Annotated in this window: 50 protein-coding genes, 1 tRNA gene and 3 pseudogenes; 50 read left to right on the top strand and 4 right to left on the bottom strand. The window is 33.4% G+C overall.

Annotated features, from left to right (window positions below):
- Nucleotides 1–81 precede the first annotated feature (81 nt).
- The 17 genes and pseudogenes from A9G31_RS05610 (at nucleotide 82) to A9G31_RS05535 (ending at nucleotide 18,228) form a co-directional block, all read left to right on the top strand.
- Nucleotides 82–573 (top strand): NADH-quinone oxidoreductase subunit J, encoded by a 492-nt coding sequence (locus tag A9G31_RS05610; protein ID WP_065560812.1) that lies wholly within the window; start codon nucleotides 82–84, stop codon nucleotides 571–573.
- A 1-nt stretch (nucleotide 574) separates the two neighbouring features.
- Nucleotides 575–877 (top strand): NADH-quinone oxidoreductase subunit NuoK, encoded by a 303-nt coding sequence (nuoK, locus tag A9G31_RS05605; protein ID WP_065560811.1) that lies wholly within the window; start codon nucleotides 575–577, stop codon nucleotides 875–877.
- Complete coding sequence (locus tag A9G31_RS05600) at nucleotides 874–2,721, top strand: NADH-quinone oxidoreductase subunit 5 family protein (RefSeq protein ID WP_065560810.1); 1,848 nt, start codon at nucleotides 874–876, stop codon at nucleotides 2,719–2,721. Before nuoK ends, A9G31_RS05600 begins: the two co-directional genes overlap by 4 nt.
- A 17-nt stretch (nucleotides 2,722–2,738) precedes the next feature.
- A complete protein-coding gene (locus A9G31_RS05595; RefSeq protein ID WP_081299360.1) occupies nucleotides 2,739–4,283 on the top strand; it encodes a complex I subunit 4 family protein in 1,545 nt (514 codons plus the stop codon).
- Nucleotides 4,284–4,289: 6 nt separating this feature from the next.
- On the top strand, nucleotides 4,290–6,026 hold the full coding sequence (gene nuoN, locus A9G31_RS05590; protein WP_081299359.1) for an NADH-quinone oxidoreductase subunit N: 1,737 nt from the start codon (nucleotides 4,290–4,292) through the stop codon (nucleotides 6,024–6,026).
- A 185-nt stretch (nucleotides 6,027–6,211) separates the two neighbouring features.
- Entirely contained in the window at nucleotides 6,212–6,541 is a 330-nt protein-coding gene (gene yajC, locus A9G31_RS05585; protein ID WP_065560809.1) for a preprotein translocase subunit YajC, read from the top strand.
- Between the two features lie 68 nt (nucleotides 6,542–6,609).
- The gene (gene secD / locus A9G31_RS05580; RefSeq protein ID WP_081299358.1) at nucleotides 6,610–8,466 is read left to right on the top strand and encodes a protein translocase subunit SecD; all 1,857 of its coding nucleotides are present in this window, start codon (nucleotides 6,610–6,612) and stop codon (nucleotides 8,464–8,466) included.
- A gap of 15 nt (nucleotides 8,467–8,481) precedes the next feature.
- Nucleotides 8,482–9,477: a protein translocase subunit SecF gene (secF, locus tag A9G31_RS05575; protein WP_065560826.1), complete on the top strand. Its 996-nt coding sequence runs from the start codon at nucleotides 8,482–8,484 to the stop codon at nucleotides 9,475–9,477.
- Between the two features lie 125 nt (nucleotides 9,478–9,602).
- Nucleotides 9,603–9,678 (top strand) — tRNA-Ala (locus A9G31_RS05570).
- 370 nt (nucleotides 9,679–10,048) lie between these two features.
- Complete coding sequence (locus A9G31_RS12195; RefSeq protein ID WP_411587966.1) at nucleotides 10,049–10,195, top strand: chorismate mutase; 147 nt, start codon at nucleotides 10,049–10,051, stop codon at nucleotides 10,193–10,195.
- Nucleotides 10,189–10,320 (top strand): hypothetical protein, encoded by a 132-nt coding sequence (locus tag A9G31_RS12090; RefSeq protein ID WP_255306966.1) that lies wholly within the window; start codon nucleotides 10,189–10,191, stop codon nucleotides 10,318–10,320. The genes A9G31_RS12195 and A9G31_RS12090 overlap by 7 nt, the downstream gene beginning before the upstream one ends.
- Before the next feature lie 90 nt (nucleotides 10,321–10,410).
- Entirely contained in the window at nucleotides 10,411–10,644 is a 234-nt protein-coding gene (locus A9G31_RS05560; protein ID WP_065560807.1) for a hypothetical protein, read from the top strand.
- Nucleotides 10,645–11,437: 793 nt separating this feature from the next.
- The gene (locus tag A9G31_RS05555; RefSeq protein ID WP_141671389.1) at nucleotides 11,438–13,408 is read left to right on the top strand and encodes an extracellular solute-binding protein; all 1,971 of its coding nucleotides are present in this window, start codon (nucleotides 11,438–11,440) and stop codon (nucleotides 13,406–13,408) included.
- A 1-nt stretch (nucleotide 13,409) separates the two neighbouring features.
- The gene (locus tag A9G31_RS05550) at nucleotides 13,410–14,498 is read left to right on the top strand and encodes a microcin C ABC transporter permease YejB (protein ID WP_065560806.1); all 1,089 of its coding nucleotides are present in this window, start codon (nucleotides 13,410–13,412) and stop codon (nucleotides 14,496–14,498) included.
- The gene (locus A9G31_RS05545; RefSeq protein WP_065560805.1) at nucleotides 14,498–15,529 is read left to right on the top strand and encodes an ABC transporter permease; all 1,032 of its coding nucleotides are present in this window, start codon (nucleotides 14,498–14,500) and stop codon (nucleotides 15,527–15,529) included. Before A9G31_RS05550 ends, A9G31_RS05545 begins: the two co-directional genes overlap by 1 nt.
- Nucleotides 15,526–17,109, top strand: a pseudogene (yejF, locus tag A9G31_RS05540) (microcin C ABC transporter ATP-binding protein YejF); the annotation flags it as partial. The gene A9G31_RS05545 and the pseudogene yejF, both read left to right, overlap by 4 nt.
- A gap of 255 nt (nucleotides 17,110–17,364) precedes the next feature.
- On the top strand, nucleotides 17,365–18,228 hold the full coding sequence (locus tag A9G31_RS05535; RefSeq protein ID WP_065560803.1) for a hypothetical protein: 864 nt from the start codon (nucleotides 17,365–17,367) through the stop codon (nucleotides 18,226–18,228).
- Between the two features lie 83 nt (nucleotides 18,229–18,311).
- Here A9G31_RS05535 and frdD read toward each other — a convergent pair whose 3' ends face one another.
- Nucleotides 18,312–18,668 (bottom strand): fumarate reductase subunit FrdD, encoded by a 357-nt coding sequence (gene frdD, locus A9G31_RS05530; protein WP_065560802.1) that lies wholly within the window; start codon nucleotides 18,666–18,668, stop codon nucleotides 18,312–18,314.
- A 14-nt stretch (nucleotides 18,669–18,682) separates the two neighbouring features.
- Nucleotides 18,683–19,078 (bottom strand): hypothetical protein, encoded by a 396-nt coding sequence (locus tag A9G31_RS05525; protein ID WP_065560801.1) that lies wholly within the window; start codon nucleotides 19,076–19,078, stop codon nucleotides 18,683–18,685.
- Nucleotides 19,079–19,830: 752 nt separating this feature from the next.
- Between A9G31_RS05525 and tmk the strand changes: the two genes are divergently transcribed.
- The 7 genes from tmk to yciH all read left to right on the top strand — a co-directional run bounded on the left by tmk (nucleotide 19,831) and on the right by yciH (nucleotide 26,451).
- The gene (gene tmk / locus A9G31_RS05520; protein WP_065560800.1) at nucleotides 19,831–20,472 is read left to right on the top strand and encodes a dTMP kinase; all 642 of its coding nucleotides are present in this window, start codon (nucleotides 19,831–19,833) and stop codon (nucleotides 20,470–20,472) included.
- Nucleotides 20,469–21,452, top strand: coding sequence for a DNA polymerase III subunit delta' (gene holB, locus A9G31_RS05515; RefSeq protein ID WP_065560799.1), 984 nt, complete (start codon nucleotides 20,469–20,471; stop codon nucleotides 21,450–21,452). The genes tmk and holB overlap by 4 nt, the downstream gene beginning before the upstream one ends.
- Nucleotides 21,453–21,492: 40 nt before the next feature.
- Nucleotides 21,493–22,893 carry an MBOAT family O-acyltransferase gene (locus tag A9G31_RS05510; protein WP_065560798.1) on the top strand — a complete coding sequence of 467 codons (1,401 nt, stop codon included), beginning with the start codon at nucleotides 21,493–21,495 and terminating at the stop codon, nucleotides 22,891–22,893.
- 90 nt (nucleotides 22,894–22,983) lie between these two features.
- Nucleotides 22,984–24,219, top strand: a complete 1,236-nt coding sequence (locus A9G31_RS05505; RefSeq protein ID WP_065560797.1) for an SGNH/GDSL hydrolase family protein — start codon at nucleotides 22,984–22,986, stop codon at nucleotides 24,217–24,219.
- Complete coding sequence (locus A9G31_RS05500; RefSeq protein WP_065560796.1) at nucleotides 24,212–25,387, top strand: GDSL-type esterase/lipase family protein; 1,176 nt, start codon at nucleotides 24,212–24,214, stop codon at nucleotides 25,385–25,387. The genes A9G31_RS05505 and A9G31_RS05500 overlap by 8 nt, the downstream gene beginning before the upstream one ends.
- 28 nt (nucleotides 25,388–25,415) lie before the next feature.
- Nucleotides 25,416–26,120, top strand: a complete 705-nt coding sequence (gene pyrF / locus A9G31_RS05495) for an orotidine-5'-phosphate decarboxylase (RefSeq protein ID WP_065560795.1) — start codon at nucleotides 25,416–25,418, stop codon at nucleotides 26,118–26,120.
- Nucleotides 26,121–26,127: 7 nt separating this feature from the next.
- The gene (gene yciH / locus A9G31_RS05490; RefSeq protein WP_141671391.1) at nucleotides 26,128–26,451 is read left to right on the top strand and encodes a stress response translation initiation inhibitor YciH; all 324 of its coding nucleotides are present in this window, start codon (nucleotides 26,128–26,130) and stop codon (nucleotides 26,449–26,451) included.
- Nucleotides 26,452–26,508: 57 nt separating this feature from the next.
- On the opposite strand, the gene tmaR is transcribed toward yciH, so the two are convergent.
- On the bottom strand, nucleotides 26,509–26,829 hold the full coding sequence (gene tmaR / locus A9G31_RS05485; RefSeq protein ID WP_034910282.1) for a PTS system regulator TmaR: 321 nt from the start codon (nucleotides 26,827–26,829) through the stop codon (nucleotides 26,509–26,511).
- A gap of 308 nt (nucleotides 26,830–27,137) precedes the next feature.
- Between tmaR and accD the strand changes: the two genes are divergently transcribed.
- From accD to A9G31_RS05380, 21 genes are all read left to right on the top strand, one after another.
- On the top strand, nucleotides 27,138–28,028 hold the full coding sequence (accD, locus tag A9G31_RS05480) for an acetyl-CoA carboxylase, carboxyltransferase subunit beta (RefSeq protein WP_065560793.1): 891 nt from the start codon (nucleotides 27,138–27,140) through the stop codon (nucleotides 28,026–28,028).
- A gap of 6 nt (nucleotides 28,029–28,034) precedes the next feature.
- A complete protein-coding gene (folC, locus tag A9G31_RS05475) occupies nucleotides 28,035–29,306 on the top strand; it encodes a bifunctional tetrahydrofolate synthase/dihydrofolate synthase (RefSeq protein WP_065560824.1) in 1,272 nt (423 codons plus the stop codon).
- Between the two features lie 12 nt (nucleotides 29,307–29,318).
- Nucleotides 29,319–29,894: an SPOR domain-containing protein gene (locus A9G31_RS05470; protein WP_065560792.1), complete on the top strand. Its 576-nt coding sequence runs from the start codon at nucleotides 29,319–29,321 to the stop codon at nucleotides 29,892–29,894.
- A 77-nt stretch (nucleotides 29,895–29,971) separates the two neighbouring features.
- Nucleotides 29,972–30,457 (top strand): CvpA family protein, encoded by a 486-nt coding sequence (locus A9G31_RS05465; RefSeq protein WP_065560823.1) that lies wholly within the window; start codon nucleotides 29,972–29,974, stop codon nucleotides 30,455–30,457.
- Between the two features lie 18 nt (nucleotides 30,458–30,475).
- Nucleotides 30,476–31,993 (top strand): amidophosphoribosyltransferase, encoded by a 1,518-nt coding sequence (gene purF / locus A9G31_RS05460; RefSeq protein WP_065560791.1) that lies wholly within the window; start codon nucleotides 30,476–30,478, stop codon nucleotides 31,991–31,993.
- 456 nt (nucleotides 31,994–32,449) lie between these two features.
- The gene (locus A9G31_RS05455; protein WP_065560790.1) at nucleotides 32,450–35,125 is read left to right on the top strand and encodes an inverse autotransporter beta domain-containing protein; all 2,676 of its coding nucleotides are present in this window, start codon (nucleotides 32,450–32,452) and stop codon (nucleotides 35,123–35,125) included.
- A gap of 239 nt (nucleotides 35,126–35,364) precedes the next feature.
- Nucleotides 35,365–36,324 carry a hypothetical protein gene (locus tag A9G31_RS05450; protein ID WP_141671388.1) on the top strand — a complete coding sequence of 320 codons (960 nt, stop codon included), beginning with the start codon at nucleotides 35,365–35,367 and terminating at the stop codon, nucleotides 36,322–36,324.
- Between the two features lie 232 nt (nucleotides 36,325–36,556).
- Nucleotides 36,557–36,763, top strand: coding sequence for a YheU family protein (locus A9G31_RS05445; protein WP_065560788.1), 207 nt, complete (start codon nucleotides 36,557–36,559; stop codon nucleotides 36,761–36,763).
- Nucleotides 36,764–36,840: 77 nt separating this feature from the next.
- Nucleotides 36,841–37,473: a cAMP-activated global transcriptional regulator CRP gene (crp, locus tag A9G31_RS05440; RefSeq protein ID WP_065560787.1), complete on the top strand. Its 633-nt coding sequence runs from the start codon at nucleotides 36,841–36,843 to the stop codon at nucleotides 37,471–37,473.
- 51 nt (nucleotides 37,474–37,524) lie between these two features.
- Nucleotides 37,525–38,256, top strand: coding sequence for an isoprenyl transferase (locus A9G31_RS05435; RefSeq protein WP_065560786.1), 732 nt, complete (start codon nucleotides 37,525–37,527; stop codon nucleotides 38,254–38,256).
- Nucleotides 38,250–39,092 (top strand): phosphatidate cytidylyltransferase, encoded by an 843-nt coding sequence (locus A9G31_RS05430; protein WP_065560785.1) that lies wholly within the window; start codon nucleotides 38,250–38,252, stop codon nucleotides 39,090–39,092. The genes A9G31_RS05435 and A9G31_RS05430 overlap by 7 nt, the downstream gene beginning before the upstream one ends.
- A gap of 13 nt (nucleotides 39,093–39,105) precedes the next feature.
- Nucleotides 39,106–40,425: an RIP metalloprotease RseP gene (rseP, locus tag A9G31_RS05425; protein ID WP_176700359.1), complete on the top strand. Its 1,320-nt coding sequence runs from the start codon at nucleotides 39,106–39,108 to the stop codon at nucleotides 40,423–40,425.
- Nucleotides 40,426–40,450: 25 nt separating this feature from the next.
- Nucleotides 40,451–42,874, top strand: a complete 2,424-nt coding sequence (gene bamA / locus A9G31_RS05420) for an outer membrane protein assembly factor BamA (protein WP_065560783.1) — start codon at nucleotides 40,451–40,453, stop codon at nucleotides 42,872–42,874.
- A gap of 36 nt (nucleotides 42,875–42,910) precedes the next feature.
- A complete protein-coding gene (locus A9G31_RS05415; protein WP_065560782.1) occupies nucleotides 42,911–43,399 on the top strand; it encodes an OmpH family outer membrane protein in 489 nt (162 codons plus the stop codon).
- Nucleotides 43,399–44,427: a UDP-3-O-(3-hydroxymyristoyl)glucosamine N-acyltransferase gene (gene lpxD, locus A9G31_RS05410; RefSeq protein ID WP_065560781.1), complete on the top strand. Its 1,029-nt coding sequence runs from the start codon at nucleotides 43,399–43,401 to the stop codon at nucleotides 44,425–44,427. Before A9G31_RS05415 ends, lpxD begins: the two co-directional genes overlap by 1 nt.
- A gap of 105 nt (nucleotides 44,428–44,532) precedes the next feature.
- Nucleotides 44,533–45,834, top strand: a complete 1,302-nt coding sequence (gene tig, locus A9G31_RS05405) for a trigger factor (RefSeq protein WP_065560780.1) — start codon at nucleotides 44,533–44,535, stop codon at nucleotides 45,832–45,834.
- Between the two features lie 92 nt (nucleotides 45,835–45,926).
- Nucleotides 45,927–46,529 carry an ATP-dependent Clp endopeptidase proteolytic subunit ClpP gene (gene clpP, locus A9G31_RS05400; RefSeq protein WP_065560779.1) on the top strand — a complete coding sequence of 201 codons (603 nt, stop codon included), beginning with the start codon at nucleotides 45,927–45,929 and terminating at the stop codon, nucleotides 46,527–46,529.
- A gap of 10 nt (nucleotides 46,530–46,539) precedes the next feature.
- The gene (gene clpX, locus A9G31_RS05395) at nucleotides 46,540–47,817 is read left to right on the top strand and encodes an ATP-dependent protease ATP-binding subunit ClpX (RefSeq protein WP_065560778.1); all 1,278 of its coding nucleotides are present in this window, start codon (nucleotides 46,540–46,542) and stop codon (nucleotides 47,815–47,817) included.
- A gap of 187 nt (nucleotides 47,818–48,004) precedes the next feature.
- The gene (lon, locus tag A9G31_RS05390) at nucleotides 48,005–50,440 is read left to right on the top strand and encodes an endopeptidase La (RefSeq protein ID WP_081299355.1); all 2,436 of its coding nucleotides are present in this window, start codon (nucleotides 48,005–48,007) and stop codon (nucleotides 50,438–50,440) included.
- A gap of 136 nt (nucleotides 50,441–50,576) precedes the next feature.
- On the top strand, nucleotides 50,577–52,436 hold the full coding sequence (locus tag A9G31_RS05385; protein ID WP_065560777.1) for a SurA N-terminal domain-containing protein: 1,860 nt from the start codon (nucleotides 50,577–50,579) through the stop codon (nucleotides 52,434–52,436).
- A gap of 153 nt (nucleotides 52,437–52,589) precedes the next feature.
- Nucleotides 52,590–52,901, top strand: coding sequence for a ComEA family DNA-binding protein (locus A9G31_RS05380; RefSeq protein ID WP_065560776.1), 312 nt, complete (start codon nucleotides 52,590–52,592; stop codon nucleotides 52,899–52,901).
- Between the two features lie 44 nt (nucleotides 52,902–52,945).
- Here A9G31_RS05380 and priA read toward each other — a convergent pair whose 3' ends face one another.
- The gene (gene priA / locus A9G31_RS05375; protein WP_065560775.1) at nucleotides 52,946–55,114 is read right to left on the bottom strand and encodes a primosomal protein N'; all 2,169 of its coding nucleotides are present in this window, start codon (nucleotides 55,112–55,114) and stop codon (nucleotides 52,946–52,948) included.
- A 202-nt stretch (nucleotides 55,115–55,316) separates the two neighbouring features.
- On the opposite strand from priA, the gene moaC reads away from it, so the two are divergent.
- The 5 genes and pseudogenes from moaC to A9G31_RS05350 all read left to right on the top strand — a co-directional run.
- Complete coding sequence (moaC, locus tag A9G31_RS05370; RefSeq protein WP_065560774.1) at nucleotides 55,317–55,802, top strand: cyclic pyranopterin monophosphate synthase MoaC; 486 nt, start codon at nucleotides 55,317–55,319, stop codon at nucleotides 55,800–55,802.
- 10 nt (nucleotides 55,803–55,812) lie between these two features.
- Nucleotides 55,813–56,058: a molybdopterin synthase sulfur carrier subunit gene (gene moaD / locus A9G31_RS05365; RefSeq protein ID WP_065560773.1), complete on the top strand. Its 246-nt coding sequence runs from the start codon at nucleotides 55,813–55,815 to the stop codon at nucleotides 56,056–56,058.
- A 4-nt stretch (nucleotides 56,059–56,062) separates the two neighbouring features.
- The gene (gene moaE, locus A9G31_RS05360; RefSeq protein WP_065560192.1) at nucleotides 56,063–56,506 is read left to right on the top strand and encodes a molybdopterin synthase catalytic subunit MoaE; all 444 of its coding nucleotides are present in this window, start codon (nucleotides 56,063–56,065) and stop codon (nucleotides 56,504–56,506) included.
- A gap of 60 nt (nucleotides 56,507–56,566) precedes the next feature.
- Nucleotides 56,567–57,264, top strand: a pseudogene (locus A9G31_RS05355) (Bax inhibitor-1/YccA family protein).
- Nucleotides 57,265–57,434: 170 nt separating this feature from the next.
- Nucleotides 57,435–57,671: pseudogene (locus A9G31_RS05350) on the top strand (sulfatase-like hydrolase/transferase); the annotation flags it as partial.

The following is a 57,671-nucleotide window of genomic DNA, read 5'->3' as shown; positions in this document are numbered from 1 at the left end:
TTATGAACACAGTAGTAAACTGTATCTTGATATCATTTGGGTATATACTAGCTACATTATGAATACATATTGGATTATTTAATGATCGCTGTTTTTTATATCGCGTCGATTATTGCTGTTGTTGCTAGTATAAAAGTGATTAGTAGCTTACGGGTTGATAAAGCAATTTTATACCTTGTTATTTCACTTTTTGCTTCAGCATTAATATTTATTCTACTTGATACATATTATTCTACAATTTTATATATTTTATTATTTATTGGTGGCTCGGTAACTCTTTTTTTACTTGTCGCTTCAATTTTGAAAATTAACATTGATAATGTTGAAAAATATAAACAAGGAATTAGCCCTAAAATTTGGCTAGGTCCAGTCGTTTTAGCGTTTATATTACTGGTAGCACTGATTTACGGTGTAGTAAGTACTGATTATTCAGAACTGAAAGAATCTTATGAATTAATGCATGAAATGTCCACGTATGCATATATTTTAATGGTTGAATTAGCTATATTTTTATTATTCGGTGCAGCTGTGGTTAGTTATCATTTTATGCATCGGCTTATGTCGGAGAAATAATATGATTCCACTTATGCATTGTCTTATTTTTGCCTCTATCTTATTTGTGATTGGACTGTTAGGGGTAATGATTCGACGTCATTTCTATTTTTTATTACTTAGTCTTATTATTATGAATAATGGGGCAATAGTTGCGTTGTTTGCGGCAAGTAGCTATTGGCAACAATCAGATGGACAAATCCTTGCAATATTAGCGGTAATAACAGCCTTAGCTGAGGTTTGTGTCGGTCTTGCATTAATGATGAAACTATTCTACCGCCGAAAAATCTTTAATATTGACTCGTTGAGCGAAATGAAAGGATGAATTTACTTTATTTAACTATTTTTATTCCTTTGCTTTCTTTTCTAATATTGGTTTGCTTTGGAAGGCATATTCGATCAATTAATGTAATTATTATTGGTATTAGTACTATGTTAATAATTGCATTGATTACTATATTTTCTTGTATTGATTTTAGCTCAAATACAGTACCTGACATGACCTTAGTTTATAGCAGGCCATTATGGAATTGGTTTTCTGTTGGTGATTTTACTATACCTATTACTTTAACCTTAGATGGTTTATCGTTAACCTTTTTAGCTTTAATCGCATTTTTTGGTTTGTTGATCTACTTTTTTGCGGCTTGCTATTTAACTCTAAAAAAGGATATTTATACTTTCTACGCTTACAGTAATTTGTTAATTGCTAGCCTATTAACCATCGTATTAGTTGATAACCTATTTGTTATGTTAATTGGCTGGGAAGGTGTAAGTATAAGTACTTACTTACTTATCGGTATTTACTATAAACAGGTGCGTAATGGTTATGCTGCGGTCAAAGCGTTTATCATCATGCATTTAACTGATATCTTTTTAATTATTGGCATATTTTTATTATATCAAACTTTAGAAACATTAAATATTCGTGATGTTTTGATGCAAGCACATGATAATTTGGCTATCGATTCAGATATCGTATTTTGGATTACTCTAATGTTATTCCTTGGTGCAATGAGTAAGTCTGCACTATTTCCTATGCATTCATGGTTTGCTGAAACAACATTAGCTCCGATGCCAGCGATGGCTTTATTGCAATCTTCAACAGTGATTTTGGCTGGAGTGTATTTAGTATTAAGACTTAGTGATTTGTTTATGATGTCTAGCGATGTTCTTACTATTATAGCGATGATTTCATCACTGACCATATTATTTGCTAGCGCTATTGCCCTAGTGCAATATGATATTAAACGAATTGTTACATATATTAATTTAACGCAAATTAGTTATTTGTTTTATGCTTTTTCAGCACAGAGTTGGAGTTTGTCTCTCAATTGCTTAATTAATTATGTCGTTACAAGTACATTACTCATTTTTGCTTCATCAATTTTGATTAAAAAATGCCAAGGTGAACGAGATATCAGCAAACTTGGTGGTTTAATTAAAACGTTTCCGATGTTGTATGCGGTGTTTTTGTTAGTTATGTTATCGCTTAGTGCTATGCCTTGGATTTCTTCTTCCTTTTATATCAAAGGGGATATTATATTGGGGTTAATGAATCAAAATAAATTGATATCTGGGACTATTGGTTTGCTCGGTATCTTACTTTCTAGCTTAGGTATTTGGCGTTTAATTTCAATGGTTTTTTATCATAAGCAACAACAGTATGATTTTACTAAAACTAAATGGTTAAATTATTTGCCAATTTTCATCTTATTGATATTTACTACAGCTTTATTTATTTATTTTCCATTACCAATTCAAGGTATTATTCCAATAGCTGAGTTAGATACTAATGGACAATTACCTTTTCAGCTACTACTAGCTGCTGTGACTGGATTGAGTTTTCTTATTGCTTATATTTTATATGCACATCCAAATAGTGAAGTAAAAGAAGTGCTTAATACGCCAATGATTAAATTCTTTTTACGTTTATGTAATAGTGATTGGCATTATGATTATTTATTACATACTTTATTTGTAAAACCTTATATCTATTTGGCTCGTTTTTTGAAAAAAGATCCACTAGCTTTTTGGGATAATTGGATAGTGTTGGGGATCAAAAAAGTAAACTCATTCATCGTTGGCCTAGAAAATGGGCAAATTCGGTGGTATATGGTATCGATGGTTATAGGTAGTATTATCATATTAATGCTGCTGATTTTTATTTAATAAAGGTTTAATCATTCATGTTGTTATGGCTTGTTTTTTTACCTGTAATAGGCGGATTTATTGGTTGGCTATGCCATATATGTTTACAAAGAGGCGTTGTTTCTGCCGATATCCAAATCCGTTGGTCAAGATTACCAATAATTGTGGCGTTTACTACTATTTGCATTACATTATTGATAATAATTGTATTATGGACAGATGCTGTAAATATATCAAATCAAGGACAAAACTGGGTAAAAGAAGTTAATCTAGAATGGATTCCTCTATTAGGAATTCGTTTTCATCTTGCCTTAGATGGTTTATCTATGGTTGTTATTACTTCAACCCTATTTATTGTATTATTGACTATTGTCTATTCTAGTAAAGAAAGCATAAACAATCTTGGTCTATTTTACTTATGTCTATTATTTATGACATCAGCTATTATGATGTTGTTTGTAATTACTGACTTATTTTTAATGTTTTTCTTTTGGGAAGCGGTGGCAATCCCCATCTATTTTTTAATCTCATTATGGGGACGGCGAGACTCAAACTCACAATTACGTTTTAATGGTGCAAGTAAATTCTTGATTTATACTCAAGTAAGCAGTTTACTTATGTTAATCTCAATAGTTTCATTGGCTTTGATTAACTGGAACTTAACAGGACATTGGACGTTTGATTATCAAGAATTAACCAAAACACCAATTTCGAGTTATACCGAATTTTTAATTATGTTAGGTTTTTTAGCTGCTTTTATCGTGCGTATCCCTTTTGTTCCTTTTCATGGTTGGTTTATTGAAGCCCATATCGAATCTTCAACGACTGGCTCAATGATGATTAGCGGGTTATTACTTAACACAGCTGCATTCGGCTTATTGCATTTTGTTATACCATTATTTCCTAATGCATCAATTATTATTATGCCACTAATGTTAGCATTTGCACTGCTTACAGTTGTTTATGCTGCTTTACTTGCTTTTAACCAAACTGATATTAAAAAGCTAATAGCTTATATTCATATTGCTTTAATGGGATTTGTAACTGCAATAATTTATAGTGGTTCTGTTCTTGCTTATCAAGGTGTGGTTATTCAAATGATAGCCATCAATTTAGCAATCGTCGGCATGTTTATAATTAGTGGATTATTAGTTGAATGTTATTCAACTCGAAACATAAATCAATTTGTTGGACTTAAAGAAAGAGTGCCTTATTTATCTTCGTTTACTCTGTTTTTCATATTGGCAGTTTTAGGAATTCCCGGCACGGCTAATTTTGTCGGGAATTATATGATGTTGCTTGGTAGTTATAATGCTTTTTCCTATTATACAATTTTGCTTGTAATTGGTTTGTTATTACTATCTATTTCATTTATTGTACGAATGCAACCAATTTTTTATGGAGTGGTTGATAAAAGTATTGCAACAAAACATCTGCTTAGCAAAAAAGATCTTATATTACTATCAAGTATCTTAATTGCCCTCATTTTTATCGGTTTGTATCCTCAAGTGGTTTTAGATATGTCTTATTCTGTCGTGAATCAAACACAACAATACATAACCACAGAGCGAGTAGGGGAGTAATAACCTATGATAGCTTTATCACCTATTATTGTATTAAGCTTAGCCATTATCGTTTTTTTGTTTTTACTATTTGTTTTTAAATTAAGTACCAAAGGATGTGCTATTTTAACGGTATGCGGATTAACCTGTGCGTTAATTTGCTCTATGATGGTTGGATATAAAATTTCTTTTAGCACTCAAGCTATTACTGATATCAGCAGTGATAATATGCAAATATCAGCATCGATTTCGGAGCCAGCTAAAGAACAAAACCCATCAAGCGAAGAAACTATTGCAATTGATACGGTATCTACAGAAACAACCGAATCGTCTAATGAAGATGAAACTATAAACATTGATAGTAATACCGAAAATAATAGCATTGACAATAAAAATATCGATACCAATTCTAATCTTGGGGATAATTCGAATATTGATGATGAGTCAAAAGATGAGTGGAAAGCACACCATATCACAACTCTTTTTACTTGTGATGGCTATGGGCTACTTTACACCAGTTTGATTTTAATGATATCTATTTCCGTTGCATGTTTTGCTTATCGTTGGTTTAAACAAGAACAGCATCATCATGGATTATTTTATTTAATTTTACTTTTCATGGCATTAGGTGGTGTAACACTTATTTACGCAAGCCATTTAATTGTATTTTTTATTGGGATCGAACTGTTATCTATTCCATTTGTTGGATTAATTGGTTATCAATATACGCAGACTCATTCATTGGAAGCAGCGGTTAAATACATGATTTTATCTGCTATCGCCAGCGTGTTTTTATTAATGGGGATTGCTTTTTATTATGCAACTACTGGAGAACTCACTTTTAGTGGTTTAAGTTACCAACTCTCAACGATGTCCTATCCAAGCACATTATTATTGATAGGCGTATGTTTAATGCTGGTAGGCATTGGTTTTAAACTATCGCTAGTACCATTTCAACTATGGTTACCAGATGTTTATCAAGGCGCACCAACAATAGTTGCCTTATTGTTATCAACAGTCGGAAAAGTAGCAATTTTTTGTGCTATCGCAAGGCTATTTTTATTGGCACCTATTGTTAACAATGAAACTATCCGTATTATTTTAGTTATTATGGCATTTTGTTCTATTTTGTGGGGCAACTTATTGGCGCTAATGCAAAGTAGTTTAAAGCGACTATTAGCCTATTCATCAATAGCACATTTTGGTTATCTATTAACGGCTTTAATAGCTGTGCAATATCAAGTATTAGCATTAGAAACTATTGGTGTTTATCTAATTGGCTATATTTTAGCTAATATCTGTATTTTAGGCGCGATCAGTTTAGATTCACACTCTAATGAACTTCAAGATCATGAAAACGAAATTGACCTATCAGGACTATTTTGGCGAAGGCCAATTCTAGCATTAGCCATGGGAGTTGGACTTTTATCTTTAGCAGGAACTCCCTTAACTGCGGGATTTGTTGGACGATTTTTACTGGTGTTATTAGGTGTAACAGCCGAATTATGGTGGTTAGTCGCTGCCGTAGTTATTGGCAGTGCATTAGGCCTTTATTTCTATGCTCGCTTAATTATCAACCTTTATATAAGACCAGTTTGTCGTGATGATCAAATATCAAGTAAATCTTCAATTAAATTAAAATGGACTGATATTAGAATAAGTGAATTAATCATTGTGTTATGTGCTTTATTGACGATGCTTTGTGGAATATACCCTAAATGGTTATTTAACTTAGTTAGTATGGCGCAATATTTAACTACATAGGTAGTATTTATCCGCCATATCGTTTTATCAGCGGAATCATATCAGTCTAAGTAGTATTAAATGCTTTGTATTATACTAAAACACATAGTTACCGGAAACTTTTTAACAAGAAATAGTTAATAATAGATTAATTTATTATGTTATAATTCCAACTTTTAAAATTTATTTTAATCAAGAGGACCAATATGGAATTTTTAATCTCTAATGCTTATGCAGCTGATGGTAACCAGCCAGGTGGTGATTATATTCTGCCAATTATGTTAGTTGTATTTGGCTTATTTTTCTATTTTATGATTATGCGACCACAGCAAAAACGTGCCAAAGCTCATCGTGATTTAATGGCATCAATTTCAAAAGGTGATGAAGTATTAACTAACGGTGGAATTATTGGTCGTGTGGCAAAAGTTAACGAAAATGGTTACATCGCGCTAGAATTAAATGATACAACTGAAATAGTGATCAAACGTGACTTTATCACATCAGTTTTACCAAAAGGGACAATGAAATCACTATAATAGAATAGTATTTTATTCGCTATTATTGTTCATTGTATTAATTACCTAATACCACAAGAGAATACGTCGTGTTAAACCGCTATCCTTTGTGGAAGTACATTATGTTGGTCGTTGTAATTTGCCTCGGCCTTCTTTATGCACTTCCAAATATTTATGGTGAAGATCCTGCTATACAAATCTCTGGATCAGATACTGCTGAAATTAACGTTACTACGCAAGATAAAATCAAAAAACTTTTAACTGATAATCATATCAAACCAAAATCACTGGTTTATGAAAATAAGTCCATTTTAATTCGTCTTGGTGATAACGATACACAGCTTAAAGCAAAAGAAATCATTGCAGAAGCGTTAGGTGAGCAGTATATCGTTGCATTAAATTTAGCACCAGCAACCCCAACTTGGCTTACGGTGTTAGGTGCTGAACCAATGAAGCTTGGTCTTGATTTGCGTGGTGGTGTTCACTTTTTAATGGAAGTCGATATGACAACCGCATTAAGTAAACTCACTGAACAATCTATTGAAAACATAAAAGCCGAATTTACTAATAGCAAATTAAATTATAAAACGATCAGTAAAGATAGTAATCAGCAAATTTTAATACAATTTGACAATACTGAAGATCGCAATAAGGCCATCACTAAGATCAACGGTATACAAGATTTCAAAGTTGTTTCTCAAAGTGATAATGCTATTGTAGTTAATGTTAGTGAACAACGGTTACAACAAGCAAAAAATGATGCTGTACAACAAAACACTACAATTTTACGAAATCGTGTTAATCAGTTAGGTGTTGCTGAACCAATAGTTCAACGCCAAGGTGCTGATCGTATAGTTGTTGAATTACCGGGTATACAAGACACAGCATTAGCTAAACGTATTTTAGGAGCAACAGCAACACTTGAATTTAGACAAGTTAATGAAGAAAGTACCCCTAACTTGCCAGCCATTCTAAATGGTGATATGCGTGTTCCTTATGGTTCAGAAATTAAATATATGGAGAGTGGTCGCCCAGTATTACTTTATAAGCGTATTGTGTTAACAGGGGAGCATATAACTGATTCTTCATATCGTGCTAATCAATATGGTCAACCCGAAGTTGCTATTACTCTTGATGGCTCGGGGGGTAAAAGAATGTTTGATTTTACCCAAAAAAATCTTCATAAAGCGATGGCAACATTGTTTGTTGAATACAAAGACACTGGTAAACGTGATGAAAACGACAAACCAATTCTTGAAAAACAAGAACGTGTTATCAATGTAGCAACGATTCAAGGTATTTTTAGTGACCGTTTTCAGGTAACGGGTATTGGTAATATTGATGAAGCTAAAAATTTATCATTATTATTACGTGCAGGGGCTTTAATTGCTCCGATTCAAATCATTGAAGAGCGCACTGTTGGACCATCAATGGGGCAAGAAAATATAACTCAAGGGTTAGAATCTTGCGCATGGGGTTTAGCGATTTCAGTCATCTTTATGTTAGTGATGTATCGTCTGTTTGGCGTATTTGCTAGCCTTGCATTAGTTGCTAACTTAATTTTAATTGTTGGTGCAATGTCTTTACTTCCTGGGGCAACGCTAAGCATGCCAGGTATTGCGGGTATTGTGTTAACCGTTGGTATGGCTGTTGATGCCAACGTACTGATTAATGAAAGAATAAAAGAAGAACTTAGCAATGGACGCAGTGTTCAGCATGCAATTAATGAAGGGTATGCTGGTGCTTGGAGCAGTATTTTTGACGCCAACCTTACCACTTTAATTACTGCTATTATTCTTTATGCAGTCGGTACAGGCTCAATTAAAGGTTTTGCCATTACACTAGGCATCGGTATTGTAACATCGATGTTTACATCGATTGTCGGTACTCGTGCATTAGCCAATCTTATTTATGGCGGTCGTCGCGTTAATAAGTTATCAATTTAGAGGTTTATTGTGGTTATTAATAAAAAAGAAAATCATGATGTTAGAGATTTAAATCATGGTCGCAGAGTCCTCGACTTTTTAAAATTTGGCTTTATTGCTTTTGTGATTTCAATGTTATTGGTAGTCGCATCTTTTGTGGTTATTTTTGTTAAAGGATTTAACCTAGGACAAGACTTCACTGGTGGTACGACAGTAGAACTCACAGTAACAAAAGTGGTTAACCTTGATGACCTTCGTAACAGTTTACGCGATGCGGGTTATCATGAGCCGATAGTGCAATATTATGGTAGCAGTAAAGATATCATTATTCGATTACCTTCAGCTAAACAAAAAGATGGTAGTACGTCATCTGCTATTGATAATGCACTAGGTACAAAAATTTCCAATTTAATACATAAAGATATTGATACCGATGCTCAAATCAAACGTATTGAATTTGTAGGACCAACAGTAGGCTCTGAACTTGCCCAAGATGGTATTTTGGCCATCTGTGCAGCATTAGTGTGTATTCTAATCTATATTGCCTTTCGTTTTGAATGGCGATTTGGTACTGGTGCGGTTGTTGCCTTAGCGCATGATGTTATCATCACCGCAGGTTATCTATCGTTATTTGAACGAGAACTAGATTTAACTATCATTGCTGCAATGTTATCGATAATTGGTTATTCGCTCAATGATACCATTGTAGTTTTCGACCGAATTCGTGAGAATTTTAGAAAGATTCGACGAGCAGATCCTTACGATGTTATCAACATCTCGTTAACACAAACATTGCACCGTACTTTGATGACGTCAGGTACAACCCTTGCAGTGGTCGTTATTCTGTATATTTTCGGTGGTTCAATGTTAAAAGGTTTCTCTGAAACATTAGGAGTTGGTATTGTGCTTGGTACAATCTCATCAATTTATGTGGCTGCGTATATGTCACTCAAATTAGGCGTAAAACGTGAACACTTTATGCCCCCTAAAATTGAAGCAGAAGGTGCAGATCAACCTTCAATATTGCGTTAATCATGTGAACTCTGCCATTAATTGGCAGAGTTTTATTAGACTGTTTTTCAAACAAATAGTACCAAACTAATTGACACTTATCGTTTAGTTGCATATTATTAGCCACAGTTTTATCCCTTTCATTTGGGGCCATAGCTCAGCTGGGAGAGCGCAACGCTGGCAGCGTTGAGGTCAGGGGTTCGATCCCCCTTGGCTCCACCAATTCAATATTCTGTAAGATCCTTTAAAACCCATTAAAATACAAAAAATCAGCGAATCTTTTACTAGCAGGATATAAACAAAATTTTTAGTTATATTATTGTGTTATTGGGCGGTATCAATGTAAAACGAAATTGATTTAATAAATAAAAAAAAATCAATTAATTAATTATTAAATATCTCCAAATATTAAACTCAATTCTATTAAAAGCGCACAATCAATTTTGTATATATAAATATAGTGCAACGATGACACCTACTAAGTGATACTTTTGTGTATAATCTATAGTGATAGGATATAAAAAGCTAAATAAACAAAAGGTATAAAATCGTGACTTATAAACCTACCCAAGCGCCAAACAAATGTGAGAATATGAACCACATTCGTGCCGAAATAGATCAGATTGACCATTCCATAATTAAATTGCTTGCTACACGCTTTGAATACGTCAAAGCTGCCAGTAAGTTCAAACAAATACCACTGACGTACAAGCCAAAGAACGTTTTGACAGTATGCTAGAGCAACGAAAACAATGGTCGAATGAATTAGGGCTTAATGGTGAAGTAATCAAAGATCTATATGCAAATCTAGTACGATATTTTATCGATGAAGAATTGAAATATTTCAAAAACAAAAATAAATAAAAACAGAAATTTTATTAAAAATAGTTAAAATAGATATTTATTTTATATGATAATTTAAAATTATATTCAATAAAATGTAAGAAGAATAATATGGCTTTTACAGAAACAGAACAGCAGCAGTTAATGGAGCTTAAATTCGTGGGAGCCAAAATTATTGAAAGACTTGAAGAGATGAGCTTTGATTCTTTCGATAAATTGCGTAATGCTAGTTTAGATGAAATCCTTAACAAAGGTGCATTATTAACAGGTTCAACTTGTTGGAAAATCAGTCATCAAGCAAAAACGGCAATAAGTAATATTTTGAGTTTAGTCAACAATACGTAATATCCCTTTTTATAAGCAGCGAGTGCATCTAACTTTTCAATTGAACAATGATAATCAATTTTTGGGTTTCTTATCTATTTTTAAGATATTTATACTGAAACGTATAGTTACCGGAAACTTTTTTACAAAATTCGATTATCTCTAATGTCTAGAGAACAGCAAAATCATTACTATCAAGAGATTATTGAGAACGGTTTATCCCTATGAATATAGGGAATAGTATAGTTATAACTAATTGTTTTATAATTAAAATAAAAGAATTAAATTTCTACCAAATTTTAAGTTTAATTTTTGATCATTTTTACTGGTACATAGATGAGTTATTAACTTGCATAAAATCCTATCTCTTTTGAGTAAAACGTCGAGTTTTTATTTTTTTGATTAATATAATAATTGCTTGAGATCTACGTATTTGTGGTCTAATCTTTTCTGATCAAGTTGATAAAACGATTCGCTCATTTAATTTTATTCCTTTTGGAAATAGATACTTTGCACCAAGTAAGATTGCTTCAAAAGAATATTAATTGTTTTTTATATTAAAAGTATATATCGATGCTGATTATATACAGTTGATTTAATATAGCTTGTTTAATATAAAAATAAAGTAATATTCTAAGCTAACTTTATCATTTTATATAAACTTTATTAATTAGGTTTTGCTCATTTAGTTGAAGTTTGGCAAAATAGGCATCTTAATCGGGGATTATAATTGTTTTAAAGAACTTATTTGTTAATAATCAATAAGAAGTTACATAAATATGCTATTGTCAAATAGAGCAGGAATGGAATTAGGATGATTAGTCGAATTAAACAACCTATAAAAAAATTATTCATCTTGAGTTGCCTAAGTAGTATTGCCATTTGTTCTGCACCTGCTTTTGCCGATGAAGAAAAACAAATTTTACCGCAAACAATTTCACCTCAAACTGAGGAAGAAACCGATGTTAATATTCCTGTTCAATCATCTCAGGATAAACAAATTGATATCGTTATTCCTACTGAAAAACATGAGGTAATTTACCGCAAAACCATCTTTTCACTTTCAGGTCAACCAAAGTATCATGTTGACTTTCAACATGTTGATTATGTAAATCCTAATGCTCCGAAAGGTGGCGTAATTAAATTGGCAGAAGTTGGCTCTTTTGATAATTTGAATCGCTTTGCTAGCCGTGGCGCACCTGAACGTAATTCAGGATCACTGTATGATAGTCTTTTTACTAGTACAGCTGATGATATCACAAGCTTTTATCCACTTATTGCTACTTCAATAACCTACTCTAACCAATACCGTTGGGCAGAAGTTGCAATTAACCCTAATGCTCGTTTTCAAGATGATAAGCCCATTACTGCCCACGATGTTGAATTTACCTTTCATAAATTTATGACCGAAGGGGTACCTCAATATCGTGTTTATAATAAAGGCATTACTGTTAAGACAATCGATGATCACCATGTGCGTGTTGATATTCCCGATTCCGATCGGGAAAAACTCCTTTCATTCGTTGGTAGTATGCGAGTTATGCCGAAACATTTTTGGAAAGATCATGATCTTTCTGAACCACTAACTACACCACCAGTTGGTAGTGGTCCATACTACATTAGCGAATATAAATTAGGGCAATATGTTGTTTATCGACGTAATCCGAATTATTGGGCACGTAATTTACCTATTAATAAAGGCTTAGATAATTTTGACGAAAAACGTATTGATTATTATATGGATGATAACGTTTCGCTAGAAGCCTTTAAAGCTGGCGAATATGATTTGCGTGCTGAAGATCAACCTAAAAACTGGTTTACTCAATATCAAGGTAGATATTTTGATTCTAACCATATTATTAAACAAGAAAAACCAGTTCAAACAGCTACCGACACTAGATGGCTTGCGTTTAATTTACAAAAAGATCTATTTAAAGATATTAAAGTTCGTGAAGCTATTACCTTGGCATTTGATTTTGAATGGCTAAATCATGCCTTTTATTATGACAGTTACAAAAGACCTTATAGCTTTTTCGAAAACACCATTTATGCCGCAATCGGCACACCTAGCGAGAAAGAATTAAAATGGCTTAATGCTTATAAAGATATTATTCCAAAGCGTGCTTTCGGCAACGCCTATTATTTGCCAAAAAGTGATGGTCAGGGCTTTAATCGTGATAATTTATTAAAGGCAGCAGAATTATTAAAACAAGCGGGTTGGGAAGTTAAAGACGGTAAGCTGATTAACACTAAAACACAGCAACCATTTGAATTTGAACTGATCAGTTACCTCGGTAGTGATATTAAATATGCCATTCCCTTTCAACAAAATTTAGCACGTTTGGGGATCACCATGAATATTACCTTGCTAGATTCAGCACAACAATTACGACGTGTTCGTGAACGTGATTATGATATGGTTGCACGCGATTATTATGCCGTAAATTACCCAAGCTCTAATTTGCTAGTGCTTTGGGGCAGCGAGTATCTTAACTCATCATGGAATGCTTCGGGTTTGCATAATAAGGCTATTGATGCCATTATTGCTGAAATCACCAAACATGTGGATAATCAAGAAGAGTTAATCCCGCTAGGACGAGCGCTTGATCGGATTTTAACGCAAGAATATCCAATGATTCCAATGTGGTATAACAGTAAAACATATTATGCATACTGGAATAAATTTGGGCAACCAACTATACAACCTACTTATGCAATCGGGATTGATAGTTGGTGGTATGATGCAAACAAAGCAGCTAGCCTGTCTAAAAATCGGGAACATTAATATGTTAAATTATTTTATTCGTCGACTGTTGCTGATTATTCCAACATTGTTTGTGATTTTGACTATCAACTTTTTTATTGTACAAGTTGCGCCTGGTGGGCCTGTTGATCAGGCACTAGCCATGATTGAAAATGGCCCGCAAGCAGGGCAAGGATTATTGCCAGGGAGTGGTGACTCGTCAATATCCGTACAGCAGTATAAAAACGAATCAAATTATCGAGGTTCTCGTGGGCTTGATCCTCAAGTTATCGCAATGATAGAAAAGCAGTACGGCTTTGATAAACCGATATTTGAACGTTATATCGAAACACTAAAGAAATATATATTATTTGATTTTGGTAATAGTTTCTTTAAAAGTGAATCAGTACTAGGTTTAATTGCCAAAAGTTTACCTGTTTCAATTTCATTGGGATTATGGAGTACTTTGATTGTTTATCTCATTTCAATCCCGTTAGGCATTCGCAAAGCAGTGAAAGATGGTTCTGCATTTGATTTTTGGTCAAGTACATTAATTATTATTGGCTATGCAATACCTGCTTTTTTATTGGCAGTTTTATTTATTGTATTATTTGCTGGTGGTAGTTATTGGGATATTTTTCCTCTACGTGGGCTAATATCAAACCATTTTGATCAACTCGATTTTTGGGGCAAAATAAAAGACTACGCATGGCACATCTGTTTACCTACTATCGCAATGGTCATTGGCGGTTTTGCATCACTCACCATGCTAACTAAAAATTCATTTTTAGATGAAATCCGCAAACAATATGTAATAACCGCACGTGCTAAAGGATTAAGTGAAAGAAAAATTTTATATAAACATGTTTTTCGCAATGCAACATTACTGATTGTATCGGGTTTTCCTGCGGCTTTTGTTGGTATTTTATTTACAGGTTCATTATTGATTGAAATTATCTTTTCGCTTAATGGACTTGGGCTATTGGGATATGAGGCAATTATACAACGTGATTACCCGGTGATTTTTGGTTCATTGTATATCTTTACATTAATCAGCCTTATTACTAAATTATTATCTGATTTATCTTATATGATGATTGACCCACGTATTGACTTTGAGGCTCGCAACTAATGACCACCCATTACTCTATTAATCAACAGCGTTGGCAACGATTTAAACAAAATCGTCGTGGTTATTATTCACTTTGGTTATTTATGATCTGTTTTTTGATTAGCCTATTTGCTGATTTTATTGTTAACGACAGACCAATTTTTGTTAAATATCAGGATAATTACTATTCGCCGATTTTTCATTTTTATCCAGAAACGGAATTTGGTGGACAATTAGCCACGCAAACTAACTTTCTTGATCCTGCTGTACAAAATAAAATAGAAGCTAATGGCTGGATTTTATGGGCACCTTTTCGTTATAGCTACAATACATTAATTTATGATACATCAAACACGTTTCCAACGCCGCCTTCGGCATCACATTGGTTAGGCACCACTGATGCAGGTTTCGATGTATTAGCCAATATTTTATATGGTTTTCGCATATCTATGTTTTTTGCGATTTTCTTGACGATTTTCACTTCAATTATTGGTGTCATTTTTGGGGCAATACAAGGCTATTATGGAGGTAAAATTGATCTAATCGGTCAACGTTTCATAGAAATATGGAGTGGGTTACCAGAGCTATTTGTTATTATTCTATTAGCTAGTATTTTACCGCTTAATTTTTGGTGGTTATTAGGTATTACCGTATTATTTGGTTGGATGGCTTTAGTAGGTGTAGTGCGTACTGAATTTTTGCGTACTCGCAATTTTGATTATATTCGTGCAGCTAAAGCAATGGGAGTTAGTGACACTAAAATTATGTTTCGTCATATCTTGCCTAATGCCATGGTGGCAACATTAACCTTTTTACCTTTTATACTTTGTGGCTCGATAACAACACTAACAGCGCTAGATTTTTTAGGTTTTGGTTTACCGATTGATTCGCCATCACTAGGACGATTATTACTACAAGGTAAAAACAATCTACAAGCTCCTTGGCTTGGCGTCAGTTCATTTTTAGTTATTGCAACTTTACTGTCACTGCTTATTTTTATTGGCGAAGCAGTAAGAGATGCATTTGATCCAAACAAAGGTGTGTATCAATGAGTTCTCCTTTATTATCCGTTCAGGATTTAAGTGTTGCATTTAAACGCAGTACGCATTTACTATCGCAAGTAGTAAGTAATATTAGTTTTGATATTAATGAGCAAGAAACACTTGCGTTAGTGGGGGAGTCAGGCTCAGGGAAAAGCATTACCGCATTATCAATTTTACGACTACTACGTAAAGAACAAGTTGTATACCCAACTGGCGATATTTTGTTTGAAGGAAAATCATTATTACATGCGCCAGATAAAGAACTTCGTAAAGTTCGTGGCAATGAAATTAGCATGATCTTCCAAGAACCGATGGTGTCATTAAATCCTTTACATACAGTTGAAAAGCAACTTTATGAAGTGCTGGCGTTACATCGAGGAATGAAGCGTAATCAAGCTCGTGGCGAAATTTTACAATACCTTGATCGTGTAGGCATTAAGGAACCAAAAAGTAAATTATCAGCTTATCCTCATCAACTATCTGGCGGCGAAAGGCAGCGAGTAATGATTGCTATGGCAATATTAACACATCCAAAGTTACTTATTGCTGACGAACCGACAACAGCACTAGATGTATCTGTACAAGCGCAAATTATTCAGTTACTAAAAGAGTTAAAGAAAGAACTCAATATGAGTATGCTTTTTATTTCGCATAACCTTGGTATTGTTAAAAAGCTTGCAGATAAAGTGGCTGTTATGCAACAGGGTCAAATTGTCGAATACAATAATAAACAGCGTATCTTTTTACGCCCACAGCATGAATATACTCAAATACTATTGAATTCAGAGCCAAAAGGTGAACCTGTGCCATTGCCAGATTCACCTGGAATATTACTTAATGTTAATCACCTTAATGTTGAAGTCATTACCAAAAAACGTTTATTTAGCAGCCAAAAGAAGAAAATTGTCAACAATATTGGTTTTGCTGTACATCAAGGTGAAACGGTTGGAATTGTTGGTGAATCAGGATCGGGAAAAAGTACTACAGCACTAGCTATTTTACGCTTAATTCAATCACAGGGCGATATTGTATTTGACAGCCATCCGATACAGAATTTAACTGGTAAAAAATTATTACCATTTCGAAGTCGTATCCAAGTAGTATTTCAAGATCCGTTTTCTTCGCTTAATCCTCGCCTCAATGTTGAGCAAATTATTAGTGAAGGATTAATGACTCATAAAAAACTAAGCAAAGTTCAGTGTGAGCAGGCGGTAATTGATATTATGCAAGAAGTTGGACTTGATCCAGATATGCGTTATCGCTACCCGACTGAGTTTTCTGGAGGGCAACGTCAACGAATAGCTATTGCTCGAGCCTTAATTTTACAGCCTGAATTATTGATTTTAGACGAACCTACTTCATCGTTAGATCATACTATTCAAAAACAAATTATTAATTTACTTAAATCATTGCAAGAAAAACATCAGCTTAGTTATTTGTTTATTAGCCATGATTTAACATTGGTTTATACAATGTGTCACCAAGTGGTTGTTATGAAAGATGGTAATATTATTGAACAAGGCTCACGTGAAAAGATCTTCTATTCTCCTGAAAATGAATACACAAAAACATTACTTTCATTTTTAGATAAACCACTTCGAAAAAAAAGTAACACTATGATACATAAAGATAAAATTGACAAAACAGAGCAATTTACTCATAAGGATGAATCTCAACAAGATCTACAGCGAGATAAGAAAAAAGATAGAGAGGTCTGTTGGGAAGATGCCCTATTAATGCGTAAAAAATAAATATACAAAGCAATAAGTTAACAATGCTTTATAATATAAACCATTGTTAATAAGTCAATATACTAATCTACCAATCTATTTAGCAGGTTTATTATGCAAAAACGAATACTAGCTTTTTTATTAACGCCTTGTTTGTCAATAATTCCAATAAATGTCATGGCGATAATCTGTAGTGATAATCCTACTCAGAATACAGTTGAGGCAAATAACTATATCTTTCAAATCCTAGATTATATTGACTCGCCAGTAAAAAATATTAAACAAGAGATTCGGACTTCAACTACCAAATTGGAAACGGATGCTAATAGTTCTATAGCTAAACACAAACTAGAATATGCTTCTAATGGACTTATCACACAAAGCCATTATGATCTTTATTCAGATAAAAATACCCGTATTTACTCGGAACACCTACAGAAAAATAAATCTGGTTGGGAAAATATCATTGAAGATGTAGAAGATAAAACTAACAGCATTATCCAATTTAATACCGATGAACAAGGCAAAATTGTCGTATCCCAACAAACTAAAAAAGCTACCGATTTTGTCTTTTTTGAAACAGATAATTATGTATACGACAATAATAATTGTCTTATCAATAAAAATGTACAATGGCAGCTTAAAGAAACTGATGAGAATGGTAACTATACAGGTAAAGAACAAAAAGGGGCTTCAATTTATACATTTGAATATCAAAAGCAACAGCTAACCAAAGTGTTGTATCAATTTAGTAATAATATGAAAAATGAGAGTGATTTTTCGTATCAATATGATAATGGTCATCATCGATTAACAACCATTGAAGCTACTTATTTATCATCAGGCAAAGAAGTGGCTCATTATGTAACTAATTTTTCAACCTTTAATGAAAAAAATGATTGGCTAACAGCAATTAAAGTTAAAAGTAATCAAAGTGATAGGCAGACAACTATTACCCGAGAACTTACTTATTATTAGTCTATAAAATACACAAAACGTGATTTGATTGATAACGTTTTGTGTATTTTTGCCGTTGTTCTTACAATTCAAAAAAATATCTCTTACATTCGAATAAACAATATATAAATAGCATGTAATGTCCATGCTAATGCTAATCCAAACGTCAGTAATTTTTCACGTTTAGGATAGATTTTACGCTCGTGTAAAATGGATAAAATTTGTTGTAATCCACACCAGATAGGTAATGAAATCATCAAAAATAAAAAAACTTTACCAATTTCTTTATTGGCTATTTTAAGAATATAAGAACGTGTTATTGCATCGCCAAAAGGAATAATAAATGCCAAAATGACAAGCACAACTGGTAAAAAAATTGCAGCCCATGTACCGCCTAAAGCAAATAATCCTTTTATGACTTTTCCATCAGTATTTTTAACTTGAATTTGTTGATTTTTCATTAATTCAATACCACTCACTTCAATACAAATAAAAATAAAAAAATCGAAACAGTTAGCATCACCATCCACAGTCCCGCAATCAGTAATAATGCGTTAGATTTTTTATTAAATGTTGTGCAAGGTAAAGCTTTGGGTATTAAATTAAACCAAACTATTGAATGGTAAACACTAATAAATAATGCAATACAATTAAGCACCACAACAAAAGGGCTACGTAAAAAGAAGATAAAACGGTAAAACTCATCTTGTCCAACAGTGTTAGTGTACATACATATTACGCCATACATTAGAACTAAACTTACCCAAATCATCGAAAAAGGAACTAATTTATGCATGATTGAAATTATAAAAGGGCGCTTTACATCGGTTTGAGTAGTATCAAGGCAATTATTAGTATTTTGTTGATTCATAAATCTCTCTAGGTTGCATTGTGTTTTATGTTAGTAATAGTTCGGAGCTTTTTACTTGGTTATTATAAGTGTTAATTTGCTTTATGTCGCTAATTATGGGCGATAGATAATATATGCTTTTGTTCACTCAATACTTGGCATAATGTGCGTCGAAGATAAGATTAACTATTAAGCATTAAATATAGCATATTTGAGAAAGTTGGTTTTTTACATTTAGTAAAAGATTAAATGTAGATCTCATTTTTAACAATAAACTTTAGCCAAAAGTACAAAATTTTGTTTAACTAATGTTATTAGAAGAAAAACCCCAATAGGTGTGGGGAACTTGATACCATTATTACTTACGGACTTTTATTTTTGTTGCCTTATCTACTTTGTATTTTCTGTACCCACAGGAATAAACCGCGGTACAGATTTGCTTAATGAAAGCAATGAAGAGTTTCTGTAAACACTCCACAGTTAGTATACAATCTGCATAGAAAATTACACCGCCTGTTTTAGTATTTTACCTTCGATAGGAGCCTTATCAAATTACTATAAATAAAGAGAGTAATTCCTACAATTAAATATATATATTTTATCTATTTATCCTATTTCTTCATTAAGTATCAAAAGATACTCTAAAGTTTGGTTCGGTATTAATTGTAAAACAAAAACAAAGTATTAATAATTCAAACTAAAATAATCAGTAAAAATAGCGTACAATAGCGTGATATTAAAGAGGCTTATCATAGATAGATTAGGAATTTAGTATGACAGGCAAATTTATTGTCATCGAAGGGCTTGAAGGGGCAGGTAAAACTACGGCTATTAATACCGTTGCTCGTATTTTGAATCAACACAATATTGGCGATTTGCAGTTTACCCGAGAGCCAGGTGGAACGCCGATTGCTGAAGCATTACGCAATATTATTAAAAATGGTTTGGATAATGATCCTTTGACCGACAAAGCCGAGTTACTGATGCTATATGCTGCACGTATTCAGCTAATTGATAATGTGATTAGGCCAGCTCTTAAAGCTGGTAAGTGGGTTATTGGTGATCGTCATGACTTATCAACACAAGCTTATCAAGGTGGTGGGCGTCAGTTAGATAAAGTATTTATGCTAACATTGAAAAAACAAGTATTAGGTGATTTTAAACCTGATCTTACTTTATATCTGGATATTGAGCCTGAAATAGGATTAATGCGAGCAAGATCTCGAGGTAAACTCGATCGCATCGAGCAACAGTCATTGCCGTTTTTTGAACGAATTCGTCAATGTTATTTAGAACTTGCCGAACAAGATAAAACCATCATTACAGTTGATGCTGGAAAATCAATTGACAATGTGAATGGGCAAATTGAACAAATTTTAACAACATGGTTAACTAAACAGGTTGATATTGAATGATCTTAAATGACTATCCTTGGCTTTCGTTGCCTTATCAGCAATTAGCTTCTGGAATTATACATAAACGGACTCATCATGCTTTATTAATTAATTATGTTCAAGGCAGTGGTGAAGATGAGTTTGTTTCAATGCTTGCAAACCGTTTATTATGTCAATCTTCACAGCAATTGGAACCGTGCTTAAACTGCCATAGTTGCCAGTTATTTTTGTCTCACTATCATCCTGATTATTATGTAATAACCAATGAACAATCTAAACAGTCAATAGGTATTGATCAGATCCGTAAAATATCAAACAAAGTTTATGAAAAATCTCAGCAGGGTGGTAATAAAGTCATTTGGGTAAAACGCGCAGCATTAATGACAGAAGCAGCCGCTAATGCATTGTTAAAAACTTTAGAAGAGCCACCAGAAAACACATATTTTATTTTAAGTGATGAGCATAACAGCAAATTACTGCCAACAATTCATAGTCGTTGTTTTTCTTATTTTTTACCTGTTCCAAAATTGGAAATATCTATTGAATGGTTAAAAAAACTACACCGTCAGCAATACAACGATAATGAACTTGCCTCGGCGTTATTATTGAGCGAGAATGCGCCGCTAAAAGCGGTTGCACTACTAATGCCAGAAAAGTGGCAACAACGAAAAAAATTCTGTGATCATCTATTAGATGTTGTACCACAAAATAACTATTGGCAACTGGCTAAAACCTTTGATAGTGAAGATTTTATTGAACGAATTATTTGGTTTTGTGCATTACTAAGTGATGCGCTTAAAGCGAAGCAAAAAGTGGGGCGTTTTATTGTTAATCGTGATCAAGTCCCATTAGTTCGGCTGCTTGCAACTAAAAGTAATGAAAAAATTTCAGCACTCTATGATTTATGGTTACAAGCAAGAACCCAGTTATTGACTATTACTGGATTGAATAAGGAACTTATTGTTTATAATGTGCTTGCTCAATCCGAAGTAATAGGCTAAAACTTTCAGGAAAGTATACAGTTAAATAAAAAGGATTGCAGTGAGTTATTTATCTATTGAATTTGGTTTACTCTTTATCGCTTTCTTTGCCTTATATTGGGGATGTCGAGCATCGCCCAAAGTACAGAATATCCTGCTTTTAACAGCAAGTTATCTTCTTGTTGGTAGCTATAACTGGCAATTTTCGCTTATCCTTTTTATTTATACTTGTGTGATCTATTTGTTTTCAGTGATGATTGTTTCGTCTGAGCATTACGCAAAGCGATGGTTAATTTTAGGAATATGCGTATCAATCATTAATCTGGCATTGTTTAAATACTTTGATTTTTTTCGTTACGAGTTACAGGATTTTCTTAATTTATTGAATTTAAACGTTTTGCTGCCTGTGATAACTGTATTTATTCCAATTGGCATCTCGTTTTATACTTTTCATTCGGTGAGTTATTTAGTTTCTTTAAAAAATAAAGAGTTACCTGTGGCTAATTTTGGGGATCTTGCTTTATTTTTGTCTTTTTTCCCAAGTATTATTGCAGGTCCCATTAACCGTGCTAAAGATTTTTTACCGCAAATTAGCATTAGTCAGCCCCGTGAAATTTTAGAACCATTTCGCGCATTTACGCTGCTTATTTTTGCTGTAATTAAGGTTTATTGTTTAGGTGGTTTAATTAGCGAATATTGGGTTAAACCAATATTTGCTAATCCTACAGAATTTAGTGTGATTGATTTGCTTGTAGGTCTTTATGCCTATGCAATACAAATTTATTTAAATTTTTCAGGATACACTGATTTAGTTACAGGTATCGCATTATTATTAGGATTTCGCTTACCAATCAACTTTAATTTTCCTTATTTAGCGTTGAATTTGAGAGAGTTTTGGATTCGCTGGCATATTAGTTTATCTAGTTGGATCCGCGACTATATTTATATTCCTTTAGGAGGTAGTCGTCGAGGATTTATTCGTACTCAAATTAATGTCATGCTAGCAATGTTACTATCTGGATTATGGCATGGTGCTGGCATCAATTTTATTATTTGGGGAGCATGTCACGGTATTGGTATTGTGGTACTTAACATTGGTGATCGTTATTTAGGAAAAGGTTGGATAGCTATACGCTCACCTTGGGTGGCGCGTTTATTAACATGGCATTATGTTTGTTTTACATGGCTATTTTTTAATAGTGACAGTTTACCTGATGCATTAGATTATATGACAGCATTAGTGCATAACTTCTTTATAGAACCACACTATGCAGAAGCATTTTGGGTTATTAGTTTCATCTACTTTACCTATCCAATAGTTAAAAATTTTACTGAGTGGTTTATTATACAGCTAACTAAAATACCGCATTTATATTTACCTTTGGTATTTATTGTAATTTTGTGGTTAGTTATTTATATTGCGCCATCAGGTATGCCAAATTTTATTTACGCTAATTTTTAATTATGATGATATATAAAAATCGTTTTCAAAAAATAATAAAAAACCAAGATTTGGTTTGAAACAGCAATGTTATAAATTACTGAATAAAAAATGTACTTTAAAAAATTAATTAATAAAAAGAAGAAGATAAACACTACATCTGTTTTTGCTGGTAACTCTTTATCGGCTCGTTATATATTGGTTATATTGTCTGTTACTGCTATTGCATTAATAGCAATTTATTACAAATCAGTACTGATTTATTGCCAACAAGTTTATCATATTGATTTGTTTGAGTTTAGTACAGTTTCTAGTGAAGATATTTCAACAAATTTGTTTGAAGAAAATGAAAGTGGTGAACAAAAATTTCAAGAAAATGCAATTACCCAAATATTAATTCAGCCTACTAAACCGATTGATGTTGCGTTGCCTAATGCTGAAAATAAAACTTATAAGTTATTGGTAACCGAGCTTAAAGATATACAACAAAATAAGAAGATTGAGGAGAGAATAGAAGTAACAGATCAAAAAAATGAGCAAGAAGTAAACACTGAAGGTAGTGAAATAGATTCCAATTTAAGTACATATTCTCATAATACAAATTACAATAACCCAGAAACTCAGCCCATGTTGCAAGATGATTATAAAAAAATACAAGAGGATATCAAATTACACCATGATCTATTACCTATCGAATTAACAAGTAATGATAAAGTATTTTTTGCTGGTGATTCATTAATGCAAGGTATTGCACCATATGTTAAAAAAATGCTCTTTAAACAGTATAAAATAGAAAGCCTTGATTTGAGCAAACAGAGCACAGGTCTTGCTTATCCAAATGCTTTTAATTGGCCAAAAACAATCAATGATAATTTAATTGCAGATCCTTCAATTAAATTACTTGTCGTTTTTCTTGGTGCTAATGATCCTTGGGATTTTCCTGTTAAAGGCTACTCCAAATATGCTAAATTTAAATCTGAATTATGGGAAGAACAATATCGTTTGCGTATTGTATCTATTTTAAATAGTGCTATAGAGCATAATGTTCAAGTACTTTGGCTTGCTGCTCCTTGTATGCGTAAACCAAAATTAAACGATGGCATGATTTATTTAAATAATTTATATAAATCCGAGCTAGAAAAATTTCAACAATATTTTTTGACAACAAATGAATTATTGGGTTGTACATACGAAAAGTTCAGTAATTTTATAGAAACCGATAAAGCAAAAATTAAAGTACGGGTTGATGATGGGGTTCATTTTACACCAACTGGTCAAAAAATTCTGGCAAACGCAATTATGGAAAAAATAATTTATAAAGAATCAGAGGATACCCGTAGTGATTAAATTTTTAAAATATATTATAGCAGTAATTGCATTGACAATTACTGCAGGATGTAGTGTAGCTGAAAGTAAAACTACTACCGTATCTGCTATTGTTGATTTTGGTGATCCTAATGCTAAACTTTTCGCAAAACGTTTAAAATCGTTAGCTAATAACAAACGAACTAATCAAGTGGTTAATATTACGCAATTTGGTGATTCACATTCAGCTGCTGACTTTTTTACTGGTGAATTTAGAACGTTAATGCAACGAAAGTATGGTAACGCGGGTATTGGCTGGGTAACGCCTGTAGCTATAAAAGGGCAAAATCATACAGCTGTTACATGGCGAACTGAAAACTGGGATGTATTAAGTAGCCGAACTTTGAGTAATCTGGATTTTCCTATGGGGGGGATTATAGCCAAGCCAAGTAATGATTTGGCCACTATCCAAATTATTCCAAGAGAATCTAATAATAAATATTGGCAAGTTAAGTTAACCTTTAAAACACTTAAAAACGATCCCAGTTTGCTATCACTTTATGATTCAGATGATAAAAAAATTAATTTAAGTTATACGCCAATTTTAAATGTTTGGCAAACAGCATCGGCAGTGTCTAAAATGCCATTAGTTATAAAAAGTCAAAAAGATATAGAGCTTGGTGGAATTTGGTTAACTCGCTATCAACAATCAGGTGTTACTGTTTCATCTATTGGCACTAATGGTGCTAAACAGACAATTTGGCAAAAGTGGGGTAAAAATTGGTTTAAAGAACTAGCTGTATCACAAAGTGATTTAGTTATTCTTGAATATGGGACAAATGAAAGTTTTGATGAAACATTAGATGCCAGCCAATATCGAAGAAATTTAGTGAATAGTATCAGATTGGTTCGTAAAACATTACCTAATGCTACTATTTTAATAATGACGCCGCCTGATACTATGGTAAACGAAACTGATATGCCGAAATCTTTTGCACAAATAATGAATATTCAAAAGCAAGTCGCTAAGTCGGAAAAAACATTATTTTGGGATTGGCAAGTAGCAATGGGTGGTAGGTTTGCTATTAAACAGTGGCGGCAAAAAGGACTAGCTCGTTCAGATTTAGTGCATCAAACTTTACAAGGCTATAAAGAAAGCGCCCGTATTTTTTATGCGGATTTGAACGAATTTGTTAGAAAAAATAGCTAATTTTTTGATTAAAAGGAATAAATAAGTTATGGTATCACCAATTATTGTTGCAGTTGATTTTGCAGATATTAAATCAGCATGGAATTTTATTGATCGAGTTGATCCCAACGATTGTCGCCTTAAAATAGGTAAAGAGCTTTTTACGCATGCTGGGCCTGATTTTGTCAAACAGATTATGCAAAAAGGTTTTGATGTTTTTTTAGATCTTAAATTTCATGATATTCCAAATACTGTCGCAAAAGCAATTGCTGCAACTGCCGACCTTGGTGTTTGGATGACAAATGTTCATGCTAGTGGTGGTTCACGCATGATGACAGCGGCTAAAGATGCTCTTTATTCATATGGTAAGGATGCGCCAATTTTGATTGCGGTAACAGTATTAACCAGTATGGAGTCAACAGATCTTCAAGAAGTCGGTATCAATATATCGCCTTTAGAGCAAGCGACTAGGTTAGCAATACTTGCTAAAAACTGCGGGCTTGATGGTGTAGTCTGTTCAGCCAAAGAAGTACAAAGTTTCAAAACCCGTTTGGGTAGTGATTTTAAATTGGTGACACCAGGTATTAGACCAGCAGGCACTAATCCAGATGACCAACGTCGTATTATGACACCCCAGCGAGCTCAAGCTGCAGGTTCTGATTATTTAGTGATTGGACGCCCAATCACTCAAGCAGAAGATCCTGCTAAAGCATTACAAACAATTTTAGCAACACTTGATTCAAGTAAGAGTTAATAACATTATTATGTCTGATAATCCACTAGTTTATTCGACCGATAAAGGTCGAATTAGATCAAATGAAACATTTGTTTTACGCCCTAAAGGGGATGGTATTATTCGAATTCAACGACAAACGTCAGGTCGTAAAGGTAAAGGTGTCTGTGTTATAACTGGATTTGATATTGATCATACTCAATTATTACAATTAGCAGCTGAATTGAAAAAACGCTGTGGTTGTGGGGGGGCAGTTAAAGATGGTGCTATTGAAATTCAAGGCGATAAACGAGATTTATTAAAGTCGTTGCTAGAAGATAAAGGATTTAAAGTAAAATTAGCTGGGGGCTGATTTAATCTATAAAAATAGCGTCCACAATATGGACGCCGATTTACAGCATAATAGATTTTAATTAGAGCGATAACTACGCATCTTTTTACTGATTTCTCTACGTTCTTTTGAAATTTCAGCATTTTTAATAATATAATCATCAACACGATCATCGTAATCGCTTTTCATATTAGCAATAATCGCTTGAAGCTCTTCATAAGTCATATCTGGTTTAATATACTCACTTAAGTTTTCAAGCAACAGTACTCTTTTTTGGTTATCACGAATTTTCTTTTCGTTATCTGATATTTCACGTTTTAACTTATTTAAACGGCGTGATAAACGAATGTATTCTAATACATCTTGAAACGATGGTGCGGTTGATTTTTCCTTGTCCATCTAAAACCCCTTATTTCAAAAAATGGAAAATAAACTTATACCAATTATATACCAATAATTTTTTAAGATCATATTAATATATTTTTAAACAAAATGATATTTCTGTATATTAGCTATCTGCTGAGTGTTAGCTATTTTAAATTCGGTCTTAAGCAGATTTTATTTCTAAATATTTATTAAAATATTGTTTTATTATATAAAGTTAGATGTGTAATAACATAAAAATAAAAACAGCTATTAAGAATTAGTGCAAAGTATTGTACAATAGTCACCAAATTTGTAAAAAGTGCCAGAATGAGAGAATCATAATGAGCTGGATTGAAAAAATTCTTAGTAAAAATAATATATCGTCAGATCATAAAAAGGCGAATATTCCTGGTGGCGTTTGGACAAAATGTACTAACTGTGATGAAGTCATTTATCAAGCTGAACTAGATCTTAATTTAGAAGTTTGTCCAAAATGTGATCACCATATGCATATCCCTGCCCGTGTACGTTTATACCGTTTTTTAGATGAGGGTTCGGATGTCGAAATTGGTGCAGATCTTATGCCTAAAGATATCTTAAAATTTAAAGATACTAAAAAATATAAAGATCGTTTAACAGCAGCTCAAAAAGAAACTCACGAAAAAGAAGCAATGGTTGTTATGAAGGGTACATTACTAGGTGTACCTGTGGTTGTTGCTTGTTTTGAATTTGCCTTCATTGGCGGTTCAATGTCTTCTGTTGTTGGTGCATTATTCACTCGTGCCGCAGAGCAAGCCATTGAGGATAAATGTCCTTTAATTTGTTTTTCAACAAGTGGTGGCGCACGAATGCAAGAAGCACTATTCTCATTAATGCAAATGGCAAAAACCAGTGCTATTCTTGCTAAAATGCAAGATGAAGGTTTACCCTATATTTCAGTAATGACCGACCCAACCATGGGAGGTGTATCGGCAAGCCTAGCAATGTTGGGAGATATTAATATTGCTGAACCTAAAGCATTAATTGGTTTTGCAGGTCCTCGAGTGATTCAACAAACTGTTCGCGAAACATTGCCAGAAGGGTTTCAACGTAGTGAATTTTTACTTGAAAAAGGTGCAATTGATATGATCATTCATCGCAAAGATATGCGTTCAAAAATTGCCAGTTTAGTAACAAAATTAATGAAACTACCTGATCCGTTTAATGAAGCAACCCTTAACGAGACAGTTTAATTGAGTATGCTAAACAATCAACCGAATGCCATGTCGGATCTAAAGACATGGCTTTGTTATTTAGAGCAACTACATCCTATAACCATCGACTTAGGTTTAGAACGAGTAAAAACTGTAGCTCAGCGTCTTAATTTATTACAACCAGCGCCTTATGTTTTTACCGTTGCTGGCACCAATGGCAAAGGAACTACTTGTCGAACGCTTGAAATGATATTGCTTGAAGCAAATTTCAAAGTTGGTGTTTATAGTTCTCCTCATTTATTACATTTTACGGAACGGGTACGTATTAATAATCAAGAATCAAGTGAACAACAAACCGTAAAAGCCTTTGTAGAAATAGAACAAGCCAGAGGTGAGATATCGCTTACCTATTTTGAATATGCAACACTTGCTGCACTTTATCAATTTAAACAAGCAAAATTAGATGTAGTTATATTAGAAGTTGGTCTTGGTGGGCGGCTTGATGCAACTAATATCGTTGATGCTGATGTGGCAGTTATTACAACTATTGGTATTGATCATGTTGATTATTTAGGTGATACCAGTGAAAGTATCGGACGTGAAAAAGCAGGCATTTTTAAACCTAAAAGTATTGCTATTGTTGGTGAGCCAGATGTGCCAGAATCTATCCTGAATGTGGCAAAAGCTGTGAATTGCTCTGTCTATAGGGTGAATAGTGATTGGTATTATCAACAAATTAACAAAGATTCATGGACTTTTGAGTCAAAATTCAAACAGTATAAAAATTTACCTATTGCCAATGTTCCTTTAGCTAATGCAGCAACTGCAATTGCAGCTATAAATTATTCATCACTTAAAATAACACAAGATGAAATAACAAAAGGACTGGCAAAATCCAATTTAATTGGACGTTTTCAAATTATTCAAACATCACCACTAGTTATTTTAGATGTAGCACATAACCCACATGCAGCAGCCTATTTAACACAACAATTAGAAAAGCTGAAAGCAGAATATTTACATGTAGGTAAAGTTAGATTTGTTGTTGGTATGCTTAAAGATAAAGATATTAAAAGTACCTTAGCCATCTTAAAAGGTGATAAATGGTATTGCGCTTCACTTTATGGTGAACGAGGTTGTAGCGCTGAAGTGTTAAAACAACACTTACTAAATGAAGGTGAGCTCAATATATCAACATTTGATACGGTATCTAAGGCCTATCAAAAGTCAATGCGGGATGCTAAAGAGGATGATATTATCGTGGTATGTGGTTCATTTCATACCGTATCGGAAGTGTTAACTGAAATTGAGCATTAAGTGGAATTAATCATGGCGGACAATCAACAAAATAATCTCAAGAATCAAAATAAAGTAAGAAATCGCCTTGTAGGTTTTGCTACATTATTACTTATTATCGCAGCATTTGCACCATGGATCTTAACCGATAAATCTAATTCACGAACTTCAACAACACCAATATTGCAACCAGAAGTTATTTCTCAGCAAAATCAATCAGTAACATCACCTAATAATATTGACGATAGTTTAACTAGCAGTGAATCTGAGGTTTCTTATCTATCGGATTTGGAGCAAGAGCTAAATTCATCCGATATCATAGATGGTGCTGATGATTCAACAACTATAACTAAACCTTCAATATCACAGCAAGAATCTAAACCTTATATGATTCAACTTACGGCATTAAAAAATAGGCAAAAAATAGAAGAGTTAGTTGCATTATTAAGATTAAATAATTATAGCGTTAGAACAATACCTCAACAGCCTGAGCCCAATCAATTAATTAAATTACAAGTTGGTCCTTATGCTAAAAAAGAGCAGGCAGAACAAGTTATTATTAACTTAAACAACCTTACAAAATTGAAAGGTATTATAGTTACTAATTAATTGTTACTTTGCTTGTTTTATATTGTAAATAGCAATTAATATAAAATATTATTAATATAGAATTGAGAGTTATTATGATGAACTGGGTTGATTTTACAATTATTGGTATAATTGCTTTTTCTGCATTAATTAGTATTGTACGAGGTTTTGTACGAGAAGCGTTATCATTAATTAGCTGGATATTAGCCTTTTTTATTTCCAGCAGATTTTATATCTATATTACCGATTATTTAACTTATTTTGATAGTGATGTTATACGTATTGCTGTAGCAATTGTTATCTTATTTATTGCTACTTTACTGGTCTGTGCGATTATATCCTATATTATTGGGCAATTAGTACAAAAAACAGGATTATCTGGCACTGATCGTGTATTAGGTATCTGTTTTGGCGTGTTACGTGGAATCCTAGTTGTTGCCGCTGTGCTCTTTTTTGTTGATACTTTTACACCGTTATCTCAATCACCTTACTGGAGCCAATCGCAGCTTATTCCGCATTTTCATTTTATTATTCGTTGGTTTTTTGATTTTATACAACAGTCTTCTTCGTTTTTAGTACAATAGATTTGAGGTAACCATAGTATGTGTGGTGTTGTTGGTATAGTAGGATATAGTACTGTTAATCAATCTATTTATGATGCATTGACGGTTTTGCAACATCGAGGGCAAGATGCCGCAGGCATAGTAACCATAGATGAACAAAATCGCTTTCGTTTACGTAAAGCGAATGGTTTAGTAAAAGATGTATTTCAAGAACATCATATGCAGCGATTGCAAGGCAATTTGGGCATAGGGCATATTCGTTATCCTACCGCAGGTAGTTCTAGCCCGTCCGAAGCACAACCTTTTTATGTCAATTCACCTTATGGTATTGCGCTTGCTCATAATGGAAATTTAACCAATACTGATGAGTTGCGTAATAAAGTATTTGAACTTGCAAGGCGTCATATTAATACAAATTCTGATTCAGAAGTGCTACTTAATATTTTTGCTAATGAACTTGACAAGTTTCCCACCTATCCATTAACTGCCGATAATATTTTTACAGCTATACATAATGTTCATAACATAATCAAAGGTGCATATGCTTGTGTTGCAATGATAATTGGTCATGGTCTTGTTGCCTTTCGTGATCCTTATGGAATTCGCCCATTGGTCATTGGTAAACGGGTACTTAAGAATCAGAAAATTGAATATATGGTTGCCTCTGAAAGTGTAGCATTAGACATTCTTGATTTTGAGTTTATGCGTGATGTTGAACCTGGTGAAGCAATTTATATTACCCAAGATGGACAATTATATTCTAAGCAATGTTCGGATTGCCCTCAATATTATCCATGTATTTTTGAATATGTTTATTTTGCAAGACCTGATTCATTAATGAATGGTGTTTCAGTTTATCAATCACGCATTCAAATGGGACAAAAGTTGGGAGCTAAAATAGCAAGAGAGTGGAAAGATGTTGATATTGATGTTGTTATCCCTATACCTGAAACATCTTGCGATGCCGCTCTTGAAATTGCACGTATTTTAAATAAACCTTACCGACAAGGATTTGTGAAAAATCGCTATGTTGGACGCACTTTTATTATGCCTGGTCAAAGTGCTAGAAGAATATCAGTAAGAAGAAAGCTCAATGCTAATCGCATTGAATTTGAAGGCAAAAATGTACTATTAGTTGACGATTCAATTGTCAGAGGTACAACCTCAAAAGAAATTCTTGAAATGGTACGTTCTGTTGGTGCCAAAAAAGTTTATTTAGCATCTGCTGCGCCAGAAATTAGGCATCCAAATGTTTATGGTATTGATATGCCTGTTGCAAGCGAACTTATTGCTTATAACCGAACAGTTGATGAAATAGCAAAAGATATCGGTGCTGATAAACTTATATTTCAGGATTTATCTGATTTAATTAATTCAATTACAGAGCAAAACCCAAACATTCATCATTTGGAGTGTTCTGTTTTTGATGGAAAATATGTTACTAAAGGGATCGATGATAGTTATTTATCATTATTAGAACAAAAAAGAAATGATACTAGAAAAAATTCATCTCTTAAAGAATCAGAAAATCTAGAAATTTATAATGAAGGGCAATAAACAATAAGAAATTTTGTAAAAATATAAAACATACACAAAGACTTAAAATTTATATTTTAGGTCTTTTATTAATTTGAGCAGATTTATTTAATTCATTGTCTGTACAGTTAATATAAATAAGAAAATTATCTAATTAAATCTCTATATAAATTCTTTTAACCTTCTCGTATTTACATAAGATTACAAAAATTAACAAAAATTAACAAAAATTAACAAAAAACACAATACGCAAACAAATGAATAATAACAAATTTACAAAAAACATAAAAAAATGTAATAAATTATTTTGATAAATGACTTTTTTGTAATAAAATTAGAGCAGATAAAAACTTTTGTAAAGAAATTTAAGGGGCAAAAGTTAATAATGATAAAAGTACTGCTATTTAATGATTATAGTTAATATTGACAGTGAGTTTATGTTGTTTGTTTTATCGGTGAAATATAAGGAATGTTAGGATGAAAAAAAATCTTAATTTAACTGTTATCTCTGCATTTGTAATAGCCACATTAGGATGGCAAAATGCTTTTGCTGTTGATACTCAGTTATCGCAAGACCCCGTAGATAATAACAAAATAATTGAGTTAAAGGATGGTACGAAAGCTCGCGAAATGATCAACAATCAGCAGCGTAGTCTTTATCAAATTGCACTTTTAAGTCGTATTTCTGTTTCAGAATTACGTGCAATGAATGCAGGGCGATTTGATAAAAAAGATGTTGTTGAAGTTGGTGAACGTATCGTTCTACCAGAAAACTCATTATTATTGCCTGCAATTAAATTAAAAAATGTTAAAAAAGATAAATATGCCAATTTACCTAAATTAGGTTCAGATGATAATTACGATGTAAAACAAGATAAAAATGCATTATCAACTCAAATTGCATCAACATTGCAAACTTTAGCTAGTCAAGATTGGAAACAAATAACATCATCAGATAATGGTGGTTTATCTGGGCATTTGAAAAATAGAGGTAAAGATTACGCAGAAAGTTATGTGCGTAATGGTGTTAAAAACCAAGTTGTTAATCCAGTTAATAGTGCTGTTCAAGACTTTTTAGGTCGTTTTGGTACAGCTCAATTACAATTTGATTTAAGTGATAAAGGCGAATTTAATAATGTTAATCTAAAGTTATTTAGCCCATGGTATGACACAGACGATACATTAATATTTAGTCAGATCTCTTTTCAGGAATATGAACATAATCGTCGAATAGGTAACTTTGGTATCGGTCAACGTTGGGATGTTGCCGATAAAAAATGGTTACTTGGTTATAACGTGTTTCTTGATCACGATTTCCAGCGTGCGCACAACCGTTTAGGTATTGGTACAGAAGCATGGACTGATTATATGAAGTTAGCAGCTAACTATTACCATCCTTTATCTGATTGGAAAGATTCTAGAGATTTTGAAGATTATTTAGAACGTGCAGCAAGAGGTTTTGATCTTCGATTCCAAGGTTATTTACCGCAATATCCTCATTTAGGTGGATCACTGATGTATGAACAATACTATGGTGATAAAGTTGCTCTATTTGGTAAAGACAACTTACAAAAAGATCCAAGAGCAGTTACTGTTGGTCTAGATTATACTCCAGTTTCTCTTTTCACTATTAAGGCTGAACATAAACGAGGTCAAGATAATAAAAAGGCAACTAAAGCTGAGTTAACGATGAACTATCGTATAGGTACTCCATTAAAAGATCAGCTAGATCCAGATATGGTTCAATCTGCGCGTTCTTTAAAAGGTAGCCGTTATGATTTAGTTGACCGTAACAATTACATTGTTCTTGAGTATAAAGAAAAGAAAATGTCTGTTGATTTAGGACTGGAACAACCTCAATTAATCGAAGGGCAGACTTATCCGTTAAGCATCAGTGTGCATAATGCTAAGAATCTAACCAGTTTAGCGTGGGCTGGTGATATGTTAGAAATTGATGCTGGAGGCGGTTTCTTATGTGCGGCAACAGGAATATGTAGTGCATCGACTTGGCTAAGTCCTTCAGTTGATACCAATAACTGGAAAATTGTGGCGCCTAGCTATGTTGACCAAAATGGTCAGCGTCGACCGATAAGTACTAATGGCAAATATTCCTTATCAGTATCAGTTACAGATAGTCGTGGTAAATCTGCAACATCGAACTTAATTAGTTTTGAAGTGTTACCAGATCCAGTAATGCGTAAAATTGGAGTATGGGCAGTAGATACTGCAGGTAATAAAACAACGTTAGCAACACAAACGGCAGATGGTTTAAGCAGTGTGTCGATATTAGCAACTCTTGTAAAACCTAAAGTATACAATGGTGCAATCAATTCATCTCAAGATGTTGATGGTTTTAGTGATATTGGACTAATGAACCGTATACCTAACACATTTAAAGAATTTGCAAGTTTATGGACGGCAACTAGTAATGGTCGAAAATTACCTTTAATTGATGGTACTTCTGGCAATGTGAATCAATGCCCAGAACAAAGAGCCTGTGTTATTGTAAAATCGTTTGAAAAGGTGGTGAAAGATCAACAAGTATCAACTAATGCTTCAACTGCTGCTGGTTTAGCTGTTATTGGTGATAGTTATGTATTAGATGTAGCAACAAATATTAATGGCATAATTGATTTTTCAATTTCACTAGATCAGTATGGATTGGGGACATCATTTAATCAAGCATCTATTGATTTCACCGGAGGTAGTGCTAGCCGTCTTGAAGTTTGGAATAGTTCTGGAGTGTTAGTAGCTAGAAGTTCAGGTTCTTTGCTTCAGTTTGATCCAGCTGGTCCAAACGAATGGCGTGTAGGTCAAGAATATCTTGTTAAAGCCTTTGCTGCTGATGGCACTCCGATAACGAATCCGTATGTGATTTGGTCATTAGTTGGTTCGAATGCTGCTGCTTGTCCTGGCGTAGCTACAACATTGCCAGATGCTGCTAGTAATCCAAATGGACCTTGGTTTAACGTTGCAATGGGAACAGATATTCATTATCTAATACAAGGTAAAAACGGTAGTTATGCAACATTAGGTACTAGTATTCCAGCAGCATCAGGTGCGCCAAATAATCTAGACTTAAGACAAGTAACATCTTCTCCTCGTGCATGTGCAGGGGACCAAGGATTCAAATTGCAAGTGACAGTTTTATGATAAATACAAGTTTGGATTACCGATAACTGTCGGTAATCTGGTAAAGGGGACACCTACTTAATGGTGTGTTTATATAACTATAATGTGTTAGTTTATAGAAAAATAGGAAGTTAAACATGAAAAATCTTACAATTAAAAAAGTTGCACTAGGCTTATTTCTAGCTGGCTATGCAGCAAGTAGTTCGTTTGCTGCGTTACAGAAAGAAACTGCTAATCTTATCAACGGTAATGCACCAGTATTGAAATCCAGTACAGATGTAGCTAACAAATTGACTGTCGATATAATCCATGCGGATGGTACAGCATATGCTGCAGGTGACGTAGTTAGAGTAGGTGATAAAGTTCATATAAAATATCGATTAGCTGATTTAGATGGTGATACTGATAATACTTCTGCAGGAAAAGTAAAAGCGTCACTCGAAGTTTCTGGAAAAGATTCAACTAATACTTGGGCTGTCATTCCAACACCTACGGTAGTATCAACTTATGATGCTACCGACCCGGAATTAGGTGAACTTGAATTTGAATTTACCAATGATTTCGTTGGTAAAAGCAGCATTGGTTTCAAGCTTAGAGCAGAAACTGAATTTGGTCTTCCTACAAAAGGTCAGTGGGTATGGACAAGCGATATCTTTGGGGCAGGCATACCTAATCATGATGATACTAATCCAAGTAACCCTGGAGCTCCAGATTCTGATGGTCACCTTCCTGGAGGGCCTGGTGAAGGTAACTCTAGTAATGACGGTAATGGTACAAATCCTGGCCCTATTATGCCTACAAGTGGTGAGTTAGGTATTTTCCTAGTTGATAGCACAGGTAACCTTTTAAATCGCGAAAGCTATACTAAATCAGGTTCTACTTTAGTACCTAAATATGGCGAAAGATATGCAGCTATAGTATGGAATGATGTAAATGCTGATGGTATTTATCAAAATACTGAATCTGAGTATACTCGTGACTTTAGGTTTGAATGGCATGTAACAGGTAATAGTGATGACGTCTCATCTACAGATGGTTTTGTAGGTACTAATATAACAGCTGATACAGCTTCTCTTACCGGTAATGGAAATAGAGAAGGCACAAATGATACTATCTTCTTAGGTTCTGATGTCTCTGGTACTAAGCATAACAGTGTTTATAGCTTTAGCACCCATAAAGCAGGTATTCAAGGTTACAAACTTCAAGTTAAAACAAACTAATTGTAAGCTAGATTCTTACATTATAAAAGCCACTCTTCGGAGTGGTTTTTTATTAGCTTGTGGTTTTAATTTAATATTGAAGGTATTAGGTAAAATACAGTTTGTATCTTGTCTATTTTAGTCTTGATATAAAACCGATAAACTCAGTAAAACTATAATAATTAAATTCTCACTTCTTATTATTAACTTAATGATTTAAAATGGCACTAAATTTAACTCGATGTAATTTACAATGAATATTCCTTGGCAAGATCTTGACCCTGAAACGTTAAATAACCTTATAGAATATTTTGTATTGCGTGAAGGTACTGATTACGGTTTATACGAAACATCATTACAAGAAAAAGTTAACGATGTTAAACTTCAGTTAGCAAATGGTTCTGCAGTCATATTTTGGTCACAATTACATGAAACAATTGATATTAAACTAATTAAATAATGATTGTATGTTAATATATGATTTATTGTGTAACTTTGTTATAGTGTCTTGGATGTAAATTAAATAGAGAGGTAGCAATAATGATTGGTAAACCGCAATCGGATACAACGTTAGAATGGTTTTTATCTCACTGCCATATTCATAAATACCCAGCTAAGAGCACCCTTATACACCAAGGTGAAAAAGCAGAAACTCTCTATTATATTTTAAAAGGTTCTGTCGCTGTTTTGATTAAAGATGATGAAGGTAACGAAATGATTTTGTCTTACTTGAATCAAAATCAGTTTTTAGGTGAATTAGGCCTTTTTGAAGAAGGCACCGAGCGAAGTGCTTGGGTTAAAGCCAAAACAAGTTGTGAAGTGGCCGAAATTTCATACAAAAAATTTAAGCAGCTCGTTCAAGTCAATCCTGATATTTTAATGCGACTTGCCAGCCAAATGGCAAGTCGATTACAAGTAACTTCTGAAAAGGTCAGCAATTTGGCATTTTTGGATGTAGCTGGACGCATTGCACAAACACTTTTAAATCTTGCAAAACAACCTGATGCAATGACTCATCCTGATGGTATGCAAATTAAAATTACACGGCAAGAAATAGGGCAAATAGTTGGTTGTTCACGAGAAACAGTTGGACGAATTTTAAAAATGCTTGAAGATCAACATTTGATTTCTGCACATGGTAAAACGATTGTCGTTTATGGTACACGTTAATTGGTCAAAATAATAAATTGATAAAATGATTGATACAATACGAGATATGGCATGACTCAAGAAAGATGTATTCCAAGTCATGTGGCTATAATTATGGATGGCAATGGTCGCTGGGCTCAGCAGCGTAGCCAATTGCGTGCTATTGGTCATCGAGCAGGTTTAAAAACTGTACGAAAAATTGTTGCGTATGCTGCAGAATTAAAAGTAAAAGTTCTTACTTTATATGCTTTTAGTAGTGAAAACTGGAAGCGTCCATCTAGTGAAGTTTCTGCTTTAATTTCCCTTTTTATTTATGCATTAAATAGAGAAGTCAAAAGTTTGAATAAAAATAATGTTCGCTTGAACATTATTGGTGATATTTCTCGCTTTAGTGATCATTTGCAAAATATGATTATTCATGCGCAAAATTTAACAAAACACAATTCTGGACTAGTACTGAATATTGCCGCCAATTATGGTGGACGTTGGGATATTTTGCAATCAGCAAAAAAAATAACGATGCAAGTTACTGATGGAAAAATAACATTAGATGATATTACTGAAGATCGTTTTAGTTCAACAATGTGTATGAGCGAATTTCCTGAAGTTGATTTGGTTATTCGTACTGGCGGAGAATATCGAATCAGTAATTTTTTATTATGGCAAATTGCTTATTCTGAACTCTATTTTACCAATACTTTATGGCCTGATTTTAACCAAACTTTATTTGATGAAGCAATCGATGCATTTAATGCCAGAGAACGACGCTTCGGTGGTATTCATAATAAGGAGCATTCATGTTAATCCATCGCATACTTGCTGCAGTCGTGCTTATTCCGCTTGTGGTAGTAGTTCTTTTTTTTGTTCCATTACCAGTGTTTTCTTTCACCATTATTCTGGTTTGTGGATTAGCTGCGTGGGAGTGGGCTCAGTTTTTTCATATTACTAAAAAGTATTTAAAATTAATTTTTTCTTTTTCAACTGTTATTTTATTAAGTTTACTTTATTTAATACCAAATTCTATTGAATTAAAAATAAAATTAAATATCACGATTTTATCTTTATCCGTTATATGGTGGCTAATTGCGTTGTTTTTAGTAACAAGCTATCCGACCACGACAAAATATTGGTGCAATTCAATTGCAATAAAATTGTTATTTGCTTTTTTTACAATAGTACCTTTTTTTATTAGTATGATTGAATTAAGAGCAATTAATTATAGTCTTAATACTTACACTGGCGCAGTTTGGCTGCTTTATGTCTTTGTGCTAGTATGGGCGACAGATACTGGTGCTTATTTTGCAGGCCGCAATTTTGGTCAGCGAAAATTAGCTCCAAGAGTATCACCAGGTAAGACCGTAGAAGGCTTTATTGGTGGTATTAGTGTGGCAATTATAATTAGCGTAATAACTTACATGTTTAACATGTTAAATATTTCGTTTGGAGCTTTTTTTATCAGCTCTTTGTTGGCTATTTTAGTTTCAGTTTTAGGCGACTTAACTGAAAGTATGTTTAAACGTGAAGCCGGTATTAAAGATAGTGGTCACTTAATTCCTGGGCATGGTGGAGTGTTAGATCGAATTGATAGTTTGACTGCTTCTGTGCCTATTTTTGCTACATTTACTTTTTATTTATTATAAAAGGTGATAGATTTTGTTGTGGTCACTGTTACTGTTTGTTATTACCATAAGTATATTGGTTACTATTCATGAGTTTGGACATTTTTGCGTTGCTCTTTTATGCAAGGTTCGAGTTGAATGTTTTTCAATTGGCTTTGGTAAAAAATTGTGGTCTCATAAATTTTTAAGCGGAACTGAATTGGTAATTGCTATGGTTCCGCTTGGTGGTTATGTTAAAATGCTCGATAGTCGAGCAACAATATTATCAAGCAATAACGAAAAGTTTGCATTTGATAGAAAGAAAATTTGGCAACGCGCAGCAATTATTTTTGCTGGTCCACTTGCTAATTTTATATTAGCTTTGATTATCTATTGGATAATTTTCTTAATGGGTGTAGAGATTTATCCTGTTAAAATAAAAGAAACTATACCTAATACACCTGCTTCTACAGTGATAATTCCTGTTGGTGCAGAATTGAAAACTATTGATAATATAAAAGTAGAAACATGGAGTGATGTAAATTTAGCATTAATTGCTGCAATGGGTAAAACCGATGTGTCTTTTTCTTATATTGATAGTTCTAGTGGCGACAACCCAAAAGAAGTTAAAAAAAGTGTAGATATTAATAATTGGTATTTTGATATAGAACAGGATTCGGCAATTACCGCATTTGGTTTTGTTCCTGAAAAGGTGAAAGTTATTCCAATTGTGAGTAAAATTGTATCAGATTCGGCTGCTGAGAAAGCTGGTTTACGTGTTGGCGATAAAATTATTGGTTATAATGAGCAACCATATGAAGATTGGAACGATTTTTCTAATACAATTAAAAAAGCTCAAGCAATGACGTTAAAGATTAATCGAGAAAATAAAGATATTAATCTTAAACTCGTGCCAACTATTGGTATAGATGGAAAAGGCATTGCTGGTTTGTATCCCTCAACCGATACAAAAGTTGTGCAGTATGATTTTTTAGAAGGTTTTAATAAAGGTATGGCGCAAACGGTGTTAACCACAAAGTTAACCATTCGTTCGCTTTATCAATTAATAACAGGCGTTATTGGTCTAAAACATTTGTCTGGACCAATAACAATAGCAAAAAGCGCAGGGCAAACAGCAAGTTATGGTTTTACTCCTTACTTATATTTTCTGTCCTTTATTAGTATAAGTTTAGGTGTTATCAATCTTGTTCCATTACCTATGTTAGATGGCGGGCATCTTATATTTTTATTATTTGAAAAGATAAAAGGTAAAGCCTTATCAAATAAAGCTCAAGAACGATTTTTTCGTATTGGCTTTTTTTTGTTGATGGTAATAATGGGAATTGCACTATTTAATGATATTTTACGATTGTGATGGGATGAGGTTATAAACATTTACGATGAAAATAAATAAATCACTTATAGCATCTTTGTTGTTAAGTACAACAGCAATATATAGTTCCAATGCATTTTGTGTTGATGATTTTGTGGTAAAAGATATCAAATTTGAAGGTTTGCAGCGTGTTACTGTTGGTGCTGCATTACTTGAAATGCCAATTCAAATTGGTGATTATGTCAATGAGGCTGATTTAGGTCATATCATCAAATCACTATATTCTAGCGGGAATTTTGATAATATTACTGTCTCTCGAGATGGTGATAGCTTAATTATTCATGTGCAAGAACGCCCCACTATAGCTAGCATAACTTTTTCTGGTAATAAGTCTGTTAAAGATGACATGTTAAAGAAAAACTTGGATAGTTCAGGTATTCGTGAAGGAGAAGCATTAGATCGTACTATGCTTTCTGGTATAGAAAAAGGTTTAGAAGACTTCTACTATAGTGTAGGTAAATACAATGCTCAAATTAAGGCTGTAGTAACTCCACTATCTCGTAATCGTGTCGATTTAAAATTAGTTGTTGCTGAAGGTAAATCAGCATTAATCGATCAAATCAACATTGTTGGTGCAAAAGCTTTTTCATCTGAAGAACTTATTTCACGCTTTACTTTGCGTGATGAGGTACCATGGTGGAATATGCTCGGAGATCGTAAATATCAAAAACAAAAATTAGCATCAGATTTGGATGAATTGCAAAGCTTTTATTTAAATCGTGGATATGCTCGCTTTAATATTGAGTCAACGCAAGTCAGTTTAACGCCAGACAAAAAAGGCATATACGTTACAATCAATATCCATGAAGGCGAACAATATAAGTTATCTGAGCTTGACTTTATGGGCAATTTTTCAGGCCATAAAGAAGAAATTGCTAAAATTGCTAATGAAAAAGTCACAGTTGGTGAGCTTTATAATGGTAAAAAAATCACCGAAATTGAAGATAATATTAAACGATTACTTGCTAATTTTGGTTATGCATTCCCTCGAGTTTCCATTCAACCCGAAATGGATGATACTGCCCATACCGTTAAATTAATTGTTATTGTTGATGTTGGTGAACGTTTTTATGTTCGTAATATTAAGATAGTTGGTAATACCGTAACTAGTGAAAGTGTAATACGCCGTGAGCTTCGACAGATGGAAGGGGCTTGGTTAAGTAATGGATTAGTTGAATTAGGTAAAGAACGTTTAAATCGTCTTGGTTTTTTTGATACTGTTGAAGCTAATACTGAACGTGTGCCTGGAATTAATGATCAAGTTGATATTATTTATAAAGTTGCTGAACGTAATACTGGTAGTATCAAGTTTGGTGTTGGTGTTGGTTCTGATAGTGGTCTTAGTTTTAATGCCGGTATCTCGCAAGATAACTGGTTAGGTACAGGTAATAGTGTCTCATTTGATGTGAATACCACCGACACAGACAAAACAGCATCTATTTCTATCGTAGACCCTTATTTTACTGTAGATGGTGTAAGTTTAGGCGGTAGCATTTATTATAATACTTATAAGAATGACGATAAAGATGATGAATCAGAATATTCAAGTAAGACTTGGGGGGCCTCAGCTAATTTAGGTTTCCCGATTAGTGAAAATAATTTTGTTCGTTTTGGCACAGAATTTGCGAATCATAAGTTGTCTGATATGCAGGCGCAATATGGTATGTGGCGTTATTTTGACTCCATGGGCGAGAAAGTAAAAAATAAAAATTCTATTTCGTTCGATACCAATGATTTATTGTTGAATGCTTATTGGACATATAACTCTTTAGATCGTGGATTTTTCCCTACCGATGGGCTCAAAATGACCGCTAGTGCTAAAGTTACTGCGCCATTATTTGATAATAGGTTCTATAAGCTGGTTTCAGATGCTTCTTATTATTATCCTATCGATAATGACCATAAGTGGATATTTTTAACTCGAGCTCGATTAGGTTATGGCGGTGGGTTAGGTGGTAAAGAGCTACCTTTCTACGAAAATTTTTATGCAGGTGGCGCGTCAGTGCTACGTGGATTTAAATCAAATACTGTTGGCCCTAAAGCTGTGTATCTTAATAAAAGTGGAGTTTGTGATAGTTTAGATAATACATCTGGATGTGCAAGATCAAAAGATGCAGTAGGTGGTAATGCTATAGCCTTTGCAAGTTCTGAGTTGATTATTCCGACTCCATTTGCTAGTGAGAAATATGCTGATAACATTAGAACATCACTATTTTTTGATGCTGGTACTGTATGGGATAGCGAATGGAACTTAAAAGGAAATAATATCCCTGATTATAGTTCTCCATCAGATATTAGAATGTCCGCTGGACTTGCAGTACAATGGATGTCGCCATTAGGTCCTTTGGTATTTTCTTACGCTCAACCATTTAAGAAATATGATGGCGATTCAGCGCAACAGTTCCAATTTAATATAGGTTCTACATGGTAATTCCATGTTATAAATAAAAATAAATAGGTGATTAAAGTGAAAAAAATTATATCTGTTCTTGGTGTTAGTCTAGCATTGCTTTTTTCAAGTTTTGCAAATGCTGAAGTTAAAATTGGAGTAGTTGATGTTATGTCAGTATTACAACGCATGCCTCAACGAGAATCTGTCGCTAAAGCATTAGATAGTGAATTTGAAGCGAGAGCTAAGTCGTTACAAGCTGATGAAAAAAGGGCTAGTGAAGCGGCTGCCCGTCTAAAAAAAGATGGTTTAACATTATCTTCTTCTGAAAAAAGTAAATTAAATAAGACAATTTCTGATTTTGAAAATAAAGCTAAGGCATTTTCTGCAGATTATCAGAAACGCCAAAAAGAAGAATTTGGCAAATTATTAACTAAAATCCAAGAAGCTGTAAAAGATATTGTTGAAATAGAAAAATACGATATTATCTTAAATGCTGAAACAGTACTGTCTGCTTCAGATGCAGTTAATATTTCAGATAAAGTACTGGAACAGGTTAAAAAATAATGTTTTCCTTTCGTTTAGAGCAGTTGGCTAAGCAACTAGATGCTAAGTTACATGGTGATGGTAATTTAGCCATCACTGGTATAGCATCAATGAAAAGTGCAGTATCAGGTCAAATCACATTTTTGTCTGATAAAAAGTTACAAAATAATTTATTAGAATGCAATGCTTCTGCTGTGGTAATGACAGAAGAAAGCCTGAAGTATTGGTATGGTGCAGCTCTGATAGTAAAAGATCCATACCTAGCATATGCAAAATTAGCTCAATGCCTCGATACAACACCTACTCCCGCCAAAGATATAGCAACATCGGCAGTGATTGATTCGACAGCTCGATTAGGCAGTAATGTTGCTATTGGTGCTAATGCCGTTATCGAAAGTGGTGTGATATTAGGAGATAATTGCATTATTGGTGCAGGGTGTTTTGTTGGAAAAAATACAACAATTGGTGCGGGTACAAAATTATGGGCTAATGTCTCTGTTTATCACAATTGTGTTATTGGAGAAAATTGCTTAGTTCAGTCAGGGACTGTGATTGGTGCAGATGGGTTTGGTTATGCTAATAATAAAGGTAAGTGGGTTAAAATACCTCAATTAGGACGAGTTATTATTGGTGATAATGTTGAAATTGGAGCTTCAACAACAATCGATCGTGGTGCACTTGATGATACTATTATTGGTAATGGTGTTATTATTGACAATCAATGTCAGATTGCTCATAACGATGTAATTGGAGATCATACAGCAGTTGCTGGCGGCGTTATTATGGCTGGAAGTTTAACTATTGGTCGACATTGTTTGATTGGTGGTGCAAGTGTTATTAACGGACATATGGAAATATGTGATCAAGTTACGGTAACAGGAATGGGTATGGTAATGCGCCCAATTAAACAGCCCGGTGTTTATTCATCAGGTATTCCATTGCAAGAAAACAAAGTATGGCGAAAAACGGCATCATTAGTTTTGCATATTGATGAAATGAATAAACGCTTGAAAGCGCTTGAGAAGAAACTATTAAATGTCTCGACGTAGACGATTACGGTCGGTATAATGCATGCCTATTTTTTAATTTTTAGCTCAATTATCATTTTTATATAATTATGGGCAACTAATATTCAATAATTTCGAGGTATAAAGATGCAAGTTTCGGTAGAAACAACACAAGGGTTAGGTCGACGTTTATCTATCACAATTAAAGCTGAAGATATTACAAAAGCAGTTGATAAAGAGCTTATTAATACAGCAAAAAAAGTACGTATTGACGGTTTTCGTAAAGGGAAAGTGCCCTTAAAAATTGTTGAACAACGTTATGGTGCTTCTATTTTACAAGATGCTTTAAGCGACTTAATGCAACGAAATTTTGTTGATGCAATTATTCAAGAAAAATTAAATCCAGCCGGAGCTCCTACTTATACTCCAAAGGAATATAAGAATGGCGAAGACTATACATTTACAGTTGAATTTGAAGTTTACCCAGAAATAAAAGTTGAAAATTTAGACAAAATTGAAGTTGAAAAACCAATTGCACAAGTTGCTGATGCAGATATTGAAACAATGATTGAAACATTACGTAAGCAACAAGGTACTTGGAAAGAAGTTGAAAAAGCAGCTGAAGAGCAATATCGTGTTACTTTGGATTTTGTTGGTCAAGTTGATGGTGCTGAGTTCGAAGGTGGCAAGGCTAATGATTTTGCATTAGTGCTAGGACAAGGTCGTATGATCCCTGGTTTTGAAGATGCTATTATTGGTCATAAAGCAGGTGATAAATTTGATATTAATGTTACTTTTCCTGAAAACTATCATGCTGAAAACCTTAAAGGTAAACCTGCTGTATTCGCATCTACACTTAAAAAGGTTGAAGAACTTGAATTACCTGAACTTACAGAAGATGTTGTTAAACGGTTTGGTATTGTAGATGGTACCGTTGAAAGTTTGCGAGCTGAAGTTCGTAAAAATATGACAAGGGAACTTAACGCAACAATTCGTAATAAAGTTAAAACACAAGCTATTGATGGTTTAGTTAAAAATAATGAAATTGATGTACCAGTGGCATTAATTGACCGAGAAGTTGATGTATTGCGTCAACAAGCATTATCTCGTTTTGGTGGTAATGTTAAACAAGGTATGGAATTACCTAAAGAATTATTTGAAGCTGAAGCTAAAAAACGTGTTACTACAGGTCTATTGTTTAGTGAAATCATTGAAAGTAATAAATTAACTGCTGATGAATCACGCGTTCAAGCGTTAATCGATGAAATTGCAACCGCATATGAAGATCCGAAGGAAGTTTTAGAATATTATCGTAAAGATAAAAAAGCAATGGAAAATATGCGAGCTGTTGCATTAGAAGATCAAGTTGTAGATCTTTTGTTAGCTAGTGCAAAAGTAACAGAAAAGAATTATTCATTTTCTGAATTGATGAATCAGCAAATAGCTTAATCTATCAGATTTTTCATTTAATCAAAAAAAGATCACTTAAAGCCCAAATAAGTATTATCTGTTTGGGCTATTTTGTTAATTAGGAGATAAAAATGCCTTTAGAATCATATATGGGTGTTATTCCAATGGTCGTTGAACAAAGCTCTCGGGGTGAACGTGCTTATGATATTTACTCACGACTATTAAAAGAGCGAGTTATATTTTTGACAGGTCAAGTTGAAGATAATATGGCAAACCTTATTATTGCTCAAATGTTATTTCTAGAAGCTGAAAATCCTGATAAAGATATCTATTTGTATATTAATTCTCCTGGTGGGGTTGTTACAGCAGGTATGGCAATTTATGATACCATGCAATTTATAAAACCAGATGTTAGCACAATTTGTTTAGGGCAAGCATGTTCAATGGGTTCATTACTTTTAACAGCCGGTGCTAAAGGTAAACGTTATTGCTTGCCTAATGCTCGTGTAATGATTCATCAACCATTAGGTGGTTTTCAAGGACAGGCTTCAGATATTCAAATACACGCACAAGAGATTTTACAGGTAAAAAATCGTCTAAATAGTATTTTAGCAATGCACACAGGTCAAGATATTAGTGTGATTGAAAAAGATACCGATCGTGATAATTTTATGTCTGCCGATAAAGCGGTTGAATATGGTTTAGTTGATGCCATATATAATAAACGATCTTAATGTTGGGTAGGTGATAAACGTGAATAAAGAAAGTTCAGAAAAATTACTCTATTGTACTTTTTGTGGTAAAAGTGAGCATGAAGTCCGTAAACTTATTGCTGGTCCATCATCTATTTATATTTGTAATGAATGTATAGGATTATGTAATGATATTTTAAAAGAGGAGAAAAAAAGTTTTCTTTCTCATGAAGAGTTTATTAGTAAGCCATTACCGACACCACATGAAATTAGGGAACATCTTGATGAATATGTAATTGGTCAAGAACGAGCCAAAAAAGTTTTATCTGTTGCCGTTTATAATCATTACAAGCGTTTACGTAATCATGCTAGTCGTAGTGATGATGTTGAATTAGGCAAGAGTAATATACTGCTTATAGGGCCTACTGGTAGTGGTAAAACGTTATTAGCTGAAACATTGGCCCGTTTTTTAGATGTACCTTTTGCTATGGCCGATGCAACAACATTAACTGAAGCCGGTTATGTTGGTGAAGATGTAGAAAATATCATTCAAAAGTTATTACAGAATTGCGATTATGATGTTGAAAAAGCTCAGAGGGGTATTATTTACGTTGATGAAATTGATAAAATTTCACGAAAATCGGATAATCCATCTATTACTAGAGATGTATCTGGTGAAGGTGTTCAACAAGCTTTATTAAAAATTATTGAAGGTACTATTGCTTCAGTTCCGCCAAAAGGTGGGCGAAAACATCCTCAACAGGAATTTTTACAGGTTGATACTTCAAAAATTTTATTCATTTGTGGCGGAGCATTTAGTGGCTTGGATAAAGTCATTGAAAATCGTGTATCTATTAATACAGGAATAGGTTTTGGGGCCGATGTGAAAAGTACCAAAAATAGACTTTCTGAGTCGGAGCTATTAGCACAAATTGAGGCAGAAGACTTGGTTAAGTTTGGTTTAATTCCTGAGTTTATTGGAAGGTTACCTGTCATTGGAACATTATCTGAATTAGATAAAAATGCTTTAATTAATATTCTAACTGAACCTAAAAATGCTTTAACTAAACAATTTCAAACATTGTTCAAGCTTGATGGTGTTGAACTTGAGTTTACAAAAGAAGCTTTAGATGCCATAGCTATAAAAGCGATGCAACGGAAAACCGGTGCGAGGGGGTTGCGTTCAATTGTGGAAAATATATTATTAGATACAATGTATGACTTACCATCAATGAATACCATTAATAAAGTAGTTGTAGAAAAAGAAACTGTTGAACAATCTCTAGCGCCCAAATTAATCCAGCGTGAAGATGCTGAAATGTCTGCTTGAAATAAATATTTGCCATCATAAATATGATGGCAAGGGCTATACTTAAAATTAATATTAAAGCAAAGTTTCCATGAATATAGCCAAGATGTTCTAGAATTAGTGTATGTTCAAACAAAAAGATAGGCTTGAATATCTAAAAACAACCCCAATATTTACCTAATGGGTTTGTACTACTAGAGAGAATAAAATGAAAATAAAACGAACTAAACAAATGATTATGCCTATTTTACCATTGCGTGATGTTGTTGTATTTCCACATATGGTGATTCCTCTCTTTGTTGGTAGAAGTAAATCAATACGTTGCCTAGAAGGTGCAATGGAAATGGATAAGCAAGTTTTCCTTGTAACCCAAAAAAATCCTTCTCAAGATGATCCTGATATAGATGATTTATATAATGTTGGAACAATGGCTAATGTTTTACAGTTACTTCAATTACCTGATGGGACAGTAAAAGTTCTTGTTGAAGGTGTTGAAAGAGCAAAAATGACCGACATTGTTGAGCATAAAAACAATGAATTTTTTATTGCCAAAGTTAAGACATTAAGTGAAATTAAAAAAGCCACTGATATAAGTGAAGCTATGATACGCTTAACTTTATCTAACTTTGATGAATACTCAAAACTTAACAAAAAAGTAACTCAAGAAGTTGTTGATTCTATACGTCTTCTTAAAGAACCATCACGTTTAGCAGACTCTATTGCTGCTACTCTTTTTTTAAAAGTTGAACAAAAACAAGAGATTTTAGTAACAGCAAATCTTGTAAAACGTTTTGAATTGCTTATTTCCTTGATGGAATCAGAAATTGATTTATTACAAGTTGAAAAAAATATTCGACAACGAGTTAAACAGCAAATGGAAAAAGCTCAAAAGGAATATTACCTTAATGAGCAAATTAAAGCGATTCATAAAGAGTTAGGCGATATAGACAATAAGCCTGATGAATATGAAGAATTAAAAGAAAAAATTACTAAAGCTAAAATGCCAAAAGAAGCTACAGACAAAGCATTAGCTGAGCTTAATAAACTTAAAATGATGCCAGCAATGTCTGCTGAAGCAACGGTTGTTCGAGGTTATATTGATTGGATGCTTCAAGTTCCTTGGTTTAAGCGGAGCAAAGTTAAAAAGGATATTGAAGTTGCACAAAGAGTATTAGATAAAGATCATTATGGACTTGAGCGAGTAAAAGATAGAATCTTGGAATATTTAGCAGTTCAAGGTCGTGTCAATAAAGTTAAAGGTCCAATTTTATGTTTAGTTGGTCCTCCAGGGGTAGGGAAAACATCACTTGGCCAATCAATAGCTAAAGCAACAGGACGTCAGTATATACGAATGGCACTTGGTGGCGTGCGCGACGAGGCTGAGATACGCGGACATAGGCGTACTTACATTGGTTCGATGCCGGGTAAATTAATTCAGCGTATGGTTAAAGTGGGAGTTAAAAACCCGTTATTTTTATTGGATGAAATAGATAAGATGGCATCGGATATGCGTGGTGATCCAGCATCAGCTTTATTAGAAGTACTTGATCCAGAACAAAATAATGCTTTCAGTGACCATTATTTAGAAGTTGACTACGATTTATCTGATGTGATGTTTGTTGCAACTGCTAATTCTATGAATATTCCTGCGCCATTATTGGATCGAATGGAAGTTATTCGCCTTTCTGGTTATACAGAAGATGAAAAGTTGAATATAGCAAAGCAACACTTAATTGCTAAGCAGATAGAAAATAATGGTTTAAAATCAAAAGAAATTAGTATTGATGATTCAGCCATTATTGGTATCATACGTTATTATACGCGTGAAGCTGGGGTTAGAAACTTAGAAAGAGAAATCGCAAAAATTTGTCGTAAAGTTGTTAAGCAATTAGCATTAAATAGCAAATTGAAAAAAGTAACGGTAACACAAGATAACTTAAAAGATTTCTTGGGAATACAGCGTTTTGATTACGGTAAAGCAGATAACGAAAACCGCATCGGTCAGGTTATTGGTCTTGCGTGGACAGAAGTTGGTGGAGACTTACTTACTATTGAATCAGTAAGTGTACTAGGTAAAGGAAAATTGACTTACACTGGTTCATTAGGTGATGTAATGCAAGAGTCGATTCAAACGGCGTTGACAGTTGTTCGATCTCGTGCAGAAAAATTGGGTATTAATAGTGATTTTTATGAAAAACGCGATATCCATGTACATGTGCCTGATGGAGCAACGCCAAAGGATGGTCCTAGCGCAGGTATTGCAATGTGTACTTCACTAATTTCAACGTTAACGGGGAATCCTGTTCGTTCTGATGTTGCTATGACCGGAGAAATAACTTTACGTGGAGAAGTTTTACCTATCGGTGGATTAAAAGAGAAGTTATTAGCTGCACACCGAGGTGGAATTAAAACCGTATTAATTCCAATGGATAATGTTAAAGACTTGGAAGAAATTCCAGACAATGTAAAATCTGAAATTGATATACATCCAGTAAAATGGATCGATGAAGTTCTTACAGTTGCGCTACAAAATAATCCATTTGGCATTGAACCAATAGATGAAAAGCTGAAATTAAAGCAACCGGCTAAAAAAGCCATTAAGAAATTAAAAAATAGAGAAGAACATTCTGTCAGATTGAATTAATTATTTATTAGTTTAAAAAAAGATCAACTTTATGTTGATCTTTTTTTTGTGGTGCAAAACATATTGGATAATAGCCAATTTAGTTAAATATGCTATACTTTTACAATTCAACATTTAGTATGGAGAATCGCAATAAATGATGGAGACAGTCCGAATAGCAGCAAATAATATTGTTGTTAAGATTATTTTTGCAATAATTATTTTATGTTTTATTTTCACTGGCGTCGGATTTTTAGGCTTTGGTAGCAGTGGAAGTGTACGAGATGAACAAGAATACATCGCAAAAGTTGATGGTGACGGTATTAGTCGATCCGAATTTGAAGCTCAAGCTAGACTAGCAACAAATAATGCTGGAGGGGATAGTTCTTTCATAAAACAGGTTCGTCGAGGTGTATTATCAAATCAAATTGATAATTATTTAGCTTATAAATTTTCTAAAAATATTGGTGTTACCGCCAGTAATGATCAAATTAAAAAGTTTATTAAAAAACAAAGAGAGTTTTTTATAAATGGTAAATTTGATAATCAAAAATATTTAAGCCTTCTAGCTGAAAATAGTATCACTCCAGATACTTATGCCGAAATTATAAGAACTGTATTGCAGCAACAACAGGTGATTAATGCTTTGACAAATAGCAGTTTTGTTTTGCCAATTGATTCTGAAATATCTTCACTTAAAAATCAAACTAGAAGCGTATATGCTACTTCAGTTAATACTTCAATAAGTGATATTGATGAAGCAAATATCACGATAGATGATGAACAAAAATATTATAACGAAAATTTAAAAGAATTTTTTAGGAAAGAGAGAGTAAAAGTTAAATATATTTTTGTATCAGAAGATGTTATAAGAAAAACAGTTAACGTCACTGAAGATGAGATTAAGAATGAGTATAATAAAAATATTAAAACTTATTCATATCCAGCTAAGAGAGCCTATAGTGTAATTTTTGTTACTGATGAACAACAAGCTAATAAAATTGCAAAAGATCTTTCTTCTGGGGCTGATTTTGATAATTTTGCTAAAACTATTAATCAAAATCATGATATTTCTCCATATGGTAAAAATGGTTCATTAGGGTGGTTTGCTGATGATAATTCTTTACCTCAAGTTTTTAAAGATGCCCAGTTGAAAAAAGTAGGGAAAATTTCATCACCGATTAAAGTTGATGGCGGTTATGCAATTGTTAAATTAGATGGTATACAGCCTTCTAAGGTTATGGATTTTGATTTTGCGAAGTATCAAATTGACTCAAAACTGACAAAACAAAAAATACAGCAAACTTTGGACGCTGAAGAAAATAAAATTAAAACTGCATTAAATGATTCTCCAAAAACTATTGAAGAGCTTGCGAAGAAAGTTGGACTAGAAGTAAATACCTCTGATTGGATATTTTTCAATGATAGATTTGGAATAACTACTCATCCTGAGGTTAGCGACGTAGTCTTTAGTGAAGAAATGATAGTTGATGGTAAAGCAACAGGAAAAATTTCTGATTTAATAATAGCTGAAAGAAATTATGGCAAGTATGATTTTGTTGTACAGACAATTGATTATCGTCCTGAAGGTGTTGCGCCGTTTGATGAGGTGAAAAATGAAATTCATAAAAAACTCTATGCAAAAATGGCTCAAAACCAGTTTAAATCTAGTGTTGATAATATATTGGCTCAATTAAATGAAACAGGACAAGCTAAAAATGTTCAGTTTGCCAAAAGATACACTTTGAATCGAAATTCAACCGAACTTGACCCAAAAGTTGTTAATATGGTATTTAATTTAAATCCATCACCATCAAAAAAGTCTGTTTTTGGTGCGGAATTTATCGATGATAAAAATGCTTATATTGTTGTGCTAACTAAGGTGGATACCCCAACAGAATATGAAGATATTTCTTCTAAGTTGTTACCGTTATTCATTAGTAATACGCATTATTATCTCGCTGCTGACATACGCTCTAAAGCTAAGATAGAAATTATGCCGGATTCTAATTTGTGATTTAGCTCCCAAATTAGTTGAAATAATTGAAAAAAAGAAAAGCCACTTTAGTGGCTTTTCTCATTTTTATTATTAATGAAATTTTTTTATTTGATTAAGTGAGATAGTTATAAAGCAAATTTACTTGCGGAACTATTTTATGAGGTTAATCAAATGAAAGTATTTTCACTATTATGTATTATGTTATCAAGTCTTATTTTTTCGAACATAAGTTTTGCTAATTCGGTTTCTGAAGCACACACACCTGTTAAACAGGAACAGAAACAAGTTATTCAAGTAAACATTAATACTGCAACAGCAGAAGAATTATCAAAAGTATTAACAGGGATTGGGACAAGTAAAGCTCAGAAGATAATAGAATACCGAGAAAAGTTTGGTCCTTTTGTTTCAGTTGAGCAATTAAAAGAAGTTTCAGGTATTGGGCAGGCAACATTGGATAAAAACGCTGGTAAAATAATATTATAATTTATTATCTCCACTAATTAATTATTGGTGGAGATAATATCAATCTAATTATCAATAGGATCAACATCAATGCTCCATCTTACTTTTGATGTTTCACTCCATTTTCCTATTACTATTAATAGTTGATCCAAAATTTTCTGTAATTGTTGCCTACTTGTGTGTTGAAGTAGTAATTGCCAACGATGATATCCTGCTTTCTTTGGTTGACTTGCAGGCATTGGTCCCAGCTGCCATAAAGTATTATTGCTATGTTCTTTTAACCAATCATGCACATGCTGTAAGAATACTGGAGCGTAATGATTGTTACGATCAGCTGCACGAATTAATGTTTGGTAACTAAACGGAGGTAATTGTGTATGTTGCCGTTCTTGTAACGTTAATTTGGCAAATTTTTCATAACCTTGAGTTAGTAAAATATTGAGTAAAGGGTGATCTGGATGATAAGTTTGTAAAATAACTTGTCCTGCTTTAGTTTCACGACCGGCTCTTCCAGATACTTGAGTATAAATTTGGGCAAATCGCTCAGTTGCCCTAAAATCACTTGAGAATAATGCCCCATCAACATCGACAATTCCAACTAAAGTTACATCAGGGAAATGATGCCCTTTAGCTAAAATTTGCGTGCCAACTAAAATGTGTGCGCCACCTTGTTGAATACTTTGTAAATAGTTATCTAACGCGCCTTTTTTACTCACTGTGTCTCGATCAATGCGACTAATTTTAATATTAGGAAAAAGGATTTCAAGTTGTTGTTCAAGTTGTTCTGTTCCAAATCCAATAGGCATTAAATGAGTTGATCCACATTTTGGGCATTGTTTAGGAATCGTCCTCGGTGTATCACAATAATGACATATAAGTTTGTGTTGTTTTTGATGTAGTGTATAAGGTCTATCACAGCGAGGACATTCAGCAATCCATCCACAGTCATGGCATATTAACAATGGTGAAAAGCCTCGGCGATTTAAAAATAGCATTACCTGATTATTATTAGATAAATGTTTTTTTATTTGTTCAATTAATGGTTGAGATAAACCTGCAGTAAGTACTAACCCACGCAGATCCAAAATTGACTGTTTGGCTAGCATTGCATTACCGGCTCTTTCGGTTAATTGTAATAAATGGTATTTGTGATTTTGTATATTATTGAGTGTTTCAAGCGACGGTGTTGCGGAGCCTAAAACAATTGGAACATTGTTAAATTTTGCTCGAATAATTGCTAAATCTCGGGCATTATAACGCCAACCTTCTTGTTGTTTATAGGAACTATCATGCTCTTCATCAATAATAATCATTCCTAAGTCTTTAAAAGGAGTAAAAAGTGATGAGCGAGTGCCAACAACAATAGCATTTTCACCATGTTTACTTCTTAGCCAAACAGTGAGTCTTTGTTTATCCGTTAATCCTGAGTGCAAAATATCAATTGGCGCATTAAAGCGTTTTTTGAAACGTCCAATTGTTTGTGGTGTTAACCCAATTTCTGGAACTAGTACTAATGCTTGCTTACCTGTAGCTAATATATTAGATAGTATATTTAAATATACTTCTGTTTTACCCGATCCAGTCACTCCTTCTAATAAAAATACTTCAAATTGATGATTTTTTTTGTTGATTGTTTCTATAGCATAGGTCTGCTCTTTATTTAACTGAATTAAACTAGTATTTGTTGAAAAATTGGTTTGCCATTGAATACTATCTGATTGATAGTTTACTTGTTCTATAAGATTTTTTTTCTGTAATTTTTGATAGATAGTACTACTTACTTCATTTTCAGAAGGGGTATTATTTCTGAATGATGATAATAATAATTTTTGTTTCGGAGTCCGTGATAATGATTTTAAATCAATATTTTTACCCAATTGAGTTAATTGCCATCGTTTGGTGTCTTCCTTGATTGCTTTTCGCCCTTGTCGTAATAAAACAGGTATAGAATGAAAAAGAACTTCGCCAATAGGATAATGGTAATAACTAGCAGCCCAGTTTAACAACCGCCAAATAGAAGGCGTAAAAACAGGTTCAGTATCAATAACAGTTGTAATCGTTTTTAAGCTTTCAATATCAAATTCGGTTTTTTCGTCAATACTAACAATAATTCCTATTGCGTCACGTTTACCAAAAGGAACTTTAACCCGCATTCCAACTTGAGCTGGTTTGGTTAATTGATAATCAAATATTTGGTAAAGTGGTACCGGTAAGGCTATATGAGCGATAAGCATTAAAAAATCACAGGTATTATAATTTATATAAAGCTATATTGTACGCAGTTTTTACATAACCCGCAAAAGTTATAAAAACAATCTAGTTTTTATTCATCTAGATTTATTACATCAATAGCTTAAAAAGGATTAGTAGTAACTATTAATAAAATTTGCTATCTTGGTAAAAATTGATGATTAATAAAATAGTAAGGATTAAAGGATGAGTGAATCATTTTCGCACATTAATCAGCGAGGTGAAGCCTATATGGTTGATGTCTCAGAAAAACTAATAACAACACGCGAAGCAAGAGCTGAGTCATTAGTTTTAATGAATGCTGAAACACTGAAGATGATTATTGAGGGTAAACATCATAAAGGCGATGTTTTTGCAACAGCGAGAATTGCAGGGATTCAAGCTGCTAAAAAGACTTGGGATCTTATTCCCCTTTGTCATCCACTTTTTTTGAGTAAAATTGAAATCAACATTGAAGTAGATCAAATAAAAAATTGTGTCCGAGTTCAATCGTTTTGTCGATTGAATGGGCAAACAGGAGTTGAAATGGAAGCAATGGTTGCCGCATCTATTGCAGCATTAACCATTTACGACATGTGCAAAGCGGTTCAAAAAGATATGGTGATTTCTCAAGTAAGATTGTTGACGAAAAGTGGTGGTAGGTCAGGGGACTTTATTGCCCAAAAGGTTTAATAGATAGAAGATGAATAAAGTTATTTTTTTCGCTCAAATTAGAGAATTAGTTGGGACTGAGAGTGTTATGTTAGATGCTAATCAACTTTCAGTTTCCTATCTTATCGATCAGTTAAGTGAGCGTGGTGAACAATGGTTTTTGGCGTTTAAGGAAAACTCTGTTTTATGTGCTGTAAATCAAACGTTGGTTGATTTTGATTATATTGTGAAAGAAGGCGATGAAATCGCTTTCTTTCCTCCAGTAACAGGTGGATAACATTATGGATCTTATCAATGTTAGTGAGCAGCCGATTGATGTTAATAAGTTAAACGATTGGCTTTCACAATTACCACAAGATGGTGCTGTTGTCTCTTTTATGGGCAAAGTTCGTAGTAATGAAAAACAAACGATAAGCTTATTTTTAGAACATTATGCAGGAATGACAGAGAAAGTCTTAGCTAATATCATAGCCCAAGCTAGAGAGCGGTGGCAATTAAGTCGAGTTGCGGTAATTCATCGAGTAGGTGAAATTATCGCAAATGAAAAGATTGTCTTTGTGGGAGCAAGTAGCGCACATCGTTCAGATGCGTTTGCAGCAGTAGAGTTCATTATGGATGTATTAAAGAACGAAGCGCCTTTTTGGAAAAAAGAACGAACGCCCCAAGGCGAAACTTGGGTTGAAGCAAAAAAAACAGATAAAGAAACATTGAGAAAATGGTATTAGTATTTATTTAGTATATAATGATATTAAGTTATGTCATTCTTTTTTAACTAGAGGTAATTAATGAGAAATAATTCACCTAATGGCTCGATTATTGAACAATCTAGTAATCGCATGCAAACATATATTAGTCATGTTTATGGTTGGATGCCGTCGGATTGCTTTTAACAGCCCTAGTTGCTTGGTTTGCATCCAATAACTATGCGCTTTTGAACGTTTTATATCAAGGTATGTGGGTGTTACTTATTGCTGAATTTGCTTTAGTTATTGCCATTTCTGCATTGATTAATCGCCTTTCTGGAGCTGTTGCGACAACATTATTCATGTTTTATTCGGTTTTAAATGGTTGCACATTTTCGATTTATTTTATTGTTTATACTTCATCATCAATAGCAAGTGTATTTTTTATTACAGCTGGAATGTTTGCAGCTTTGGCTCTTTATGGTTATACCACTAAACGTGATTTGTCTGGTTTTGGAAGCTTTTTATTTATGGGATTAGTGGGTATTATAATCGCTTCGCTCGTTAATATCTTCATGCAAAGCCAGCCGTTGATGTGGGCTATTACGTATATTGGTGTATTTGTTTTTGCTGGATTAACAGCTTATCATACGCAAAACCTGAAAGAATTTGGCGATCAATTATCGCAGGATGATCCTAATATGTTTAGGAGATTTGTTGTTTTAGGTGCACTAACCCTTTATCTTGATTTTATTAACTTATTCATTATGTTGTTAAGAATTTTTGCAGATCGTCGATAATTGCATTTAATTCAACTAAAAGGGCTCTAAATTGAGCCTTTTTTGTTAAAATTTTATTAGAATCGTATTTTTTTAGTACTAGTTTATTAAAAAGTTTCAGGAAAGACTATGTTTCAATATAAAATACAGTAAAATTCTTATTATAATGAATTAATAACTTACTTAACACTATGAAAAAATTATACTATTTTGCCTTAATTAATCTATTTATTTCATCAATACTATCAATTCGTTTCTTTCTTGTCCCCGAGGCATCATTTAATTGGCCGAGTGTGGCATTTTCAATATTTGCTGTATTGGGGCATTTTTTCTCGGCTTATTTATTACTTTTGGTTGTTTGTATACCTCTTTTATGGTTTAAACAAGCTATTCGCAATATTATTTTAGCTGCAATATTTAGCTTTATT

The organism is Gilliamella sp. Gris1-4, from assembly GCF_001690335.1.
In the GTDB taxonomy this organism is placed as follows: domain Bacteria; phylum Pseudomonadota; class Gammaproteobacteria; order Enterobacterales; family Orbaceae; genus Gilliamella; species Gilliamella apicola_P.
The sequence above is the reverse complement of the archived record's forward strand: the minus strand, read 5'-3'. Positions and strand labels throughout refer to the sequence as shown.

Excerpts from the sequence above, each read along its gene's own strand:
- A9G31_RS05470 (WP_065560792.1), top strand. The coding sequence starts at position 29,319 with ATGGCGGACAATCAACAAAATAATCTCAAGAATCAAAATAAAGTAAGA.
- holB (WP_065560799.1), top strand. The coding sequence starts at position 20,469 with ATGATCTTAAATGACTATCCTTGGCTTTCGTTGCCTTATCAGCAATTA.
- A9G31_RS05380 (WP_065560776.1), top strand. The coding sequence starts at position 52,590 with ATGAAAGTATTTTCACTATTATGTATTATGTTATCAAGTCTTATTTTT.
- tmk (WP_065560800.1), top strand. The coding sequence starts at position 19,831 with ATGACAGGCAAATTTATTGTCATCGAAGGGCTTGAAGGGGCAGGTAAA.
- clpP (WP_065560779.1), top strand. The coding sequence starts at position 45,927 with ATGCCTTTAGAATCATATATGGGTGTTATTCCAATGGTCGTTGAACAA.
- A9G31_RS05555 (WP_141671389.1), top strand. The coding sequence starts at position 11,438 with ATGATTAGTCGAATTAAACAACCTATAAAAAAATTATTCATCTTGAGT.
- accD (WP_065560793.1), top strand. The coding sequence starts at position 27,138 with ATGAGCTGGATTGAAAAAATTCTTAGTAAAAATAATATATCGTCAGAT.
- moaC (WP_065560774.1), top strand. The coding sequence starts at position 55,317 with ATGAGTGAATCATTTTCGCACATTAATCAGCGAGGTGAAGCCTATATG.
- nuoK (WP_065560811.1), top strand. The coding sequence starts at position 575 with ATGATTCCACTTATGCATTGTCTTATTTTTGCCTCTATCTTATTTGTG.
- A9G31_RS05595 (WP_081299360.1), top strand. The coding sequence starts at position 2,739 with ATGTTGTTATGGCTTGTTTTTTTACCTGTAATAGGCGGATTTATTGGT.
- A9G31_RS05600 (WP_065560810.1), top strand. The coding sequence starts at position 874 with ATGAATTTACTTTATTTAACTATTTTTATTCCTTTGCTTTCTTTTCTA.
- moaD (WP_065560773.1), top strand. The coding sequence starts at position 55,813 with ATGAATAAAGTTATTTTTTTCGCTCAAATTAGAGAATTAGTTGGGACT.
- lon (WP_081299355.1), top strand. The coding sequence starts at position 48,005 with ATGAAAATAAAACGAACTAAACAAATGATTATGCCTATTTTACCATTG.
- A9G31_RS05525 (WP_065560801.1), bottom strand. The coding sequence starts at position 19,078 with ATGAATCAACAAAATACTAATAATTGCCTTGATACTACTCAAACCGAT.
- A9G31_RS05445 (WP_065560788.1), top strand. The coding sequence starts at position 36,557 with ATGAATATTCCTTGGCAAGATCTTGACCCTGAAACGTTAAATAACCTT.
- A9G31_RS05610 (WP_065560812.1), top strand. The coding sequence starts at position 82 with ATGATCGCTGTTTTTTATATCGCGTCGATTATTGCTGTTGTTGCTAGT.
- folC (WP_065560824.1), top strand. The coding sequence starts at position 28,035 with ATGCTAAACAATCAACCGAATGCCATGTCGGATCTAAAGACATGGCTT.
- A9G31_RS05455 (WP_065560790.1), top strand. The coding sequence starts at position 32,450 with ATGAAAAAAAATCTTAATTTAACTGTTATCTCTGCATTTGTAATAGCC.
- A9G31_RS05560 (WP_065560807.1), top strand. The coding sequence starts at position 10,411 with ATGGCTTTTACAGAAACAGAACAGCAGCAGTTAATGGAGCTTAAATTC.
- frdD (WP_065560802.1), bottom strand. The coding sequence starts at position 18,668 with ATGAAAAATCAACAAATTCAAGTTAAAAATACTGATGGAAAAGTCATA.
- A9G31_RS05465 (WP_065560823.1), top strand. The coding sequence starts at position 29,972 with ATGAACTGGGTTGATTTTACAATTATTGGTATAATTGCTTTTTCTGCA.
- priA (WP_065560775.1), bottom strand. The coding sequence starts at position 55,114 with ATGCTTATCGCTCATATAGCCTTACCGGTACCACTTTACCAAATATTT.
- A9G31_RS05505 (WP_065560797.1), top strand. The coding sequence starts at position 22,984 with ATGTACTTTAAAAAATTAATTAATAAAAAGAAGAAGATAAACACTACA.
- pyrF (WP_065560795.1), top strand. The coding sequence starts at position 25,416 with ATGGTATCACCAATTATTGTTGCAGTTGATTTTGCAGATATTAAATCA.
- purF (WP_065560791.1), top strand. The coding sequence starts at position 30,476 with ATGTGTGGTGTTGTTGGTATAGTAGGATATAGTACTGTTAATCAATCT.
- A9G31_RS12195 (WP_411587966.1), top strand. The coding sequence starts at position 10,049 with ATGAACCACATTCGTGCCGAAATAGATCAGATTGACCATTCCATAATT.
- yajC (WP_065560809.1), top strand. The coding sequence starts at position 6,212 with ATGGAATTTTTAATCTCTAATGCTTATGCAGCTGATGGTAACCAGCCA.
- tmaR (WP_034910282.1), bottom strand. The coding sequence starts at position 26,829 with ATGGACAAGGAAAAATCAACCGCACCATCGTTTCAAGATGTATTAGAA.
- A9G31_RS05545 (WP_065560805.1), top strand. The coding sequence starts at position 14,498 with ATGACCACCCATTACTCTATTAATCAACAGCGTTGGCAACGATTTAAA.
- A9G31_RS05430 (WP_065560785.1), top strand. The coding sequence starts at position 38,250 with ATGTTAATCCATCGCATACTTGCTGCAGTCGTGCTTATTCCGCTTGTG.
- A9G31_RS05435 (WP_065560786.1), top strand. The coding sequence starts at position 37,525 with ATGACTCAAGAAAGATGTATTCCAAGTCATGTGGCTATAATTATGGAT.
- tig (WP_065560780.1), top strand. The coding sequence starts at position 44,533 with ATGCAAGTTTCGGTAGAAACAACACAAGGGTTAGGTCGACGTTTATCT.
- lpxD (WP_065560781.1), top strand. The coding sequence starts at position 43,399 with ATGTTTTCCTTTCGTTTAGAGCAGTTGGCTAAGCAACTAGATGCTAAG.
- nuoN (WP_081299359.1), top strand. The coding sequence starts at position 4,290 with ATGATAGCTTTATCACCTATTATTGTATTAAGCTTAGCCATTATCGTT.
- A9G31_RS12090 (WP_255306966.1), top strand. The coding sequence starts at position 10,189 with ATGCTAGAGCAACGAAAACAATGGTCGAATGAATTAGGGCTTAATGGT.
- bamA (WP_065560783.1), top strand. The coding sequence starts at position 40,451 with ATGAAAATAAATAAATCACTTATAGCATCTTTGTTGTTAAGTACAACA.
- A9G31_RS05535 (WP_065560803.1), top strand. The coding sequence starts at position 17,365 with ATGCAAAAACGAATACTAGCTTTTTTATTAACGCCTTGTTTGTCAATA.
- moaE (WP_065560192.1), top strand. The coding sequence starts at position 56,063 with ATGGATCTTATCAATGTTAGTGAGCAGCCGATTGATGTTAATAAGTTA.
- A9G31_RS05385 (WP_065560777.1), top strand. The coding sequence starts at position 50,577 with ATGATGGAGACAGTCCGAATAGCAGCAAATAATATTGTTGTTAAGATT.
- A9G31_RS05550 (WP_065560806.1), top strand. The coding sequence starts at position 13,410 with ATGTTAAATTATTTTATTCGTCGACTGTTGCTGATTATTCCAACATTG.